This is a genomic window from Rhodococcus sp. NPDC056743, from assembly GCF_042790355.1.
Lineage (GTDB): Bacteria > Actinomycetota > Actinomycetes > Mycobacteriales > Mycobacteriaceae > Rhodococcus_F.
The window spans coordinates 1-54,873 of sequence record NZ_JBHTZI010000014.1 but is presented as its reverse complement, the minus strand read 5'-3'; the positions used below and the strand labels follow the sequence as shown (position 1 = coordinate 54,873).

Here is a 54,873-nt window from a genome sequence, read left to right as displayed (position 1 = left end):
CCGGGAATCAGTGTGGGAAGACCGATTCCGAGATTGACGTACTCGCCGTCGATCATCTCTGCGGCCGCCCGTGCTGCCATCTGCTGACGCGTCCAACCCGTCACTGTCACTGGTGCGGTCATCGTGTGGTTCCTTCCGAGGCGCTGACGGTTCGCTTTTCGATTCGCTTGTTCTGGGGTCCGGTGTGGACAACACGTTGGACGAAAACCCCGGGCAGATGAACCGAGGCCGGGTCGATCTCGCCGGGCTCGACGAGCTGTTCCACCTGGGCGATGGTGATTCGCCCCGCCATCGCGGCGAGGGGGTTGAAGTTCATCGCCGTCTTGTCGAAGACGAGGTTCCCTTCGGTATCGCCCATGACCGCGTGAACGAGCGCGTAATCGGCTGTGATTGCTTCTTCCATCACGTATCGCTTGGTGCCGAAGGTGCGAGTTTCCTTGGGCGGGGACGCAATTGCGATCGACCCGTCGGTGTTGTAGCGCCAGGGCATGCCGCCGTCGGAGATGGGGCTACCGACGCCCGCCGGCGTGAAGAACGCCGGGATTCCGGTTCCGCCGGCGCGCAGACGTTCCGCCAGTGTTCCTTGCGGCGTCAGTTCCACTTCGAGTTCACCAGCTAGGTACTGACGCGCGAATTCCTTGTTCTCGCCGACGTACGACGCCGTCACACGCCGAATTCGACCGGCAGCCAGCAGGATTCCGAGTCCGTGATCGTCCACACCGCAGTTGTTGGAGAACACTTCGAGGTCTCGTGCGCTGGTTGCGGCGATCGCTTCGATCAAGGCGTCAGGGATTCCACACAGTCCGAATCCTCCGACAGCCAGGGTTGCGGCGTCGGTGATGTCGGCGACAGCGTCGGTCGCGGACTCGTACACCTTTGTTGCCATCGTCATCTCCCCATCTTGCGTTCATCTGATGAACGCATTGCTTTGCTATGGGTGAATTCAACTATGTGCAGTTCCAGCAATCAATGTTGATGGGACTGATGATGGAAATTGGTCGGTGGGCGAGCAATCCCTTCAAATACGTTCACTCAGTGAACGCTATGATGGCGATGTGGAATCGAGGGAGCAAGCGCCGCACATGGTGGCTCGGGTGGCAGCGGTCTTGCGCGCGGTGGCTGCATCGGAACCGGGCGGCGCGTCGACTACCGAACTGAGCCGGACGGCCGACCTCGCTCGCCCGACAGCGCACCGATTGCTGACGTCGTTGGCGGAGGAAGGCCTGGTGGACCGCGACGCCAAGAGCGGGCGTTGGTCGCTGGGACCGGAGTTGTATCTGCTGGGAACTGCCGCGGGAAGTCGATACGACATCACCGAATATGCGCGTGACGTTCTCGAAGACCTGGCCCGTCTCACCGGAGAGAGTGCTTTCTTGTCCGCCCGCCGCGGCGACGAGACTGTATGTGTCCTGCGGCAGGAGGGGAGCTTTCCTCTGAGATCTCACGTGCTCCATGAAGGAAAGAGATTTCCACTGGGCGTCGCATCGGCCGGTCTGGCGATCCTGAGTCACTCACCGGCCGACGAGGTCGACAGTTACCTGGCGCGCAAAGACCTCACATCGGAGTGGGGAGTGGACCACGGTGAGGAGCCCATTCGCCGTCGAATCAGCCTGACCCGCGCCGTCGGCTATGCGGTCAATCCCGCCCTCCTCGTCGAGGGGAGTTGGGGAATCGGCGCCGCTGTCTTCGATCGGCGGGAACGGCCGGCGTGGGCTTTGAGCTTGACGGGTGTCGAGACCCGGTTCCGCCCGGACCGGATCCCCGAATTGGGAAAACTCTTGCTCGAGCAGGCGCATATTCTCACAACCCGGCTCAAAACCCATACCGTGCCGTAGATTTCGCAGATCGCGGCCTGCCTACCGGAGCAGGAACTCGATCGTGACTCGTTCGAATGCTTCCTTCGCTTCGACCATGACCCAGTGTCCGCAGTTCGGGAAGATATGCAACTCGGCGTTCGGTATGAGCCGCATCGGGATCATCGGCATGTCCGGCGGGCACTGACGGTCGTCGAGACCCCAGGTCAGCAGTGTGGGGCATTGCACGTTGTGCATCATGGACCAGTACGGTGGCAGGTTCGAATCGATCATCATCTTCTGTTGCGCTGCAAAGGTTGTGGACCCGTACATCGCTGCAAGGCTCTTGTGGGATTCTGGATCCTTGGCGCTTTCCCAGCGTTCCTCGATACGTTCCTCGGTGATGAGGCTGGGGTCGTACACCATGCATCGAAGCCAGCGAATCAATTTCTCACGAGTGGGGCCGTCGGCGAAATCCTGAAGTAGCCGAGTGCCCTCACTCGGGTTCTGGCTGAAAATGTTCGGACCGACTCCGCCGATCGTGACCAGTTTCTTCACTCGATCGGGATGCCGCATTGCCACATTGGACCCGACGACACCGCCCATCGAGTTGCCGATCATCGCAGCAGATTCGATGCCCAGCGCATCCATGAATCGAATGACTGCGGAACTGGCGGTGACCACGGGATGTCCGTCGACGGGATCGCTGATACCGAAGCCGGGGAATTCCAGTACGTAGCAATGGAAGTGTTCTGCGAAGGTGCCGAGATTACCGCGGTAGTTTCGCCATCCGCTGACTCCGATTCCGGAGCCGTGCAACAGAATCAGAGGTTCACCGTGGCCCGCCTCGTGATAGCGCAGCACTCCCTTGGAAGTGGCGATTTCTCTCTTGGTCTCCTCGTAGCTCGCGTCCATGGCGCAATACTAGAACACGTTTCAGTTGTGGGTGTGGGTATTCGTAAGTGGTAACCCTGATGTCATTCGGGGTGGCACTGATACCTGGGGATGAACCGCGGCCGGAAAGATGGGTCCAAGCCCTGATGTGCGACGCCCCGACTCGGTGGATAGTTGAAGCTGACGCGGAAAGTCGCCGCAGCACTGCAAGGAAAGGTCTGTCCATGACGTCACCGATGAAGACCCGCAAGCTCACTCGCGCGCGGTCCGGCGCAATGTTCGGCGGTGTGTGCGCCGGAATCGCACGCTACTTCGGGTGGAAGGCGTCGACAGTTCGGTTGCTGTTCGTGCTGTCGTGTCTGCTGCCCGGACCGCAATTCCTGATCTACCTCGTGATGTGGATTTTCATTCCGCGCGAGGAGATTTGAGCCCGCTGTTCAGCGTTTGCGGGACTTGAGTAGTTGTTTTGCCTCGTGCAACTCGTCCGGCGACAAGGGGGGCAAAGGTAAGGGGTCTCGGTGCTTGCCCTCGGCGCGGAGTCCGTCGAGCATCACCGACAGGTATCGGCGCCACACCGTCGGGTTGACCGGTTGGACGAATTCGGTGAGCGCCCCCACCATGAAGATGAGTCCGAAGAAATCGGTGGCCACTGCATCGGCGCGGAGCATCCCGGCGTCCTGTGCTCGCCGAAAGATCTCTTCGACGGCAGGTTCGACGATGGATCGCTGACTCGCGATCTGCTCGCACCCATCGTCCGTTCCGTTGAGGACATCTTTGAGTCCACGATTGACGGACATACGGCTGCAGGCGAATTCGGCAAATGTCACCAAGGCGTCCCAGGGATCCGGATTGGCGAGCGACGCCTCGGAAGCAGCCGCCATGTCGGCAAAGTTCTGCTGGAAGACTCCGTCGATCAACTCTTCTTTGTTTGCGAACCGCCGGTACACCGTGCCGACGCCGACACCGGCGCGGCGAGCGACGTCGTCGAGTGTGACATCGATGCCTTCTTCCGCGTAGAGCTCGCGCGCGGCGTCGATGATCAATCGCCGGTTGCGGGCGGCGTCGGCGCGAAGAGGGCGCCCCATTGCAGTGCTCATAACGTTTACTTTACTCGCCAAGTGGAGACAGCATCTCCATTTTGGTGTAGCGTTTTTGCTAACCGGAGAAGCCATCTCCGCATAGCTCGGGCGAGGGAACATGTCAGAAACTGCTGAGTGGACTGAAATCGACAAGTCCCCGGCGCCTCCAGGGGGCAACCACGCAAAACGGTGGCTGATCCTCGCGGTTCTGGGAATTGCGCAGCTCATGGTGGTTTTGGACGCCACCATCGTCAATATCGCGCTGCCTGCAGCGCAGCGTTCATTGGAGTTCGGTGATTCCGATCGTCAGTGGATCATCACGGCATACGCGTTGGCTTTCGGTAGCTTGCTGCTGCTCGGGGGCCGTCTGAGTGACCTGTTCGGACGCCGGCGCACCTTTATCGTCGGGCTGATCGGATTTGCGGTTACCTCCGCAATCGGTGGCGCGGCGGTCAATTTCGAAATGCTTGTCGCCGCGCGCGCAGGCCAGGGCGTCTTCGGTGCACTACTTGCTCCCGCGGCCCTGTCACTGCTGTCGGTGACCTTCACTGATCCGGCTGAACGGGCCAAGGCCTTCGGCATCTTCGGTGCAGTGGCCGGCGGCGGCGGCGCTATCGGATTGCTCCTCGGCGGCGCGCTCACCGAGTGGGTGGACTGGCGCTGGTGCCTCTACGTGAACCTGTTCTTCGCGGCAATCGCGTTGGTCGGAGCGGTGCTTCTGCTTGCACCACACGTCACTACCGGCGCGAGGCCCAAGCTCGACATTCCGGGAACAGTGCTGGTGTCGATCAGCCTCTTCGGTATCGTCTTCGGGTTCTCGAAGGCCGAATCGAACGGTTGGGGTGCCGGTTCCACCATCGCGTGGCTGACCGCGGGCGTCGTCTTCATGGCCGCATTCATATACTGGCAGACCAAGTCCGACCATCCGCTACTCCCACTGCGAGTGGTTACCGATCGGATCCGGGCAGGCTCGTATCTGGCGATCTTCCTTTCCGGTGCAGGCATGTTCGCGGTATTCCTGTTCCTGACCTACTACATGCAGTTGATCCTCGGATACACACCGATCGTGACCGGGCTGGCCTTCATGCCCATGGTGTTCGGAATCGTCACTGCGGCAACACTCTCGACGGCAGTTCTTCTGCCCAGATTCGGGCCTCGCATCCTGATCACCAGTGGAATGGTCATCGCCGCAATCGGAATGATCATTCTGGCGCAGATATCCGTGGACAGCACGTACGCCGTTCACATCCTGCCGGGGCTCGTTGTCACCGGTCTCGGTATGGGCAGCATCTTCGCGCCGTCGATGCAGGGTGCAACCTCGGGTGTGCGCTACGAAGACGCCGGCGTCGCGTCAGCCACGGTCAACACGATGCAGCAGGTGGGTGGTTCCATCGGAACCGCACTACTCAGCACTATTGCGGCGTCGGCATCGACCAACTACCTCGTGGGTCGTGAATTGAACCCGCTCACCCAAGCGCAGGCGGCGGTCGAAAGCTACACCACGACGTTCTACTGGGCCGCAGCGATTTTTGCCGTCGGAGCCGTGCTGACAGGGCTGGTTGTCCGCAGTGGACTGCTCCCGGCAGCGCCCGAGAACCAACCCGTTCTGGTGCACTGACGAAAGTGTCGGGGTCGCCGCCGGTAGGCGGCGGCCCCGATCTTCTCGACTCAGCAGGGGCCGTCCGGGCTGGTTCCGTAGCGATGCATGACGCGGTCGAGTTGTTCGGTAGTGAGAGCCGGAACGGGGAGTTCGCGGTGGGTAGTTCGTGACGCGCGAAGTCCGTCGATGATGAAGCCGAGCACGCGGCGGTAGGCCTCCGGGGCGTCGTCGCCGGTGAGATTCTGGGACAGCTTGATGGTGTGCATCAGCAAGGGGATGTCGCTGATTTCGAAGTCGCTGCGCAAGGTGCCTTCTTGCTTGGCGTGGTCGACGAGAGCGGCGGTGCTGCGCGTGATGCTGGATCGGGCGCGGGTGAACGCATCGGAGGTGAATCGGGCGTCCATGAGCAGATCTCCGAATCCGCGGCTGTCCGCCATGCGAAGTGAAATGGCCTCCAGGTAGTGGACGAGCCCTTCCCACGCGTCAGGTATTTCAAGTGACGTTGCTGCAAGGGATTCGATCTCTGCGCAGCGGGAATCGAACAGAGCTTGGATCAGCTCGTCCTTGCTGGCGAACCGTCGGTAGACGGTGCCGACTCCGACGCCGGCGTGGCGTGCGACGTCGGCGAGAGTGGCATCGAGGCCGTGGGCGCCGAAAACTTCCCGTGCGGAGCAGAGGATGCGTTCGAGGTTGGCTTGGGCGTCGGCGCGCAGCCGGGGCTGTGTGCAGCTGTCCGACGGTCCCACACGTGGATCGGGGCGTGTTGTCGGCATCCTCACAGTCTACGACACTAAGCGGAACGCGACATTCCGCTAGTGCTATATTGCTAAGCGGAACGAATGGTTCCGATTAACTTCACGAGAGAAGCCTTCTATGAGCACGTCTGACATCTGGGTCGGGAGTAAAACGACCTCGATGATGGGTACGCGGAAGATCGGCTTCTCGGGCCGTGCACTGCGGGCTCTCTCCGGTGACGGTGCGTTCATCCAGCTCATTCGTTTCGCTCTTGTCGGCGGAATCAGCAACATCCTCTACTTCGCCGCGTTCCTGGCTCTACATGGCGACGGAGTTCTGGTCGCCAACGCCGTGGGCGCGGTACTCAGCACGATTCTTGCCAACGAACTTCATCGACGGCTCACCTTCCACGCGGCCGATCGCGTCAATTGGTTCACCGCGCAGTGGGAAGGCGGTGGACTGGCACTGGTCGGACTGCTCGCCAGTTCGGCTGCCATCAGTGCATTGGGATTCCTGTTTCCTGGCGCAACCGGTGTTGTTCAAGCCGGGCTCGTGATCGGAGTCAGCGCACTCGTCGGAGGTCTGCGCTTTGTCGCCCTCCGTGGATGGGTGTTCTGACCGAAGCAGGCGCAGTGTGCGGAACACTGTGATGCATGAGCATTTCGATAGCCGACTCAGGCATCCGGCTGGGACTGCTCTGCCTGGTGATGGCGGTACTGGCGGCGCTCGTCTATCGCTTCACTCGCATCGGCAGCGTTCGCGTAGTTCCGGGTGCACTGGTGCGTGGTGCTATCCAATTGGCCGCGATTTCCTTGATACTGGCTGCTGCTCTGGCTCACGTGTGGTCGGCGGTACTTGTGCTGATCGGGATGTTTGCGGCAGCGTCGTTCACGGCGGCGCGTAGATCCAGGTCCGGTCGTTCCGGTGTCTGGTTGAGTGTCGCTCTGCTCGCGGGTATCGCCGTTGTGCTCCCGCTCATGCTCATTTCAGGAGTGGTTCCCTTGGAGGGGGTTGCGCTCGTGCCGATAGGCGGGATCGTGATGGGCGGCGCTATGACGGCGACGTCGATGGCCGCCAAACGTGGACTCGATGCAATCGACTCTCGCTACGGCGAGGTCGAAGCTGCCCTCAGCCTCGGTCTTTCGCAGCGCGACGCCCGGTGGGAGGTGGCGCGAACCGCGGCCGCCGACGCCTTGCTGCCTGGAGTCGACCAGACGCGGACCGTCGGCCTTGTGACTCTGCCCGGAGCGTTTGTCGGTGTTCTGCTTGCGACAGGATCCGCTATGCAGGCAGGCGCCGTGCAGATTCTTGTGTTGGCTGGGCTGCTGTTGGCACAAACCTGCTCGGTAGCAGTTGCCATCGAGTTGGTTGCCCGCGGTTTTGTCGTTCGAGGCAAGGCCGTCAGAGCTGGGCGAGTTCGTTGATCTTGTTACTACGTAGGACACGATCGGGAAAGTCGGGGGCGTTCGAGGCGAGCGTGATCATGGCCGTTCCGATGTTTTCGCTTGTTGTCACGCTTCCTGGCAGAACAATGCGCAGTAGCGGGTACAGCCCCGATGACACTTGGTAGAACGCCTTGTACCACCAGGTCTTCGAGGGTGATCCGGGGCGGGGACGGATGAAAGCGGGTCGAAGGATGTAGACAGTGAGCGGCAGCGCGAGCAACGCATTCTCGGTTGCGCCCCGTACTCGTTTCCACATCGTTTTGCTGGTCTCGGTGGAGTCGGCGCTCTCGCCGGACACGTACACGAACACCATCTGCGAATTCAGCCGCGCTAGCGTCGTCGCAGCAGCGAGCGTGATGTCACGGGTGATGCGGGTGTAGTCGGCTTCGTTCATCCCTGCAGACGAGACCCCGAGGCAGAAGAAGCAGGCGTCGGCGTCGGCGAGGTCTCCCTCGATGCTCGCGAGATCAAGCAGATCGCGATGAACGATGTCGACTATTTTTGCGTCGCCGATAGCGATCGCATTGCGGCCGACGGTCACCACCGTGTCGATTCGCGAATCCGTCAGGCATTCGCGCAGAACGCTGTTGCCCACCATTCCGGTGGCTCCGAAAAGTACGACCTTCATCTGTGTTGCCCCCCGTTTGTCGAATTCTGCGTGTCGAATTCAGCGCACACATTACGGAAGGGCCTCGGCTCGGAGTCGTCCGGAGCGTCATCTGAACGCTTGACCTGCAACGATTGGTCTCTTTTATCTAAATTGCGACCAAAGTCCCTACAAACCGTCTGGACGGTAGGGAGAGGATGGGTGCATGGACGAAGTGGGGGACGAGCTACACGTGCTCGGGTCGGAGTCCGCCGGTCGATGGATAGAGGCGTCGACCATCGCCGTTTTCGGCGCCCTGTGCGCCGTTGTCGGAGGTTCCGTGTTGTGCCTTTTCGTCGGCGTGGTCATCGGATTTACCCGATTGCTTTACCTGCTTGCGCGTGAGTTGTTCTTCGAGAACGACATGTGGTCGTTGATGCTCCCGAATGTCGAGTGGAAGCGATCCAGGATGTAGTTCTGACGCATGTTCCAGGGCGACTTCGATCCCTGCTTCGGAAATTGTTCGACGGCACGCAACACGTACCCCGACTCGAGATCGAGAATGGGACGTTGATCCATGTCTTCGGTGACCTGCGGAACGCATGTCGAGTATCCGCGTTTGTCCATTTCGGCGAGTAGTCGGCACACATACATCGACGTCAGGTCTGCGCGGAGCGTCCACGATGCGTTGGTGTACCCGACGCACATCGCAAGATTGGGAACACCGCTGATCATCATGCCTTTGTAAACGTATCGATCTCCCAGGGATACCGGCTCGCCGTCCACGTCGAGGGACATTCCGCCGCAGGCTTCCATCTTCAATCCTGTTGCTGTGACAACGATGTCTGCATCAAGTTCGATGCCGGACGTCAAACGAATCCCGGACTCGGTGAACGTGTCGATACGATCGGTTTCGATCGAGGCTTTTCCGGATCTCAGCGCTTTGAACAGATCTCCGTCGGGTACGACGCACAGCCGCTGATCCCAGGGATCGTAGGTGGGCGTGAAGTGCGGATCGATCGGGACATTTTGGGGGAGTTGCCGATTGGCGGCCAAACTCAGCAGCTTCTTCGCGCGTGCCGGGCTGCGACGGCACAGTTGGTAGAAGCCGAGATTGACCAGGACGCTCTTCCATCGGGCAACGCTGTGCGCCACCTTGCTCGGCAGGTACTTGCGGAACGAATCTGCGATCTTGTCTTTCGATGCCAACGTGAGAATGTACGACGGCGACCGTTGCAGCATCGTGACGTGCTCGGCGCTCTTGGCCATCGTGGGAACCAAAGTTACTGCGGTAGCGCCACTTCCGATCACCACTACTTTCTTGCCGGCGTAATCGAGATCCTCCGGCCAGAACTGCGGATGTACGACGGTTCCACCGAAGGTCTCCAAGCCTGGGAAATCGGGTGTGTATCCGGCGTCGTAGCTGTAGTAGCCGCTGCAGATATAGAGAAAATTGCAGGTGAGTGTGTGTTCACGATCTTCGCTCGCGACGGTGAGCGTCCAGACCGAGGTGTCCGAAGACCAGGATGCCGCTGTCACTTTCTGGTTGTACCGTATCTTCTGGTCGATGCCGTTCTCACTGGCAGTGTCTCGGACGTATTGCAGGATCGACGGGCCGTCGGCTATCGCCTTGGCATCGGTCCACGGGCGGAACGGATACCCCAGTGTGAACATGTCCGAGTCGGAGCGAATGCCGGGATACTTGAACAGATCCCAGGTGCCGCCGCTGTTCGAACGAGCCTCGAGGATGGCGTACGACTTTCCGGGAAGCTCGGTCTGAAGGCGATACGCAGCACCGATACCGGACAGGCCGGCACCGACGATCACTACATCGAGGTGTTCGGTACTCATCGTTTCCAACTCCGTATCGAGTGCGCAATCCCGGTAAAAGGTGGTCGAATCCCAGCCTACTGACCGATGTGCGGGCGATCGACGTCGGAACCGCTCCGCCGCGAAGCTCGACAATTCACGGCTGTCATGTCAGATGATGGAGGTGTGGGTACGCGTCACCGGCAATGTGGGAGAAAAGAAAATATGGGTTGTTCGAGTCGGGTCGCTGCGGCACTCGTGGTTGTAGGCACAGCGTTGTCGCTGAATACGACGGTTGCGCACTCGCAGGAACCGATCACGGGATCGGTTGTCTCCCACACGCCACTCGCCGCGGCGACGCTACCGGTTGGAGCCGCCGTTTCCGAACAGATTGTCTACCGGACTCTACGCACGGCCGATCGGGAAGGAATCTCGTCTGGTTCGATATTTCTGCCCGAGGGGACACCTCCGACCGGTGGATGGCCCGTGATCTCCTACGCACACGGAACAGTGGGCAGCGCTGATCACTGCGCGCCTTCGGTGGCGGGCTTCTACGAGACCGAACGACGCCCAATCGAAAGATGGTTGGCGGAGGGCTACGCCGTTGTGGCGACGGATTACTCCGGACTGGGGACCGAGGGCGCATTGGCTTATCTCGACGGCCCTGCTGCGGGCGCCAACGCAATCGACATCGTCCGCGCCGCGCACGAGGTGTACGGCGACGTGCTGGACGAACGTTGGATGGTGGCGGGCCTTTCGGAAGGCGGGCAGGCTGCCTACTTCGCCGGTCATGAAGCGAGTTCCCGCGCACCCGAATTGGATTTCCGGGGAACCGTTGTTGTTGCCGGTCCCACTCACCTGGAGGGATTGTTCCCGCTCGGGGGCCCGTTGTTCCCGGAGCTGGGTATTCCCGGTCTCGTGGTTTACGCTCTCTATCTTCTCGGCGGGATCGATGATCAGCGTCCGGAAGAGAATGTTCGCCAGTATCTTTCGCCACTGGGAATTTCGTGGATGGAGAAGGCCGCAACGCAGTGTGCTGTCGAAATCGGTCGCACCATCGCCAGTGAGCGGGTTCCCTTGGGCTCTCTATTCTCTCAATCGCTGTGGACGCCAAACATTTACGAACTGATGCGGGCAATGCTCCAGGTTCCCGTCGACGGCTACGACCGGCCGTTGCGCATTGTTCAATCTACCGCCGACACAACACTGCCCATTCCGTTCACCTGGGCGCAACTCGTCGATCTACGTGCCAGAGGTACGCAATTCGAGTATCAAGAAATCCAGGGAGTTCCACACAGTCAGTCCGTGATTGCATCGATGGATGAGACGATCGAGTTCACGGAACGGGTAATGCGCTAGCGCATGCGGCGGTGAAAATCGCTGTCCCCGGTCTGCGCGAACCACACTATTGCTGCGATCGCGTACAGGATGACGAAGATCAAGAGCAGTCCGCCCGCTATTACCAGGGATATCTGTCCAAGCCTCTTGACTCGGTCCGACGCGTAGCGTGAACCGTCCGCGTCCCCGTCCGCCCACAACGGATAGACGTTGAACGCGTGGTTGAAAGCCGAGAAGGCCAGCGGCCAGAAGAAGAGCAAGGACACCACCGCCCACCCGGCATTGACCGGTGGGCGGTCGGGGTTCCGGGGAAAGGCTGCAGCGGTGGGCTGCCCAGTGCTGGGTTGTGCAGCGGTGGGTTGTGGCTGAGGGGGCTGCTGCGAACTTGTCATGATGGGCTCCTGACATGAGGGTTCCCCTCGACGCTACTGCGATTCGGCCCGAGAATCAGCCTTTAGGCGGAGACTGCTGCTCGATCCGCGAGTAATCGAGCTACCGGAAGAACGTCCTTGACGGCCATGTCGATACGTTCGAACACCTCGGGGTTGAGGATGGTCGTACCGTCGAAATCACCGGCGCTGAGGTAGATGCCGACCGGAGCGGTCCACGCTTGGAAGAACGCAAACAGTGGCCGCAGTGCCTGATCGAGAACCAGCGCATGGCGATCACTTCCGCCGGTTGCCGCAAGAATGACAGGCGTGTTCGCAAGGGCGTATTGATCGACGAGATCGAAGAAATGCTTGAACAGTCCGGTGTACGAACCGCGGAACACGGGCGACGCCGCAATGACGATGTCTGCGTTCTCCACCGCGCGCAGAGCGTCGGCGGTGGCTGCGTCGACGTGGTCACGACCTGCGGCTCCGGCCAATCCCGGAATCAGATCCACGATCTCGATAACCTGAGCGTCGACCTGTTCGACGTCTCCCATCGTCTCGATGACGAGGTCGACCAGTGCCCGGGTTTTCGACGGCCGGGACAGGTTGCCTACAACTGCAACAACTTTCAGGGGTGTTGTCATGTGTGGTCCTACTTCTCGGATGATGTCAGGGATTCGATTTCCTTGCGAACGACGGGAGCGACTTCGGTGCCCAGGATCTCGATGGCGCGGAGCATATCCTTCTGGGGAACGTTGCCGAATCCCATCTGGATCATGATCCGGTCGTGGTGGAACAGTTCGTATTGCGCCATTGTCTTGTCGATGATTTCTTGCGGACCGCCGAGGAAGAACGCTCCAGCCGTCGTTGCCTGTGCTTCGTATGCCCTGCGCGGCATGGGAACTCCGTTGCCGCGCTGGTGGTGGTTCTGCATCCACCCGGCCTGGAAGTACGGGTACGACGTATCGAGAGCGGCTTGCTTCGACGTGTCGACGAATCCTGGCGATGCGACCGAAACCTTCAGGTTCTTCGGGTCGTGACCGAACTCCACCGCGGCCCGGCGGTACAGATCGACAAAGGGTTCGAACTGCTGGTAACTGCCGCCGATGATGGCCAGCGACAAGGGAAGTCCCAGCTTTGCTGCCCGAACTACCGATGCCGGGGTGCCGCCGACAGCGATCCACACCGGGATCTGACGGTCCGGCCGAGGCGTTACGTCACCGTCGACCAGGCTGGGGCGAAGGTGTCCCTCCCAATTGATCGGGTTCTCGTTCCGCAATTTCAGGAGCAGATCGAGCTTTTCCGCAAACAGCTCGTTGTACTGGGACAGGTCGTATCCGAACAGCGGGAACGATTCGGTGTACGAGCCGCGTCCGGCGATGATCTCGGCGCGCCCCTCGGACAGAAGGTCGAGCGTCGAGAACTGCTGGAAAACGCGGACCGGATCGTCCGAGCTGAGTACGGTGACAGCGCTGGAGAGTTTGATGGAGTCGGTTGCCTGCGCCATCGCGGCCAGTACAACAGCCGGAGACGAGACAGCGAAGTCCGTCCGATGATGCTCACCGACTCCGAAGACGTCCAACCCGACCTGGTCGGCAACAGTTGCCTGCTCTACCAAATGTCGAAGGTGGACACCGGGGTTCATCATGTTGCCGGTTTCGGGGTCGGGCGTGAGCTCGCCGAAATGGTAGATGCCGAGTTCGAAAGCCATGGTGTTTCTCTCTATCGTGTTGTGGGGGTGATGGGCAGATGCGTGCCGGCGACGTCACAGGCGTCGGTAGTGGCGGTGTGATGAGCCGCGAGACGGCTGAAGAAGCGGTCCAGGACGGGCAGTTCTTCCGGTTCGACGAGGTCGGCGAAGTACTCCGTGATGCCGCGGGTGTGGATCGCCGATGCGGTGCGTAGCGTCTTGTGCCCGGATGGCGTCATCGTGACAGTGACCACCCGTCGATCGGTGTCGGGGCGTACCCGCTCCACCAGTCCGGCCGCGGCCAATCGATCCACGACACGGGTGACTCCGCTGGTGGTCACGAGAACCTGCTGGGCGAGGTCGCCCATTTTCAACGTGTTTTCGGGGGCTTCGTGGAGACGGAGCAACACGTCGTACTGGCCGAGTGTGAGCCCGGTGCTTGCGCGCAGGTCAGTCTCCATTTTTCCGAGGACGATGCTGTGCGCGACGACAAGATTGCGCCACACGCGGCCACGCGTCCGTTTGTCCTGGTCCATCGCCGTCGCTCCTCGATTTATTTGCTTACGCAAGTATTGCTTACTCAACTATTACGCAGTGAGGACGGAATCTATTCCCGGACGCTTCGCGAGGTTCGGAACTCGATAGTGTTCCCGCATGGAGTTGGTACGCGGAGCGAACACAACGGTCGACGGGCATGCGCTGAGAGTGGCGGTGACGGGTGCCGCCCCTGGCAGTGTCGACCTGATGGTCTTCCAGCTTGGCGGCAACAACAAGGTGCGCAGCGACGCGGACTTCATCTTCTTCAACCAGCCGAGTTCGCCGGAAGGTGCGGTACGGCTGAGTGCCGGGGGAGTTGTCGAGATCGACACTGCGGCCGTGCCCGCAGATATCGTGATGCTCAGTATTGCGGTCGCGCTCGACGGTGATGTGGCCGGTGCTCTTGCCGACGTACCGCAATTGGGGGCGACGATTGATCAGGTCGGCGGTGAACAGATCGCTGCACCCGCGCTGGGTTTGACCACCGAGCGGGCGGCTGTGCTCGTCGAGATCTACCGCCGCGGTGAAGCGTGGAAGATCCGCAACGTCTCAGCCGGATGGGACGGGGGATTGGCGGATCTGGTGACAACCTTCGGAGTCTCGGTAGACGAGGAACCTGCAGAAGAAGCGTCGACGGACGGTATTCGCAGCGTTCCCGACGAGGCCAAGCTGTCGATGGTCAAACGAGAGAAGCTCGACCTTCGTAAGCGTGAAGTTGCGAAGGTGCTGTTGACCAAGGGTGGCAACGGAATCCGAGCCCGCGTGATCCTGGTGATCGACAAAACCGGAAGCATGAGCAAGCAGTACAAGTCGAAGGTGGTGCACCGCGTCGTCGAGCGTATGGTTCCCGTCGCGATCCAGCTCGACGACGACGGCAAACTGGAGCCCTATCTGTATGCGGTCGGCTTCCACAAACTTCCGGAGATATCGGTGCACGACGCCGAATCCTGGTCGGAGGACTACCTGCATCTGCGTGGATCGCACGGCGGATTCGACTACGACGCGATCGGTGCGTCCAATCGCGAAATTCCGATCATGACGGAAATCGTGTCCGGCTTGCGCGCGGGAACGGCGCCCACGCTTGTCCTCTTCTTCACCGACGGGGGATTCACCGAGCGTCGGGAAATCTCGGCGCTGATGCGCGACGCGTCGTCGCTTCCCGCGTTCTGGCAGTTCGTCGGGATCGGTAAGGCCAAGTACGGAGTGCTCGAGAAGCTCGACGACATGGACGGACGGGTGGTCGACAACGCGGGGTTCTTTGCGCTCGACGACATCGATTCCGTTTCCGACTCCGAGCTCTATTCACGGCTGTTGAGCGAATTTCCGGACTGGCATAAGAGTGCCGTCGCTGCCGGGATCACGCGATAGGGTCTCGCGGTTCGAGTGCTTCGGCGATGAATCGCATGGCGTCGTCGAAGATGCCGGCGCTTGGGGATGGCTGCGGCCTCGAGTACTGAACCGACGAGATGTACACGGCAGCAACAGTCTGAGCGAGAAAACGGGCTGAGTAGTCTGTGCGCACGTCACCGTCGGTGATTCCGCGATCGAGCAGTCGACGGATCAAATCGTGGAACTGTTCGGTGCGTTCAGGACTGATCTGATCGCGCGCCGGGTCTCGTTCGAGTTCACCGGCGCGCAGGTATTCCCTGAACCTGTGTGTTGCGTCGGTGATGTCTTCGAAGACGAGGCGAATCCGTTCGTGTGTTGTCATCTCGCGCTCGAGCAGTCCGTCGATCAGGATGCCCAGCTTCTGCATGTGGCCGTCGTGTAGCGCTGAGACCACCGCGTCCTTGCTGGGGAAGTAGTTGAAGAACGTCGCCCGGGAGACGTCGGCAGCTTCGGCGAGGTCGTCGATGGTGGTACCTGTTACGCCCCGCTCGGCAAACAATGCGCGGGCCGCGCTCAGGAGTCGCTTGCGTGTCTCGTACTTGTTGCGCTCACGGCGTGAGAGCGGCATCTGTTCATCGGTCATCAAATTCTCCCGAAAACCTTCCACAAAACTGAACTTAAGTCTATATTTGGCCTGCAGTACAGAAAGTTTAACCCAATCGCGGAACTTTCGACGCTGCCGGTGATTTCGCGTAGTCGAAGATGTGGCGCGAACGTGAATCTAGTGAAGGGAGGCTACCTGTTGTGACAACGAGCATGCCGGACGACGTGGAAGCGTCGATCACCACGACGGAGACCGACCTCGAGGTTGTCTCAGCGCAACTCGAAAAGTGGCTGGTCAGAATACTCGCCGCCACCGATGTGCGTGTGCACAACCTGAGTAGGCCGGCTCATTCTGGAATGTCCAGTGTCTCAGTGCTGTTCGACCTGGATTGGACGGAGAAGGGCGCTCCGCACGCAGCGCAGCTGGTTGCGCGTCTGGCGCCCGAGGCCTCGGCGTTTCCGGTCTTTCCGACGTACGACCTCCAGTATCAGTTCGATGTCTTGACCGCTGTCCGCGAGCGAAGTGACGTGCCGGTCCCACGCGTTCGCTGGGTCGAGACATCGCCGGAAGCCCTCGGGACTCCGTTTCTGGTTATGGACCGAGTGAGCGGCGCAGTGCCCGTGGACAACCCGCCCTATGTGTTCGGCGGATGGCTTCTGGAATCGAACAGTGAAGATCAGGCCAGCATTCAGTCGAACAGCATAGATATTCTGGCGCGGATTCACGGCATCGACGCGCAGTTGCCCTTTCTGAGTGGCATGTCAGGCTTGCGTCGACACTTCGAGGGTGAGCGCGCATATTACGAATGGACGCGCCGCGACGACGGGCTGCGAATCCCGTTGTTGGAAGCTGCTTTCGGTTGGCTCGAAGCTCACTGGCCAGAAGAACCGAGTGCAGATGTGTTGTGCTGGGGTGACTCGCGGGTTGGCAACATCATGTTCCAAGGAACCACTCCGACCGCGGTCCTCGACTGGGAATCGGCAGCCGCGGCGCCGCGCGAAGTTGATCTCGGTTGGTTCATCTTCTTCCACCGTCAGTTCCAGGATCTGGCAGAACAGTTCTCCATGCCCGGACTGCCGCAGATGTTCCGACGGGAAGACGTGGTCGCGGAATACGAGAAAGCGACGGGCGCGACGGTGCGCGACCTCGACTTCTATCTGGTGTACGCCGCACTGCGGCACGGAATCGTCATGTCGCAGATCGCCCGACGCCGAATCCACTTCGGGGAGATAGAGGCTCCGGAGAATCCCGACGAATACGTACTGCATCACCGCATGCTTGCCGACCTCATCGATGGAACCTACGAATGGGACAAGAAATGAAGCCGATCGATCTGGACGAATACCCGGTGCACCAGGCGCCGCTGTCCATGGCACGTGTTGCCAGCACGGACCGGAATTTCTACGACCGCTGCTACTTCAATGCCCACGATCGCACCGGGGATGTCTTCCTCGTGACCGGGCTCGGGGTGTATCCCAACCTAGGCGTCGTCGATGCATTTGCCACCGTTCGTACCGGTGATACACAAGTAGCAGTGCGCTTTTCGGACGCGCACGACGGTGCGTCGACCAAGACTGAAGTGGGTGGGTACCGCGTCGAGGTGATCAAGCCGCTGCAGACCTTGCGGCTTGTCTGCGAGCACGAGGATCTTTCCTTCGACATGACGTGGGAAGGCGCCTTCGATTCGGTACTCGAGGAACACCACACCTTGATGTCGGGTCCGCGAGCGATTCTCGACGCCACCCGCTTTGCGCAGGTTGGAAGTTGGTCCGGCACGATGAGCGTGCGCGGCACCGATATTGCCGTCGATCCGGCAGTGTGGACGGGAAGTCGTGACCGTTCGTGGGGGATCAGACCCGTCGGCGAGCCCGATCCAGCCGGCCGCATGGGCGACGAACCTCCTGGCGGTCACTGGTGGACGTATGTGCCGCTACGCTTCGACGAGTTTGCACTGATGATCATCGTGCAGGAAAGCCCCGATGGCTACCGCACTCTGAGCCACGCGACGCGGACCTTCCCGGACGGAAGAGTCGAGCAATTGGGTTGGCCGCGTACCGAAATCACGTACCGGCCGGGAACCAGGCATCCCGAGAGTGCGCGTATCCACCTGACCACGCCGACCGGCGAACCTCTGGTCGTCGATGTCGACACCATCGGATTTGTCGCTCTCAACGTCGGTGCCGGCTACGGTGGCGACAGCGACTGGACGCATGGAGAATGGCGCGGCCGCAACTGGAGTTCGTCGTCGGTGTACGACCTCACCGATCCGGCGATCGTCGCCAAGCTTCCCTACGGAACGATCGACCACATCGCGCGGGCAACGTGCAACGGAGCACAGGGCTGGGGCATGTTCGAACACGCCGTCATGGGGCGCCACGACCCATCCGGTTTTGTGGGTTGGCTTGACATGGCGAAGTGAACGGCATCTAGAGGGCCGTAACCAATTGCTGAGTAATGTCTTTCAAGAAATTGTCGATGTGTGTCCAGGTGGAGTTCTCTGACGTCGGGCCGGCCACGATGCCGAGATGACTTCCCGGCACCTCCTCGAATCGCACGGACGGTGATCCGGTCAGAACCGACTGGATCGCCGCTACCGAGGCGGCGGGCGCTATGACGTCAGAGGATCCGCCGATCGCGAGTACCGGCACATTCAGATCGGCCAAGTCGATACTTCGACCGCCCAGAACGATTGTGTTCTTGTACAAACCGTTGCCCAGAATGAGTTGTCTACAGATCTGTCGGAATGCTCGCCCGGGGTAGCCGGGCATGTCCGCCATGAAGGTGTCGATCGACTCCATGCGGGCAAGGGTCTCGGTGTTGTGCAGGTTCTTGGCGATGAACCACGGCTTGAGCAGTTCCCGTTGCGGCGCGGTGACGCGGTAACTAGCTTGCACCAGGGGAGCGGGCAGTCCGCCGAACAGATCGGTAGCCGTCGTGAGTGGGCGATCGCCGGTGTATCCACCGATCAGCCGAAGTGGGCTGATAGTAGGAATTTTGGTGTAGTCGACCGGGGTGCCGATCGCGGTGATCGACGTTATCGGAAGGTCGGAGTGAGCCGACGCGGTCAGCAGCGTCATGGTTCCGCCAAGGCTCCATCCGATGACGGAAACGTCTGCGCCGTCGTGCAATTCGGATACTGCACGGATGGCGTCGGGGATGATGCCGTCGATCCAGGATTCAAATCCCAGGTGCCGATCCGTATATCGCATGGTGCCGTAGTCGAGCGCGTACGGCGTATGTCCACCTCGAACGAGATGAGCAGCGAGGCTCTGACCTGGCCGGAGGTCGTAGCAATACGCAGGGACAGCCAACGGGGGTACCAGGAGTACTGGCCGTCCCTGGATTTCTCCGAAGCGGTACAGGTCGCGGTGCGGACCTTCGGAGATCAAGGTGGACGGGGTGCGTCGGCGCTGCTCGACGCCGTTGCCGAAGGACAGGCCCCACGCGTTATGTGCAGTCGTGATCAAACGCCTCGTATCCAACACAGCTGTCCCCTCGAAGTCGGCAGCCGTGCTTCGGCCGCAACGAGTGCATGTTACCTGCAATCACATACACCCGTTGTGGTGTACCCGAATCAGTCGAGGAATAGGTCAAGCTGCGGATTGTCGCCGCCGCCGTAGGCTGACAGGTCCGTGATTCCCGACTCGATCAGGACGTCGGCGTCGATGAAGCAGTTTCCGGTGGTCTTCGTAGACGGCTGGGAGAAGATCTCGACGGCTGCGTCGGCCATGATTTCCGGACTACGTGACGAGGACAGCAGGCTGTCTCCGTCGGCCATGTTGGCGACCGCCGCCGTAGCGATGTACGTCTGTGGCCACAGGCAGTTCGCGGCGATACCGGCGTCGGCAAATTCTGCCGCAAAACCCAAGGTGAGCAGGCTCATTCCGTACTTGGAGAGCGTGTACGCGGGGTGTGCGCCGAGCCAGTACGGGTTCATGTTCACCGGTGGTGCAATGGTGAGGATGTGGGCGTTTTCCGACTCACGCAGGTGTGGCAGGGCGGCCTGTGTGAGTAGGAACGTGCCCCGTGAATTGATCTCCTGCATGAGGTCGTACTTCTTTGCCGGCAGGTTTTCCGTGCTTTCGAGAGCTATGGCGCTCGCATTGTTGACGCAGATGTCGACGCCCCCGAAATTCTCGACTGCAACGGCGACGGCGCGTCGGGCATCCTCTTCCTTTCGAACATCGCCGACAACGGCGACGGCCTTTCCGCCCGCGGCTTGGATGCCTTCGACTGCGGTATGCACGGTGCCCTGAAGTCTCGGGTGTGGTTCGCCGGTCTTGGCGAGCAGAACGACATTCGCTCCGTACTTGGCTGCTGCGGTGGCGATGGCAAGGCCGATTCCACGGCTTCCGCCGGAAATGACCAAAGTGCGATCGGTGAGTGCGTTCTGGCTGGGCATCGTTCTCCTAAGTTCTCGTTCTCTGGAATGGTATTGGCATTCTCATTTTTTGCAAGTACCGTATTCAACGATGAACGACTTCACGGAAACCTCGTCCGGCATCCCTCTCGCTCCGGTCTACGGACCGGAGGACAGGACTGTCGATCCGCCCGCACCGGGCGCGTACCCCTTTACCCGCGGCAACTTCTCCTCGGGATATCGAGGGCGCTTGTGGACTTTTCGGCAGTACTCCGGGTTCGGTACCGCGGAAGAGTCCAACGCGCGCTACCGCTATCTCCTCGCGCAAGGTGGAACGGGCCTCTCGGTTGCCCTCGACCTGCCCACTCAATGCGGTTACGACTCCGATGACCCTGAGGTCACCGAAGAAGTCGGCCGTGTGGGCGTTGCAGTCGATACCCTCGCCGACGCGGAGGTGTTGTTCGAGGACATCCCGCTCGACAAGATCAGCACCAGTTTCACGATCAACGGAACAGCAGCGATTCTGCTGGCGTTCTACGTGGCCGCCGCTGAACGCAAGGGTGTTCCGCGTGAGAAGCTCACCGGGACGATCCAGAACGACATCCTCAAGGAATATGCCTCCCGCGGTACGTGGATCTGGCCGCCGGAGCCGTCGCTGCGGCTGATAGCCGACACCATCGAGTTCTGCGCTGCCGAGGTGCCCCGGTTCAATGCAATCTCGGTGGCCGGAGCGCACTTCCGTGATGCCGGCGCTACCGCTGTCCAGGAGATGGCCTTCACGCTCGCGGACGGTGTCACCTACTGCGACACCGTGGTGGAGCGTGGGCGCATGACGATCGACGAGTTTGCGCCGCAGATTTCGTTCTTCTTCTACACGCATGGCGACTTCTTCGAGGAGATCGCCAAATATCGTGCCGGACGACGTCGTTGGGCCACCATCGTCCGGGAACGCTACGGAGCCAGCACCGACAAGGCGTCGATGTTCCGCTTCGGTTGTGTCGCCGGTGGCGCGTCGCTGTACGCGCCTCAGGCGCAGAACAACCTCGTGCGTGTGGCGTACGAGTCCATGGCGTCTGTACTCGGCGGCGTCCAGTCCATGTTCACAGCGGCCTGGGACGAGCCCTTTGCTCTTCCCAGTGAAGAGTCTGCGACGCTGGCCCTGCGTACCCAGCAGATCCTCGCCTACGAGACCGGCGTGACGCGGGTGGCCGACCCGCTCGGTGGGTCCTACTTCGTCGAAGCCCTTACGGACGCAACGGAAGAGCGACTCATCGAGATCATGGCGGATCTCGAAGCGCACGGCGGCATGGTTCGGGCCATCGAAGACGGCTACTTGCAGGGGCTGATCGCCGACGAAGCCTACCAACTCCACAAGGACGTCGAATCGGGAGAAAAACCGGTTGTCGGAGTCAACCGGTTCGTCTCCGAGGAACCCGCACCGGAGATTTCGACCTACGAGCTCAATGCCGAAGGGCGTGAGCTGCAACTGAAACGACTCGCGAAGGTCAAGGCGGACCGTGATCCTGACGAGGTGGCGAGGTCACTGACGGCACTGTCCCGAGCAGCGGAAGGAACGGACAATCTGATGCACAAGTTGATCGACTGCGCCAACGCGTACTGCACAGTCGGCGAGATGGTCTCGTCCCTCAAGGCAGTATGGGGCGAATTCCAGCAGCCGGTGGTGTTCTGATGAGCGCCCGTGTCCTTGTCGCAAAGCCCGGCCTCGACGGCCATGACCGTGGTGCCAAGATCGTCGCGCGAGCGTTGCGCGACGCCGGATTCGAGGTCATCTACACCGGAATCAGGCGCACGGTCGAAGACATCGTCACCATCGCACTGCAAGAAGATGTGGCTGTTGTCGGGCTCAGTATTCTCTCCGGTGCTCACGTCGCGCTCACAACCCGAACCGTCGAGGCTCTTCGGGCTGCGGACGCGGGGGATATCAAAGTTGTTGTAGGAGGCACAATCCCGCAGTCGGATGTGCCGCGCCTGCTCGAGGCCGGTGCCTCGGCAGTGTTTCCCACCGGCGCGTCACTGGAAGAGTTGGTCAGCGGAGTACGCGCATTGACTGAAACATCGGCAACAGCAAACCTGGAGGAACCGTGCGCATCGGAGTGATGATCGGCCCCGAGCGGGGCGACTCCGCGAAGAAGGTCGCCCGCATGATGGCGGACGTGGAGTGGGCCGAGGCCGCCGGCCTCGACAGTGTCTGGGTGCCGCAGGTTCCCAGCGACTTCGACGCCTTGACGGCCGTGTCGCTAATGGGCACGCGGACGTCGAGAATCGAAATCGGCACGGCTGTGGTTCCGCTACAGGCGCAGCATCCGATTGCACTGGCGCGCCAAGCGCTCTCGGCTCACGCGGCAACCGACGGGCGCTTGGCGCTCGGTGTCGGTCCGTCGCATCACTGGATCATCGAGGACATGCTCGGCTTGCCCTATGTCAAGCCTGCCGGTCTCACCCGCGACTATCTCGAGGTCCTTGCCGCGGCCCTTACCGGCCCCGGCCCGGTTGACGTGGAGAACTCGACGTTTACCGTGCACAACCCGCTCGAGATCGGTCCGGTTACGCCGATGCCGGTTCTGGTTGCCGCTCTCGGACCCGTCATGCTGAAGATCGCAGGCGAGCGCGCCGATGGAACAATACTGTGGATGGCGGACCAGCGCGCAATCGAAGATCACGTCGTTCCTCGAATCAGCAAGGCAGCGGCCGATGCCGGCCGTCCCGATCCGCGCATCATCGCCGGTATCCCCGTCTGCCTGTGCAGTCCGTCCGAGGTCGACACGGCGCGCGAGCGAGCCAACCGGATTCTCGGTGAAGCCGAGGTTTCGCCGAACTATCAGAAGCTCTTGGAAAAGGGTGGCGCCAAGGACATTGGCGATCTGTGCGTTGTCGGAGACGAGAACGCGATACTCGAGGGATTCCGTAGCTACGAGGCGGCCGGGGTTACCGATCTCTCGATGCGACTACTTCCCATCGGGAACACTCGGGACGAACTGATCGCGTCGAAGTATCGGACACGCGAAGTGATCGCACAGATCGCAGCGGAGTTCCGGTGACCGCCGGGCCGCTCGCGGGCATCCGGATCCTCGAGATCGGGCACATGCTCGCTGGACCGTACGCCACCATGATGCTGGCTGATCTCGGCGCCGACGTGATCAAGATCGAACCACCGAGCGGTGACATATCGAGACAGGTCAGCGATTCCTACTTTGCCAGCCTCAATCGCGGTAAACGGAGTATCTGCCTGGACCTCACCACCGAGGCGGGACAAGCGCGTCTCGGCGAGTTGGTAGCGGAGTCGGACGCTCTTCTGGCGAACCTGAAGCCGTCAGCAATCCACCGGTATGGGCTGACCTACGAGGCTCTGCGCAAATGGAACGAACAGATCGTCTGCGTCGCACTCACCGGATTCGGTCTAGCGGCAGGTGACGATCCCGCCTTCGACTACGTCATCCAGGCAGCAACCGGAATTGCTTCACTGACCGGCGACCCGTCCGGTCCGCCGACGCTTCCCGGATACTCCTCGGCAGACAACTCGTCCGGACTTACTGCGGCACTGGGCCTTCTGGCGCAGATCGTCTCGGGCAACGGGGGTCAGGTAGAGGTGTCGTTGCAAGACGTCATGCTCTCGCAGCTCAACTATCGAGCGTCGTCCTACCTCAACGACGGGGTCGAACCGCGTCGGATGCCTAATGGCGCACACTCGTATTACGTTCCGGCGCAGCTTTTCCCGACGGCGGAAGGCTACCTCGCTCTGTTCATCACCCACGACGGCTTCTGGAAGTTGTTTGCGGGAGAAGCCGGCATCGACGGATTCTCCACGATGGGGGAGCGGGCCGATCGCCGAGACGAGGTTCTGGCCGCGGTGACTGCTGCACTGGCTACGGACACCGCGGCTCACTGGGAATCTCGTCTGCGCCCGTTGGGAGTTCCCGCGTCAGCCGTACGTTCACTACCTGACGCGCTGAACGCGACACCGGAGGCGATCGTGACGGCCGGCGACTACCGCTTGGTGGGGAGCCCCATCCGAGTCGCCGGCTACGACCACGAGTACGGCCCGCCGCCGCTGCTCGGTGAGCACGGGGATGTTCCTGCCCGGATGTGATTGACGGACTGCTCAGCTGTCGTTGCTGCTGGTACTGCTGCTCGACGGCATTCGGGTGCGAAGCCAGTCGACGAGGTCTGTTGCGCTGCGCGTTTGCATCCAGACTCTGCCTGGTCCGGTGAATTCGGTGACGATGCCTTCGCCGCCGAGGATCATCGATTTCCAGCCGCCGGCTTTGCGAATGCGGTACTGGACGGATTCGTCGAACGCGACGACGTGACCGGAATCGAGTGTCATGGTTTCCTCCGCGCCGAGCGTTACCGGCCGGATGGCGCCGTAGCTGGAGAGCAGGATCTCGCCTCTTCCGCTGCACCGCAGCAAAACAAGCCCGGCTCCACTGAAGAAACCTTTGCTGCCTCCCCATTTCGAGTCGACGTCGACGGTCGCATCGGATGCCAGCCAGCAGCCGGATTGGACGAGCAGAGCAGCCCCTTCATCGATGGTGGTTTCGACTACGTCACCCGGCAGTGCGCCGGCGACACCTACGACGCCACCGCGATCACTGCTGAAGTCGTTGACGAAGAAACTCGACCCACCAAGTGAGCGACGGAGACCCTTCATGAAGCCACCCCGCGTCGACGTGGTGATCGAGATGTCACCCCGCATCATCGCCATCGCTCCGGCTTCGACGCGGACTGATCCGCCCGCGGGGACACTGATCTCGGCCAGCGCGAACGCGGGACCGCAGACGATTTCTGTTTTCATGGATTCCTCTCGAGTACCGGTTCTCGAGTGAATTATCGCCTGTGGTGATTGGTCCGGATCGAATTCTCGGAGGTTCGCTATCCGATCGTTGTATTGCGTTCAGCATGCCTGGTTTTGCGCTGCTGCGCCGTGCCTGAGTGCACACAACCCGGTCGCAGATGGCGGGATGCGACCGGGCGAGGTGACTTGTGTGCATTCAGGACCGGGGCAGAGATCAGTTTTCCATCCAGAACTCCTCGGGCAGTGGTGATCCGAAGCCGTACATCTGAACCCCATGTGCATACTTTGCCATGATTACCGACGGTGCAGATTTGGCGTACCAAACGCCGGGCTCAAGCGCTACCAGACGCTTCTGCACGGTCTCGTAGGCCGCGCGGCGTTCCTCGATTGTCTTCCCGACACGGCCGGCGTCCAGGGCGTCGCTGAGTTGCCGGTCGCTGATTCCGGTGATGTTTCCCTGCGACGAGGAATGAAATGCGGTCCACAGCGCGGCATCGGGATCCTGGAACAGCGCCGATGCAATGATCATGTCGAAATCATGCGTGGCATTGCGGGAGTTTCCGGTGGCGGCGTCGACAACCTCGATATCCATGGAGACATTCTTGAACGCGCTCAGCTGGGCTTGAACGGTCTCGGCTGTTGCCTTGTTCTCCGGCAGTGCATAGGTGGTGAAGGTGAAGGACAGAGGTTTACCCTCGGCTGCCAACTCGTCGAAGAGCTTTTGCGCCGTCTCCTTGTTCGGAGTCGTCAGCGGAATATCCGAAAAGAACGGTGATGTTTCCGGGAACAGTGTCTGCGGAACAACCCCTTTGCCGTCGTTGATCACGGTGTTGATTGCTTCGAGGTCGACAGCCATGGAGACTGCCCGACGGGCACGTTCGTCGTCGAACGGTGCGCGCCGTGTGTTCATACCCATGTAGAGTCCGCCACCGAACGATACTGTGTCGGTGGACAAACCGGCGTCCTGCGCCTGAGCCAGGCTTGCCCAGTTCGTTTCCATGGCAAAGTCCGCACCGCCCGCGATCATCGTGTTGAGGCGTTGCGTTGCGTCAGCCACCGTTCGGAGAGTCAGCCCGTCGAGATACGGCTTCGGCGCATCCCAGTACAGCGGGTTCTTCTTCAACTCCATGACGTCCTGGCGTGTCCACCTCGTCAGCGTGAACGGCCCGGCACCAACAGGGTTTTCATCGAAGGCGGCTTGTCCCTTCTGCAATGCGGTGGGTGAGGCGATCCAATTCATCGCGCCGGTCACCAGAGCCTGCGGGAAGACCGGACTGGGTGCCGCCATCATCACGTTCAGGGTCGTCGCGTCCACCACTTCGGTGGACGCCACCTGCGACGCCTGCCTGATCGAGTCGGACGGATTTGCGGGATCACGCAGACGATCCCAGTTGAACTTCACGGCTGCCGCGTCCAACGGTGTTTCGTCGGAAAATTTCAGTTCTGGGCGAAGTTTCAGTGTGAACGTCGATCCACCGTCAGCCGTGGAGAAGTCGCTTGCCATGGTGAACTTCATGTCCAGTGTCGCGGGATCCTCGATCATCAACGTTCCGTACAGAGCATTTCCGAGGAGACTCTGCCGCGTCCACGAATTACCCAGTCCAGCCGGATCAAGGGTGCGAGGTTCGCCGATGACGATGGCACGTGCCACGCCGCCCGCTACCGGTTCACCGGCGTCGGCATTGCCCCCGGAGGTTTCTGCGGGGCTGGTGCCGCACGCACTGAGAAACAGAGCCGCGGAACATACCGCGGCCAGAGTCGCGGTTACTGCGCGTCTCGTTCGGATCATGGTCGACCTTTCAGAAGTAATGCAGCCGGCAAGTCGAGTTCACCCGGCAACGCTGTCCACCAGAAGGTTCTTGCTCACCGGGGCCAGGGGGAAGTGACATGCTGCGAACTGGCCGGGACGAACCTCTCTCATCTCAGGTTCCTCCGTGGTGCAACGTTCCTCGACCTGTGGACAACGGGTGCGGAACCGGCATCCACTCGGCGGTGAAAGCGGTGACGGCACATCTCCTTCCAAGGCCGGTCCGGCAAAGCCCTTTTCCGGATCGGTCAGGGGTACTGAATCGAGCAGTGCGCGGGTGTACGGATGGGCGGGGTCGTCGTACACCTCGACGGAGTCGCCGAACTCGCATACTTTGCCGAGGTACATGACCATGACGTTGTCGCTGACGGTTCGCACCACACCAAGGTCGTGGGCGATGAAGACAACGGTGAGGTCGAACTCGCTCTTGAGCACTTCGATGAGATTCAGGATCTGTGCCTGTACGGAGACGTCGAGCGCGGAGACAGGTTCGTCGCAGATCAACAGTCGGGGGCTCAGAGCGAGAGCGCGGGCGATCGCCACACGCTGCGCCTGGCCGCCGGAGAGTTGGCGCGGCAACATCTCTGCGAACCGCGTGCCGGACAGACCGACCTGTTCGAGCACCGACGCCGAGGTGGTGACTTTTTCGGCTGAGGGGGCGCCGGCGACCGACATGCCTTCGACGACGATGTCTTTGACGGAGCGACGCGGGTTCAGTGACGCTACCGGGTCCTGGAAGATCATCTGCATGTCGCGGCGCAGTTTACGCATCTGTGATTCGTCGGCGTTTTCGATCCAGTCCTCGCCGAAGCGGATTCGACCCGCGGTGACGCGGTCCAGACGCAGAACTGCGCGTCCGGTGGTGGACTTTCCGCAACCGGATTCACCGACGATGCCGAGGGTTTCACCGGGCAGGACGTCGAAACTGATCTTGGATACGGCCTGAACGGTTCCGGAACTTGTGTGATATTCCACGACAAGATCTTGAACACTCAGGAGAGCGTCGTCGCCCCGTAGGTGAGCGCTACCACTACCAGCCATGAGATTCTCTTACCTTCCGGACATTGCCGACGCCGGGACGGCGACCGGGTTGAGGCACGCCACATCATGATCTGCGCCAACTGATTCCAACTGCAGGCCGGGGGTGGAACACTCTGCGACGGCCTGACCGCAGCGTGGCTCGAAGCGGCAACCTTCGGGCGGGGACGTGGGATCGGGGAGCGATCCGTCGATCAACCGCAACGGTGAGTGGCGTTCGTGGTCGATGGTGGGCGTTGCTCCCAGGAGAGCGTGGGTGTAGCGGTGGCGCGGCTCGTCGAATACTTCTCGGGTGGAGCCTATTTCGGCGATCTTGCCCGCGTACATGACGGAGACGCGGTCGGTTCGGCCGGCAACGACAGCGAGATCGTGACTGATCAGCAGCATCGAGGTGCCACGTTCACGTTGGATGCGGCGCAGCAGGTCCAGGATCTGGCGCTGAATGGTCACGTCCAATGCGGTCGTGGGTTCGTCGGCGATCAACAGATCCGGCTCGCACGCGAGTGCGATCGCGATCATGACACGCTGGCGCATACCGCCGGACATTTCGTGGGGGTAGTTACTCAGGCGCCGTTCGGGGTCGGGCACCCCGACCTCCTTGAGGAGGTCGAGGGCCCGACTGTGCGCTTCGGAACGGCTGACTCCGAGATGGCGGCGCATCCCTTCGGTCATTTGTCGTTCCACTTTGACTACAGGGTTGAGGGATCTGCCCGGATCCTGGAAGACCATGGCGATCTGGTTGCCCCAGATCTCGAGCTTTTCCTTCTTCGTCAGCGCCAGTAGGTCGCGTCCTTGGAAGGTGACTTCCCCTGATCGGCCAGAACGTGGTGGCATCAGGCCCATGATGGCCCGTGCCATGACGGACTTGCCCGAGCCGGATTCACCGACGATTCCCAGTGCTTGACTTCGGTCCAAGGTCAAGGAGACGTCGTCCACGGCACGCACGATTCCGCGTGGTGTGCCGATATGGGCACGTAGATTCCTCACTTCGAGGAGTGGCTGAGAGTTCATGGTGATCCGGCCCTTTGATCTGTAGTCGGCTACTGCGTCGAATTGCTTTCGGCTACTTCGTGATCCACATACCGTCGGTGAGCGGCGAACCCGAGCCGTACATGGTGACGCCGTGTACGTTCTTGCCCGTCACCGTCGACGGTGCTGCGCGGATGTACCAGAGTCCGACGGTGAGGTCGGCGAGCCGTTCCTGCACGGTCGTGTACGCGGCCTTGCGATCCTCCTGCGACTGAGAGGTGCGCCCGACATCGAGTGCGTCGCTGAGTTCCTGATCGTCGACACCGATGATGTTGCCCGGGGACTTGTTGTGGAAGGTCGACCACATGGAATCCGGATCCTGGATGATCGCGGAGGAGATCACCATGTCGAAGTCCTTGGTGCCCATCTTGGCGGTTGCGGCAGCGTAGTCGACAACATCGACCTTGGCCTCGACGTTCTTGTAGGTGCTCAACTGTGCCTGTAGTGCCTCGCCGGCAGTCTTGCTCTCGGCCGTCGGGTACGACGTGAAGGTGAACGAGACCGGCTTGCCTTCAGCGGCAAGCTCGTCGAAGAGCTTCTGTGCTTCGGCCTTGTTGTACTCGCCCAACTTGATGTCCGCGTAGAACGGGGAGGATTCCTGGAACAGGGTTTCCGGGACCTCACCCTTGCCGCTGTAGACGACGGTGTTCATGGCATCGAGGTCAACTGCGAGTGACACTGCGCGACGGGCACGCTCGTCGTTGAAGGGCGCGCGACGGAAGTTCATGGACAGGTACTGTCCACCGCCCATCGGCACGATGTCGGTCGGGAAGCCCGCGGTTTCGGCGGTATCCAACGTCTGCCAGTTCGATTCGTTGATCAGATCAGCGCCACCGGTGGAGAGTGTGTTGTAGCGCTGATTGGTGTCGGCAGCCACACGAATGGTGAGGGTATCCAGGTAGGGGCGCGGTGCGTCGTAATACGTGGGGTTCTTTGCCAATTCGATGGAGTCTTGTCGGGACCACTTGGTGAGCGTGAACGGACCGGCGCCGATGGGGGCTTCGTCGAAGCCTGCCTGACCCTTCTGCAATGCAGCCGGTGAGGCGATCCAGTTCATCGAGCTGGCAATGAGGGTCTGCGAGTAGTGCGGCGTGGGGGTGACCATCGTGACCTTGAGATTGGTCGGGTCCACGACGGTCAAGTCGGTGGTCTGCGCAACGTAGCGTGCGGACGTCGAACCCAGCGCCGGGTCCTTCAGTCGCTCCCAGTTGAACTTGACCGCTTCGGCGTCGAGTGCCGTTCCGTCCGAGAACTTCAGGTTCGGGCGAAGTTTCAGGTTGAACGTGGCCCCACCGTCGGTGGTCGAGAAGTCCTCGGCCATGGTGTACGTGACGTCGAGGGTCTTGGTGTCGTTGATCATCAACGTGCCGTACAGCGAGTTGCCGAGGATGCCCTGGTGTGCCCAGGTATTGGACAGGGTCGCGGGGTCGAGTGACCGCGGCTCACCCGCCATGATCGCGCGGCCGGCACCGCCGGATACGGGATCGCCTGCCGCCGTTGTGCCCTCGTTGCTACTTCCGGAGTCGGAGCCGCAAGCGGTCAGTACGAATGCTGCCGTACACACCATCGCGACTGCTGTCAGTAAGCGTCTTTTTCGAATCATGGAATGCCCTCTCAGGTGGAACGTGGAAACGGGTACGTCGGGTCGAGCGGGAAAACGGTCTTGGTCGTTCGGTTGTGACGAGTGCCGGTCGTGCAGCGTTTCAGTCGTGCAGAGTGCGGTCGAACTTGTTGCGGAGGAAGTCACCTGCCTGATTGAGGGCGAACACCGTGAAGAAGATCGCCAACGAAGGAACGAAGACCAAGTGTGGGTAGTCGGCAATGTAGTTCTTGCCGTCGCCGATCATTCCGCCCCAACTGGGCTGTGGCGGTGGGATACCCAGGCCGAGGAAGCTCAGTGAGCCTTCGGCGACGATCAGGGCGGCCATGATGATCGGCAGGAACGCAGCCAGGGGAGCGAGGACGTTGGGCAGGATCTCCTTGAAGAGGATTCGCCAGTGTCCGGCGCCCATGTTCCGTGCGGCGCGTACAAATTCCCTCGAACTCCAGGCCATGGTGTTGGCTCTGGCGAGACGGATGAATCCGGGGATCACGACCAACGTCAGTCCGAGCAGCATGGTCGGAATCGAGGGGGTCAGGACGGACGCCAGCGCCAGCAGCAGAATCAGCGGCGGGAAGGCGAGCATCGCGTCGGCGAGGAGTGTGACACCGGAGTCGAGACGTCGACCGAAGTAGCCGCCGATCAGGCCGATGAAGGAGCCCACCACAAAACCGATCAATCCGGCTACAGTGCCTACAAGGAGCGAGACGCGGGCACCGTAGATGATGCGGGAGAGCATTGAACGCCCGAGTGTGTCTGTCCCCAGGAGTAGATCGAGAGATTCGAACGACGGTGAAAGACGCGGTGCGCCAATCGGAACGGAGTAGGAAGCAATGGGCAGGATGTTCGCGAGCGCAGCGGCGAGAAGTACGGCAATGAGCCATCCGAAGGACAGGTACACCAGAATGGATCGTGACTTCTTTGCCGGCGGCACCAGGGGCAGTGCCGGGTCGGACGGTTTCTTGTCCTGTGAGCCGGTTCGGTCTTCGACAACTGATCGCGTCATGCTCCGACAACCTTCCTGACCCGAGGGTCGATCAATCCGTAGCTGAGGTCGACCAGGGTGTTGATACCCACGTACACGATCGCGATGAAGACAACGATTCCCTGGACCATGATCACGTCTCGTGACGTGATGGACGAGGAGATGAGCTGTCCCAAACCGGGTAGACCGAACAGTGTTTCGACGATGACCGTGCCGCCGATGAGTCGGCCGAGGCTGATACCGGCAACGGTGATCAGGGAGAACGACGACGGTCGGAGCGCGTGCCGGAACATCACGTACCAACCGGGCATGCCCTTGGCCCGAGCAGCGGCCACGTAATCCTCACGCAGGGTTCCGATCAGGTCGGTGCGGAGCAGTCGGTGGAATGCGGCGATCTCGGTCAATGCGATTGCGATGGCAGGCAACAGCGCGCTCTGGAGGTTTGCACCGAGCCCTTCGCTCATGCGTGACCAGCCCGTCACCGGGAAGAGCTGGAATTTGATCGCGAAGTAGTAAATCAGGACCGGGCCGGCGATGAACGCGGGAACCGAGAGGCACACAGCCGAAACGACATTGATGCCGCGGTCGAGCTTGCTTCCCGGGCGCGACGCGGACGCGACGGCCATCAGGACGGCTACGACCAGAGCAATGATCAGGCCCATAGCGGCCAGCTGCAGAGTTACCGGGAGGCGCTCGACGATCGCCTCGCTGACTGACTGCCCGGTGAGCGGTGAGGTTCCGAAGTCTCCGCGGAATGCGTCACCGAGCCAATTGAAGTACTGAGTCCAGACGGGGACGTCGAGTCCCATCTTTGCTTCCATCGCCGCAACAGCCTCGGGGGTAGCGTTTTCACCCAGGATCACCTCGGCGGCAGACCCGGGCGCCAGGCTCAACAGCAGAACAGCTGCTGCCGCTACCAACAAGACGACCACCAAGCTGCGGCCTACACGTCTCGTAATTGTGAGAATCATCCAACTCGACTTTCATCATGCAAGCGCGGCCAAAGTTCCTTGTATGCAGAGATTTTGGACTGTTACGAAGCTTGCGTGTGATTATGCGCACTCTTGGCGCACCTGGATTTGTTGTAATATATTCAATGATCACTGCGAATAGCAAGAGAAACCTGGATTGAACTCTTGTTCGGTGCAGTTCGACATTCGCGGATTGTCGGTAAATAGACTGTAATTCAACAGGATTGAGGGTCGCCGAAGTTGCGCCCGAGTGCTGGATCCGAAATCGGGCGCGACGACGTTGCTCGTGTCGCCGAGCTGACGCCTTCGATCAAAAACGTCAATAATGTTGTTTTACAACGAATCTTGGACTGTCTGCTCCCGTCTCACTCGTACTTGACCGTGATGGACTCGGAGTCGGGTATAGCCTGGCAGGTGAGAACGTAGCCGTCCGACACTTCTTCCTCGGTCAATGCGTCGTTGATTCTCATCACGGCACTTCCTGAGGTGACATGTGCCATGCACGTTGCGCAGTTTCCGGCTTCGCAGGAAAACGGCGGTGTAAGTCCTGCGCGCCGAGCGCTTTCCAATAGCGTCTCGTTGGGGTGTCGTGGTACCGAGGTCTTCTTTCGCCCGAGGACGATGGTCACGGTTCCGGTGACTTCGGTGGAAGTTGTTTCGGTAGCGGAGGATTCGCCGGTGGCAATAGGTTCAGCCGGGGTAATAGGTTCGGCCGCACTGCCGAACCGCTCGCTGAAGACGCGGCCCGGTCCGGGTAACGCCGATTCGATCAGATCCATGAAAGGTTCGGGGCCGCACAGGTAGCTGTCGGCGCCCACGTGTTCGCCGACAAATTCGAGTACTGCGGCTTTGTCGAGGAAGCCGTTCGTGTCATCGAGGTGGCGTGCGACGGTCAGTCGGCCGGGGTAGCGGTCGACCAGTTCCGAGAGAACGCGCTCGAAGATCATCGAGTCGTGATCGCGATCGGCGCACAGGAGGTGAACGTCGCGATCGGTGGTGGCGAGGGTGGTCTTTGCGAGCGACAGGATCGGGGTGATGCCGCTGCCGCCGCTGAAACCGAGCAGCGGCGCCTGTGACTCGCGCAGGCAGAACGTGCCGGCGGGCCTGGTGACGACCACTTCGTCGCCCTCGGAGACATTGTCGTGTAGCCAGTTCGAGACCTTGCCTCCGGCAACACGTTTGACGGTCGTCATCAATTCGTGGTCGGTGTCGGGTGAACTCGACATCGAGTAGGAGCGGAACAATTCGGTGCCGTCGACCTCGACGCGGAACGTGCAGAACTGTCCGGCGTTGTAGGTGAATGGACCGTCGGTCGGAGCGAGAACATACGTACGTGCGTCGGAGCTCTCTTTGACGATTCGGGTGACGGTCGCTCGTTGGAACAACGGTGGTCTCGCCATGGCTACCTCCTGCTGATATTGAGATTCTATAAGTTTGAGAATACTATTCTCTCAAACGAGATAGGATCTTCTCAATGAAGCATTTGTACACGCGAGACGGGGGATGCGCTAGCCCCCATCCCCCGGTGAGGAGCCAAGGATGAGCGGCCAGAGCGTCCTTGTGTTCGACGAACAGAAATACAGCCGAGAAGAACTCGAAGCGCTAGCCGACGGACTTGCATCGCGGCTGGTTCGGGACGGCGTCGTGGCTGGTCAACGCGTTGCTCTCATGTCGTCGAATCGTCCGGAGTTCGTTGTCGCGGTACTCGCGATCTGGCGCGTCGGTGCCGCTGTCGTGCTCATCAGTCCGGCGTGGAAGAGCGTCGAGGTGGCGCACGCGCTGGCGACGACAAGCCCCGCGTATGCGATCGGCGACAATCCGGTGCTCGCGGAACTGATGCCGATGCTGAGCCTTGACGAGTCGGTCTCGTGCAGCACCGACACACGCGGCACCGGAACGTTCGGCGAGCCCGATCCCGCGTCGGATGCAGTTCTCGTCTTCAGTTCGGGAACAACCGGCCTACCCAAGGCAGTCCGGCACACTCACGCATCGTTTGCTGTTGCCGTCGATCAGTGGCGAAACGTGCTGGAGTTGACGGAACGCGATCGCATGCAGATCGTGACTCCGCCTTCACACATACTCGGTCTGCTCAACATCGTCACGGCTCTCGAGTCCGGTGCGTGGCTGCGGCTTCACCGCCGATTCGATCTCGACACGATGCTGCACCACATCGAGGTAGACCGGATTACCGTCGAAATGGCCGTGGCGCCCATCGCTTTGGCTATCGCTTCCCATCCGAAGCTCGAATCGTACGATCTCTCGTCGCTGCGCTACATCATGTGGGGTGCAACGCCGGTGACACCGAGCGTCGCCGAAGAAGTCACGCGGCGAACAGGTGTCGGGTGGATGCCGGCGTACGGTGCCAGTGAGCTACCCGTCATCGCGTGCAACCCGATCGAGGGTGCGCAACTCGACAGCGTGGGGCGTGCGGCACCGGGAGTGAGCCTTCGAATTGTGTCGACCGAGACCGGCGACGTGCTCGGCCCTGGCGAGACCGGAGAAATCCAGGCCCTGTCGGCTTCGGTCATGGCCGGCTATCTTCCCGCCGAGGAAACCGCCGGCGCGTTCGCCGACTGTTGGTACCGAACCGGTGACGTCGGACATCTCGACGACGACGGTTGGCTGCGAATCACCGACCGCCTCAAGGAAATGATCAAGGTACGCGGCTTCCAGGTAGCGCCGGCCGAGATCGAAGCAGTCCTGCACGGACACCCCGACGTCGCGGATTGCGCGGTGTTCGGAATTCCCGACCCGAAAGACGGCGAAGCGATTGTTGCGGCCGTCGCGACAAACGGTTCGATCGGTGAAGCGGAACTCATGGAACTCGTAGCGGGCCGCATGGCCGGCTACAAACGCCTACGGCGAGTGGTGTTCGTACCCGAAATTCCTCGCCTGCCCTCCGGCAAGGTGTTGCGCCGAGAACTCAAGGAGCGCTATGGACGTACGTCTGACTCATGAACAGCGGCAGCTGCGTGACGCTGCCGCAAAACTGGCCGATGATCTGGGGCCGGGCTCGGTCCTCGATTTGGAAGATGCCACCCGGAACGCTCGTCTGGAGAAGGCGGTAGCCATCACCGGCTGGCGTTCACTCCGATCGGACGGCGCGTCGGGTGTCGAAGTTGCCATCGTCGCAGAGGAATTCGGCCGCGGTCTGGTCGACGTTCCGTTCCTCGGACCGGTACTAGCCGACGACCTACGTCGTCATGTCGCCGACGATCAGCTCACCTGGGCGATAGCTGTCGGTGACGAGGCGGTCGACGCGACCGGACTCGAGCATGCTCTTGTCCTGCGCGAGAACAAGGCCTTCGCCGGCCGAGTCGGTTCGGTAGCTGCCGGCGCCGATCTGACTCGAGGTTTTGCCGAGTTGCTCGAGGACGGGGATTCGCTCGGCGAAATCTCGACGGACGACGTGACGCGGTGGGAGGCACTTGCACTCGTAGCTACCTGCGCCGATCTGGTCGGAACGGCACGGGGCGCTCACCATGTTGCGACCGAGTACGCCAAGGTCCGTGAGCAGTACGGCACGGCCATCGGGTCGTACCAGGCTGTTGCGCATCTGTTGGCCGAGGGTCTCGCACTGATCGAGGGGTCGGTGAGTGTGCTCCGGTACGCGGCGTGGGCCGTGGACGAGCTGCCGCCGGCCGAGGCGATCGCGGCAGCGCGGATCGCAAAGATCTACTGCGCGCGGGCAACTCGAACAGTGTGTGAAACCGCAGTGCAGGTGCACGGCGGAATCGGTAACACGTGGGAGTGCCTCGTGCATGTGTACCTGCGGCGGGCATTGACGTCCACCGAACTGTTTCCCGTAAGGCTGGAGGAGATCGACCTTGGACTTTCGTGATTCGCCGGAAGAAGCCGCTTTCCGAGACCGACTGAGGTCATGGGCAGCTGAGCGGGCAAAAGCATTCCCCAGTTCGGGGGACGAGTACTGGGCACGGCAGGGTGAGTGGCATCAGGCGCTGTACAGCGGCGGATTCTTCGGCGCTTCGTGGCCCAAAGAATATGGTGGACAAGAACTGCCGCCTGTCTACGACGTCATCGTCGACGAGGAACTTGCTATTGCCGGTGCTCCGCCTCGGCCCAGTCTCGGATACCTGGTACACGGACTCGGCAGGCATGGCAGTGAGGATCTTCGCCGTCGATTCCTTCCGGGAATGATCAACGGCACCGAACGATGGTGCCAGGGATTCAGTGAGCCAGGTGCGGGTTCGGATCTTGCCTCGCTCACGACCACCGCCACACGGGAGGGCGACGAGTACGTCATCGCGGGCCACAAGATCTGGACCAGCTACAGCGATGTCGCCGATTGGTGCCTGCTCTTGGCACGGACAGAACCCGACGCAAAGCGTCACCGCGGACTGACCGCATTCATCGTCTCGATGGACCAGCCCGGTATCGAGCAGCGTCCGCTCAAGATGATGAACGGTGTCACCAAGGAGTTCGGCCAGGTGCTCTTCGACGGTGCGCGTGTGCCGGTCGATCAGATGGTCGGCGCTCCCGGTGAAGGCTGGGCGTTGGCCATGACCGTTGTCGGGCACGAACGTGAACCGTCCACGCTGGGGTACGCGGCGCGGTACGGCAAACTGGTCCGCCAGCTCGCAGCCAGGAGTGATGGACCACCGTCCACGGAATTAGCTTGGGCTGCAGTGGAAACAGAAATGCTGCGGCTGCACGTGCGTCGCCGGCTGTCGGAGCAGCTGGACGGACTCTCCCACGGCTCGGAGGGCTCGCTCGACAAGCTCCTCATGACCTGGGTGGATCAAGCCGTCGGACACGCAGCGTTGACGGAGGCGGGTAGCCGCGACACCGAGATGCTCGGGTCGTACCTGTACAGCCGCGCCCAGAGTGTCATGGGCGGAACATCACAAATTCAGAAGAACATCATTGCCTCGCGCATTCTCGGATTGGGAGTTTGACATGTACGACATGCCCGAAGAGATCGACGTCCGCGCAGAAGGCTCGCTGCGGATCATCACTCTCAATCGACCGGACGCGCTCAACGCCGTCAACGACAGCTTGCACACCGGCTTGGCGGAGTTGTGGCCGCGGCTCAGCGCGGATCGTGACGCGCGTGCCGCAGTGCTCACCGGCAACGGCAAGGCTTTCTCGGCGGGTGGCGATTTTTCCTACCTCGCGGAGTTGGCCGAAGACTCCGAGATGCGTGCTCGCACAATCGCGCACGGTCGTGATCTGGTGCTCGGAATGGCGCGGTGCCGGGTTCCCGTGATCGCGGCAGTCAACGGCCCGGCCGTCGGTCTGGGATGCAGCCTCGTTGCGCTGAGCGACATCGTCTACATTGCAGAATCCGCCTACCTGGCGGACCCGCACGTACAGGTCGGATTGGTTGCCGCCGATGGTGGACCGCTGACGTGGCCGCTGCAGATCAGTCTGCTGCTGGCCAAGGAATATGCCCTGGCCGGAACGCGCATCGGAGCTGAAAAGGCCTGCACGCTCGGCCTTGCCAACCATGTGTCTCTCGATCCGCTTGCCGACGCCATCGAGTGCGCGAAAAAGATTGCCTCGCAACCGCGTCAGGCTGTCGAGAGCACCAAGCGGCTGCTGAACATGCACCTGGAGCGGGCGATTCTGGCCACGCTCGACTTTGCGACGACAGCAGAAGAGCTGACCTTCCAGAGTGAGGATTTCCGGGACAACATAGCGAAGCTCACCGCTGTGAAGAGCTGAATCGGAGAAGTCGGAAGAGGCTGGGCACCAGGGGATCTGTGCCCAGCCTCTCCTTTTCGCGTCACCTACACTTGGAGACGATCTCTTCGGCGAACTTCTCGATCGGGGCTCGGTACTGCTCCGCGCTTCCCTTCAAGTGTGAGTGGTCGCCGCTGTGCTGGAGATCCCAGTTGGCCCAGGGTGAGCACATCACACCGGTGATGCCGATGTCTTCTGCCCGCTTGTAGAGGTCAGGTGTCCGTTCGTCGAACAATCCGAGAATGATCTCGAAAGGCTCGTTTTCGCGTCCGTATTCGCGGCGGTAACCCTTGATTCGGTCGATCCATACTGTGGCGTCTTCCAGCGTGTATGCAGTACCGACCCAGCCGTCGCAGTAGCGCGCTGCACGTTTGAGGGCGGCAGCAGATTCGCCGCCGCAGAGAATAGGGACCGGTGCGGGCGGGTGTGGTTCGATCATCATTTCAGGAATGTCGTAATACTCGCCCTTCCAGGACACCCAGCCACCTTTCCACAATGCTCGCAGAGCCTGAACCATCTCGTTGAGTCGAGGTCCGCGGTTGTCGAAGTCCTGGCCGAGCAGTTCGAACTCCTCGCGCATCCAGCCGGCGGAGAGTCCAATGGACACGCGGCCGTTGGACAGTGCTCCCGCGGTGCCCACCTGTTTGGCGACTTCGAGGATAGGGCGCGCGGGCGCGATGTAGACGTTGTTGCCGAAATGCAGGTTCTCGGTTACTGCGGCCATTGCACCGATGAGGACCCAGGCATCGGGCCATTCGGTGTCGGGTTGCCAGTATGGAACCCCGCTTTCCGTTGCAGGATAATGCGTTTTGAGTTCACGCGGGAAGATGAGATGGTCCGATACGAGGACGCCGTGATAGCCGTTCTCGTCGAGCATCTTTGCGACGGCAGGCATCTCGGCGGTGTTCATGAAGGCCGTACCGGTCCAGAATTTCATGCTTCTGCCCTGTGCTGACGGCTGATTGTCGAACATGTGGAAGTCATGCGGACACAGTATGGGAATGCGATTCAAGTTGTCGGAGAACCAGAATCTTCGATTGTGTCTGCAGGACAACGCTTTTCGTAGTATCTCGCGACCGGGTCGGGGGCGCCGTACTGCTGCCGACGCCCCCGGGCGTCGCGGTTCGGCAAGTTACTTCGGGGGGAACCGCAGTGCGCCGTCGAGGCGGATGACCTCGCCGTTGAGGTAGTCGTTCTCCACGATCGAGGAGACCAGCGTGGCGTACTCCGGTGAGCGGCCCATACGCTGGGGGTGCGGAACCTGCGGTCCCCAGTACGCCTCCAGCTTGTCGCCGGCCTTGCCGTAGGCAGGCGTGAGGAATGTGCCGGGCGCGATCGTCACGACCCGGATGCCGAGCGGCGAGAGGTCGCGTGCGGCAACAAGAGTCATGCCGACAACGCCGCCCTTGGCTGCGGAGTAGGGGAGCTGGCCGATCTGGCCTTCGTACGCGGCGATGGACGCCGTGTTGATGATGACCCCGCGGCCGGTCTCGAGAGCCTCCTGACGGCCCATCGCTGCTGCCGACAGACGCATCACGTTGAACACCGAGATCAAGTACGAATTGATCGTGGTCGTGAACGCCTCCAGGCTCATGGCGCTGCCGTCCTTGCCGACCAGCCGGCCGCCACCGGCGGGGCCGCCGTGGCAGTCGACCGAGATGCGCAGCGGACCCAGCGATTCGGCTTCGGCGATTGCGGCAAGGACGCTGTCTTCGTCACCGGCGTCGGTGCGGACGTATCGAACGCCGAGTTCGCGCTCGAGTTCCTTGCCCTTGTCGTCGGCCACGTCGGCTACGACGACCTTTGCTCCCTCCGAGTGGAGACGGCGAACCGTAGCCTCGCCGAGCCCTCCGGTGCCACCTACGACGATGGCGGAACAACCGTTGATCTGCATTTTGATTTCCCTTCTTGCAAGTATTGATCTCTGTTGAGAGAATAATGTTCTCATGAACATCACCATGATTGCAGAAATGGCCGCATCGAGTTGCGATCGGGCCGTAGTGACCGTCGAGAATCGGTCATTGACCGCCGCGCAACTCCTTGCCCTTGCCCGCCGCGCCGCCGACCGATTCCGGCAATACCCTGCCGTGCTCTACCTCGGCACAAACCACCTCGCGTACCCCGTCGCGCTGTTCGGCGCCGCGATGGCCGGGGTTCCGTTCGTGCCACTCAACTACCGACTGGGCGATCAGCAGTTGGCTGCCCTGATCGACCGCCACCCCGGTGCACTGGTGCTGCGTCTCGACGATCTCGACGATCTGATCGACATCGAAGCGATACAGCAGGATTCGGCCGAATCTGATGCCCCCGCTCCACAGTGGGACGGTGACAGCGTCGCCGCAATCATCTACACCAGCGGAACCACCGCTGATCCCAAGCCCGCGATACTCCGACATCGGCACCTACTCGCGTACGTGCTCAACACCATGGAGTTCTCGTCGGCCGACGAGAGCGATGCGTCGTTGGTCGCTGTTCCGCCCTACCACATCGCAGGCCTGACAAACCTGCTCTCCAACCTCTACACCGGGCGTCGGATCGTTTATCTGGCCGCATTCGACGCCAACGTCTGGCTCGACACCGTCCGGAGTCAGAGCGTCACGCACGCGATGCTCGTTCCCACGATGCTGGCGCGTGTTGTCGCCGAATTGGGGGACAACGATGCACACACGCCGTCTCTCGCGAGTTTGGCGTACGGCGGATCGAGAACACCCCGGCCGGTACTCGAGCATGCGCTGCGAAGCTTCCCTGACACCGGATTCGTCAATGCCTACGGCCTCACGGAGACAGCGTCGTCGGTGGCAGTTCTCGGCCCCGACGATCACCGGGTTGCTTTTGCCTCTGCCGATCCGGCAGTGCGTGACCGACTCGGGTCCGTCGGAAAAACGCTGCCGGGCATCGAGATCGAGGTGCGCAGCGAGGACGGCGATCCGGTCGGTGCCGGCGTCACCGGCCTGGTATTCGTTCGGGGCGAGCAGATTTCCGGCGAATACGGCAACCGGAGTGTGCTCGACGAGAACGGCTGGTTCGCCACGCGTGATCTCGGTCGACTCGACTCCGACGGTTTCCTGTTCATCGAAGGACGCGCGGACGACACCATCATCCGAGGGGGTGAGAACATCGCCCCCGCAGAAATCGAGGACGTGCTTCTTGCGCATCCCGCCATCATCGAGGCTGCCGTGATCGGCGTTCCGGATCCTGAATGGGGACAACGGATAGTTGCCGTCCTCGTCGGCGATGTCGATGAAGCAGAGATCAAGGCGTGGGTCAAGGAACGACTGCGATCGTCCAAGACTCCCGACATCGTCGTGTTCCGACACGAGCTCCCGAAGACCGAAACCGGAAAACTACTGCGCCGCGTTCTGCTGGCCGAATTGGAGAACACCCATGCCTGAAGCAATTATCGTCTCCGCACTGCGAACCCCCATCGGTACCGCCGGTAAGGGAACGTTGCGCGACACCACCGCTCACGATCTTGCTCACCACGTCGTCGCGGCGGCAGCAGAAACACTCGATGCCAGTCAGATCGACGACGTCATGCTCGCCGAGGGGCTGTACGGCGGCGGCGTGATCGCGCGCCACGCGGCAATTACCGCCGGCCTGACGACAGTGCCCGGCTTGGCCCTGAACCGGCACTGCGCGGCCAGTCTGGGCGCGGTGCAGGCCGCTGCAGGCTCCATCCGTTCCGGGATGGACAAGCTGATCATCGCCGGTGGCGTCAACTCCGCGTCGACCAGCCCGCGGTCCTTGTTCCGTGTCGACGGCGAATTCGTGCCGTGGATGTCCCCGACGCACCCGGATCGCCCCGATGCACCGAACAAGGACATGTCGATCACGGTGGGCTGGAATGCCGCCGTGAAGGCCGGAGTCTCGCGCGAGGACATGGACGCGTGGGCTCTGCTCTCGCACCAGAAGGCAGTGAGCGCCATCGACGAGGGGCGGTTCAAGGAAGAGATCGTACCCATCAGCACTCCTCACGGACTCTTCTCCGTCGACGAGCATCCGCGCCGCGAAACGAGCCTGGAGAAGCTCGGCTCGCTCAAGGTGCTGCACCCCGAGATCGAAGGCTTCAGCATCACCGCCGGAAATGCGAGCGGCGCCAACGACGCTGCTGCGGTTCTCACTATCGCCAGTAGCGAACTGGGAATGCCGGGATTGGGAACGGTCAAGTCGTGGGCATCCGTCGCGGTTGATCCCGCCTTCACGGGTCTGGCTCCGGTCGAGGCAATTCCGAAGGCGTTGGCACGCGCGGGAATGTCGCTGGCCGACGTGGATCTGTTCGAGATCAACGAGGCGTTCGCGGCGATGTGCGTCGCGACGATCAAGATGCTCGGAATCGATGCCGATCGGGTCAACGTCAGCGGCAGTGGGTGTTCGCTCGGACATCCCGTGGCAGCCACCGGTGCGCGCATGCTGGTGACCCTGGTGCACGAGCTACGACGACGCGGCGGCGGGATCGGTGTGGCGGCCATGTGCGCCGGCGGCGGTATGGGTTCGGCGACGGTCATCGAGGTTCCGGCTCCGTGATGTCGACTGTGAGATCGACTGGCACCGAGAGGTATTCGAATATTCGATGACGCTCACTACCGTTGCAACGATCGAGGATCTTGTCACCGCGGCGCGCTCAGGTTCACTGCGCGCCGCGGGCCGCCTGTTGAGTTTGGTCGAAAGCAGCCGACGAGAAGAAGTTCTCGACATCGTCGGTTCACGGCCGGTGCGAGTGGTCGGGGTGACCGGCCCACCCGGCGCAGGCAAGTCCACCACCATCGCAGTTCTCGTGCGGGCATACCGCCAACGTGGACTGCGGGTTGCCGTTCTTGCAGTCGATCCTTCCTCGCCGTACAGCGGCGGCGCATTGTTGGGTGATCGAATACGGATGGCAGAGCACATCGACGACGCCGACGTGCTTATCCGTTCGGTGGCCACTCGCGGTCACCTGGGTGGTCTGGCCGTTGCCGTGCCGGCAGCGATCCGCCTCCTCGCGGCGCTCGACTACGATCTGATTCTGCTCGAATCGGTGGGCGTCGGACAATCGGAAATCGAGATATCCGCTATCGCGAATCCCGCAGTCGTTGTCCTCAATCCCGGTGCAGGAGATGCTGTTCAGGCTGCCAAGGCCGGGTTGCTCGAGGTGGCCGACATTCTCGTGGTAAACAAAGCAGACCGAGAGGGTGCCGATCAGACGGTCCGTGATCTGCGCGCCGAGGCCGGAGTACCCATCCTCAAACTGATTGCATCACGCGGTGAGGGTGTCACCGAACTGGCGGATGTGATCGACGCTCACCAGCGATCGGACACGTTTGCACGTCGAACCGCGCGAGCGCGAGTCCAGATTCTGTCCCTCGCGCAGTCGAAGTTGCGCACCCACCCCGAACTCGACGATCTGGCCGACGCCGTCGCAGCCGGCAGCAGCGATGCATACACCGCTGCTGCGCGACTGCTCGGAACGTCGGGTTCTGCTTAGCTCAGATCGGCGACAATCTGCGGAAGATCGTGTGTTGTACGGATTCCCGGAGCAGCAGCACAGACAGAGAGGATGGCGTTGACTGCCCGGTTGGCCGTGTAGGCCGGGGCGGTCTCGCTCATCCTCTCCAACGGGATGGGAAAACGCAGATCGATGTCGAGCGGCGCATCCCCGTCCACGTCGATATGCCAGCCGGTGTCACGAATCTTCCAGTCGACGTCGAGTTCGCTCGAGCAGTACCACGTTGCGCAGAAGCTCAGAAGTTCTCGCCCGGCATGTGTGCCGCTCACCGTGATTCGTTGCGCGGCAACGGTGCCTGCTTCCAGGGTTCCTGCCGCGATCTGGACTTCGGTTGGGGTGGTGGCCAGCTCGCCGCGGGCGTCCACGGAGTCCAGTGGCAGGCCGATGGACTCGGCGATCAGCTGCAGTGACGGACCGAAGTTGGACTTCACGTGTGCGATCCGGTTCTCGTCGAAATCGGTCGGGGTGAGCCCGAATCCCATGACGTCGAAGAGTATCCCGGGTGAATTGCGTTGGGAGAGATCGGCAAATTCACTGATCGCCAGGTGGTTCAGGCGACGTTGAATCGAGCTCAACACCAGGGGGAGCGCCTCGGTCACAAATCCGGGGCTGCTGCCGGTGCTGTGGATCGACGTTCCTCCGGTTCGGCACGCGGCTTCGATACGTTCGCGCAGCGCTGGGTCCATCCCGGCGGGGTAGTGAAATTCTCCCCGGGTGGTGACGATGTTCGAGCCGGCGGCGAGGATGCGGCATACTTCGTCGGCGTCGAACTGGCGCGGCATGTACAGCACACAATCCGCGCCCAACCCGATGGCGTCGTCGATGCTGTTGGTGGCCAGCACCCCGGCGTCGTCGATGCCGCACAGTTCACCGGCGTCGCGACCGGCTTTGTCGGCCGAATGTACGTATACACCGGCCAATTCCAGATTTGCGTGTTCGATGACGCCGCGCAGCGAGCGTGTGCCGATGTTGCCGGTGGCCCACTGAACCACCCGATAGGGCCGGGGCACGGTAATTTCCTGAACAGTACTGTCGGACAGGGTAGTCGAACTCATATCACACCTCGAAGGTCGGTCGATTTCTACCGAGCAAAGGTTGTCACGGTAGGCGAAGCAAAGCTTCCTGCGCGTACGAGGCAACGAGGTTGCCGTCCTCGGAAAACACGTCGCCACGGCCGAAGCAACGGCCGTGAGCTGTGACGGGGCTGTGCTGGCGTAGTAGTAGCCACGAGTCGGTCGTGAAGGGCCGATGGAACCACAGGTTGTGTGAGGTGACTGCGGAGGTGAAGGTGGTTCCGTTGCCGAGTTGACTCAAGCCGTCGACGGGGCGCAGGGCTGTGCCGATCAGTGTGAGGTCGGTGGCGTAGGTAGCGAGGGCAGGCGCGAGGTTCTTGCCTACTTGCGGTGTGCGCATCCACATCTCGAAATCGGGTGTACCGATGTCGGTGGAGTTGAGGTCGACGGCGGTGCGTATTTCCCACGGGATCAGGTCGACGTCGGTCCGGAACTCTTCGCCGAGTAACGGCGCAATGCTGTTCTCGGACTGCCGATCCGGGCCGTCCTCGGGAGCGTGCATCGAGATCAGGGACGTAGCGATGACGCCTTTGGATTGGCGCGCCACGATGGTCAACGTGGCGAAGGAACGGCCTTCGTGCTGACGCGTTACTTCGTAGCGGACGGTCTCGTCGGCGCTACCTTCCCGGGCAAACAGGGAGTGAAGGGACTTGATGCTTTTGTTCGGGCAGGTCAGTTCGGCCGCGCGGACGAACTGACCGAGAATCTGCCCGCCGAAGAGTCGGTGGTACGTCAAATGCAGGTTAGGGCCCTCGAAAACGAGGGTGGTCGCATTCTTGTCGGTATCAGTTCGTCCGGTCGTCTGCGGTTGCAGGTCGAGGCAGGCGAGGAGGTCGTTCCATAACTCGGACATCGGCCGAGTGTATATAAAATTTCCTCAATTGAGAATGAAGTTCTCAAAGTTGTTTTCAGCCCTTGTGTGCGAACCCCTGAGAACAGAAGGCCCAGACCTCGTCGGAAGAAATGGGATGCACGGTCGCGTCGTCAGGGGCGCCGCTGGACTGCGCAATGAACATCACCGTCTGCATGGTCATGGCGGCAATTCGGCGGGGGTTGACGCCCTCGCGCAGCTGACCTGCTTCGCTCACCTTTTCCATCAACTCGACAAAAAATGCGAGAAGTGAGGAGTGTGCAACTTTGACCTCGGCCGGATGTGACAGAAGCAGTTGTGGGGCGAAATCGGTGAACAGCGGTCGCTGCGCAGCCGGGTCGGGACGGCAGAACTCGAAAAGAAGCTCGACGGCGATCTTGAGTTGGTCCATCGGCTCGGACGTTCCGGCCGTCGCTGCGCGGATCTGTTCGGCGCTGCGACTCAAGGCGTCTTCGAACAATGCCAACAGTAGTTCGTGCTTACCGTCGAATTGGAGGTAGAAGCTACGCAAGGACAGTTTCGACCGGTCGACCACCTCTTGCACGGTGAAGTCGGTGGTGCCTTTTTCGGTGATGATCGACTGTGCCGCATCGAGGAATCGCTGCACGCGTTGCTCTGCGCGAAGCTTTGCGGTCTTGATGGAACGCTCGACCGACCGTTGCTTCCATGCCGGCTCTTCGCTGGGCGTGGTCACCACTGCACCAGCCCCCTTCCGATTGTCAAAAACATGTTTGCACTGTACCGGAGATGTAAGCGCCACAGTGGAATGACCAAGTGTTATTTGCATTTTAGAGACTCTTACTTTCGCTAATCGAGAATGGTATTCTCAATCGATAATGCACCGCAGCTCCGACAGGGAGGCAGTTCGGGATGCTCTTCGAGTTCGACTCCGATCAGCGACTATGGCAAAACACCGTGCGCGAAGTGACGGCGAAGGAATGCCCGTCCGCGCTGATCCGGGACGTCGTCGACAACGACGCCAACCCAGTACAAATTTGGAAAACTTACGTTTCACTCGGTTGGACCGAGTTGACCGATCCTGATACCGCAGTTGAATTGGCAATCGTGCTGGAAGAGTTGGGCCGAGCGACTGACCCCACTCCCTATCTGGCGACAATGACACAATTTGCCCCACTTGCAAGCGAGTCGATCGATCCCGAGCAGCCGGGAACGGCAGTATTCGAGGGCATCAGCGCCAGCCGCGACGGAGATGGGTGGCGCCTGGACGGCACGGCGCACCGCGTACTCGACGGTGATCGCGCCGAGAAATTAGCGGTCGTCACGTCGGCGGGAGTCTTTGTCGTTCCGGCCGCGGACGTCACCACGACGCGCAGTCCGATTTTCGATCCGGTGCTTCACGTTGCGGAAGTGTCGTTCGACGGCGTCCGGGTCGGCGTCGACCAGCGCAGTAGCGCAGATCCGGCACGGGCAATGGACCTCGCGCTCACCGGAATGGCGCTCACGACGGTCGGAGCGTGTCAGCGCATCCTCGACTTGGCGCTCGACCACGTGCGTAACCGGAAGCAGTTCGGCTCTCTCATCGGCTCGTTCCAGGCTGTTCAGCACAAGGCTGCCGACATGCACCTTGCCATCGAGCGTGCCCGCGCCCTCGCGTATTACGCAGCGCTGACGATTGCCGAGAACGACCCGAGACGACGGTTAGCCGCGTCCATGGCCAAGGCTGCAGCCGGGGAGTGCCAATCGCTGGTGTTCCGCAACGGAATGCAGCTGTTCGGAGCGATGAGCTTTACCTGGGAAAACGACCTACAGTTTGCGCTCAAGCGTGCCAAAGCCGGTGAGCTACTGCTCGGCGGTGCGGCACAGCATCGGGCGCTGATCGCCGAGGAGTACCGTGCAACTCAACTTTGACGCCGACGTAGAGGAATTCCGGGCCGAGTTCCGCGCTTTCCTGGACGAGAATCTTCCCAGCGAGGCGCAGGCCGCTGAGCGCGCCGGGTCCAGCGCGGACATTCCGCAGTGGGCTCGCGCCTGGCAGCGCCTGCAGTTCGACAACGGTTGGCTGTTGCCGGGCAACCCGCCGGAATTCGGTGGGCGGGACGCCGGGATTCTCGAGCAGTACGTGCATTTGGAGGAACTCTCGAAGCGGCGGATCTACCACAGCTTCAATCCGCAAGGGCTGGGCATCATTGCCGCGTCGTTGCTCTCCTTCGGCACCGAGGAGCAGAAAAAGCAGTGGGCCGCACCGATATTGCGTGCCGAGATCACCGCTGCGCTCGGTATGAGCGAGCCCGGTGCAGGTTCGGATCTCGCGTCGCTGCGCACACGGGCCGATCGTGACGGTGACCATTTTGTGGTCAACGGCCAGAAGGTCTGGACATCCGGCGCGCATGACGCCGACGTGATCCTGACCTTTGTCCGCACCGATCCCGACGCTCCGAAACATCAGGGCATCAGCGTGCTGATGATCCCCACCGACTCGCCCGGCTTGGTTCGCCGGCCTTTTGCATCCATTTGCGCAGACGATGATCTCGACTTCAACGAAGTGTTCTTCACCGATGTGAAAGTCCCGGTAGAAAACCTGATCGGTGAACTGAACAAGGGGTGGTCGGTGGCAACCGGTTCGCTCGGACATGAGCGAAACCTGTTGTGGCTCAGCTTTGCCGATCGCCTGCAAGATCTGATCGCGGACTTCCATCCGGCGACGGACATCGACCGGGATCACTACGCGACCCTCGTGATGGACCATCAGGCGCTGCGTCTGCTCGGTTCGGCGGCGTTGGCGCGCGCTGCTCGCGGCGAGCAGGACGTGGCCGCCCTGTCGATACTCAAACTGCTCGGTTCCGAAGCGGTACAACGCTCTTCGGAAGAGGCCCTGATCGCTGCCGGACCTGAAGGTTTGGTACATCCGGCTTTGACATCGGCGTACAACCCGATGGACAACGAGGCCTTCAGTTCGAGTTGGTTCGAACGTTATGCACGAAGCTTCGCCGGCACGATCGCCGGTGGAACCTCCGAAATCCAGCGCACTATTGTCGCCGAGCGAGTGCTCGGCCTTCCCCGAAGCTGAGGAGCCTGACATGTACATTCTCTACGAGGTGGCCGACAAAATTGCGACCATCACCCTCAACCGTCCCGAAGTTGCGAACGTCCAGAACATGCAGTTGCTCGACGAACTCGACGCAGCCTGGACCCGTGCGGCCGAGGACGACGATGTCGCGGTGATCGTGGTTCGTGCTGAGGGCAAGCACTTTTCGGCCGGTCACGACCTCAATGATCGTTGGCCGTCGCCCAAGGAGATCACCTTGGAATGGATCTACCGCGCCGAAAGCCGTAGATACCTGGAATACACGTTGCGCTGGCGCAACACTCCCAAGCCGTCGATTGCGGCTGTTCAGGGCCGCATCATCGCGGGTGGGTTGATGCTGTGCTGGCCGTGCGATCTGATCATTGCGTCCGAGGACGCCTTGTTCTCCGATCCGGTTGCGCTCATGGGAATTGGCGGCGTCGAATACCACGGTCACACTTGGGAACTCGGTGCCCGTAAGGCAAAGGAAATCCTCTTCACCGGTCGTCCGGTGACGGCCGAAGAGGCTGAGAAGACCGGCATGGTCAACAAGGTGGTGCCGCGCGATCAGCTCGACGCCGAGGCCCGCGCCCTGGCCTTGCAGATTGCCGAGATGCCGTCCTTCGGCCTCCGTCAGGCCAAGCGTGCCGTCAACCAGACACTCGACGTGCAGGGATTCTACGCAGCTGTTCAGTCGGTGTTCGACATCCACCAGACCGGTCACGGCAATGCTCTCAGCGTTTCGGGCTACCCGATCCTGGTGAAGCTGGACGAGATGAAGGAAAAGATCAAGTAGGGCCTTCTGCCCTGTGCGCCTTTCTGGTAGTTCGAGCTACCGGAAAGGCGCGCAGGGTCATTACCACCGTGCGGGCGCAGGCTTCTCCAACGTCAATGGACGTTCGTACGACAAATCCTCACGGTCGCGGGTGCCGACGAGGTAGCCCTTCTCTGTGAAGAAGGGTGATTGCAGCACCCGAGCGTCGGCGACGAACATTGCCTCGACGGTTGATCGTCGAACTGCGATGCGCCACTGTTCCTCTCGCCGTTCCAGGCGATCGAGATAGCGTCCACTGATGAATTGCGCGCTTTTGCCGTCACTGCCGACGAGGACAACGATGACGTAGCTTTCGGCATGCGCGACCTCGCCGTCGATGTCGCACGAGTGCGTGGTGATGTTGTGCGTGTGTACCTGCGAGGTTTCGGCGTGGGCAGTGTTCGCCCATTCACCGTATTCGGGGCCCGTATTGGTTGCGAACCCATGTTCGTCGACGCCGTTGTCATGGTATGCGGCGGTGATGAGATCGATGTCGTGACGATCGCATCCGCGGGCGTGCCGACTGATGCAGTCCAGAATCGCGGTGCGATCCATGAGATAACGAACATCTTTCTGCAGTGTCTCGAAGTGCTGGGTCTCGGGCGATTTGTCGAGTGTCATCCTCTGCTCGTTTCAGCTGTGTGATGTCGGCGGTGAAGTCTGCCGCGATAGACGTATCGGACTATACAGTTGTATAGTCCCATCGTGGCGTGATTCGACCGGCGGTCATATTTCTCCGTCGAGGTCAATCCAATTCTCTGGCAGCATGATTCAAGCCATATGATGGCCGGGATCAGCCATTCCAACCTTGGAGGAATCATGCGAATCGGATTGACCGGCGGCGCTTCGTCCACCGACAAAATTGTCCAGCAAGCGCAACGAGCAGAGGCAGACGGTTTTACCTCACTCTGGTATGCCAGCACAGTCGCCGGTGATCCGCTGACCGCCCTTGCGGTAGCGGGGCGGGCCACGACGTCGATCGAGCTCGGAACTGCTGTTCTGCAGACCTATCCGTGCCATCCCCTGCTGCAGGCGAATCGCGCTGCTGCCGTATCAGAGGCCATGGGACGCAAGGGATTCACCTTGGGGCTCGGACCTTCGCACGAATCGCTGGTCCGTGACGTGTACGGCTTGTCCTACGAGCGCCCGGGTCGCAATACCGAAGAATATGTACAGATCGTCACCGCACTGCTTCGCGGTGAAGACGTCGACTTCCGCGGCGCGGACTGGTCGACGCGCAGTGCGGGCAGGATGGCCAAGGTCGTCCACGACGTGCCGGTGCTGCTCTCCGCCATGTCGCCCCGCATGTTGCGGGTGGCAGGGCAATACGCCGCCGGAACGGTGCTATGGATGGCGTCGGGCAAGGTAATCGACTCCCACATTGCTCCCGCGCTACATGCTGCTGCAGAATCTGCGGGTCGGCCCGCACCTCGAATTGTTGCAGGCTTGCCGGTGGCAGTTCACGACGATGCCGACGAAGCTCGCGCCGCTGTCGCAGCAAACGCCACCGCTTATGCCGGAATGCCCAATTATCAAAGGGTTCTCGACGCCGGCGGTGCAAGCAACCCGGCGGATGTGGCGATTGTCGGCAACGCTCGATCGGTACGCGCTCAATTGCAGTCTCTGCTGGATGCCGGCGCCACCGATATCTGGGCTGCCGTCTTCCCCGTAGGCGCAGACCGGAAGGAATCCGTTCGCCGCACCACTGATCTCCTCGCCGAAATGGCAACCCGGTAGCTCACGCCGGTGCCTGACCGATTGGACCTGTCGCAAGCAAGCGGCACCGGTGCCCGCGCGCCGGTGCCGCTTGCTTGCATCGAACTCGTAGCTCAGCTCAGTTGCGTTAGGCGCGGAGCATAACCCTGGGTGCGGATGAGTGCCCCGGCCTCGCGGGTGAGTTCGCGTGCGCTGCCGAGTAATCCGTCGAGAAGCATGGCTCGACGGACGTGATGGTGAAGGTCGTGTTCGGCTGTGAAACCGATCCCGCCGAGTACTTGCTGGCAGTGGCGGGCTGTTGTCAGTGCAGCTTTGCCGGCAGCGGCCTTCGCGAGAAGTGAGCCGAGGTCGTCGGTCGCGGTATTCAGCGTTGCTTCCGCGCCCTCGATGGCGACCAGCGTCTCGGCAAGCCGATGGCGAACGGCCTGGAACGATGCGACCGGCTTGCCGAACTGCATGCGGTTCAAGGCATGGGTGCGAGCGAGGTCGAGCATTGCGCGACTGGTTCCCACCAACCACCATCCGAGTGCCCGGCGACCCGCCGCGAGTGGGACGGTGTCACCGGCCTCTACGACGCGGAGCGGAACATCGGTGTCCAGTGTTGTTCCTGGTCCCTCGCTCCGCTCCCACCGGATCCAGCTCCCACCGGAGTACGGGAGCGCGACGGTACCGCCGGCGGGCAGACTGAGTGCGGTATCGGCCAAGACCACATCGTTGATCAGGGGTGCATGGGCGCCGGTCTCGCCGAGGAGCCGAAATACCAGGGGCACTGCTGTATCGGGCATTTCGGTGAGCATCTCGATCCAGCCGAGTTCGGTCATGGCCGCATCGAGTTCGGTGCCGGACACACTGAGCATCGTCTTGCGCAGCGTTTCGGTGAGCAGATTCAGCTCGTCGTCGTGCATGCTCATTCCTTCCCCAGATCCAGCAGTCGCCGCGCGATGATGTTGCGCTGAATTTCAGCCGTACCGCCGTAGATGGTGGCTGCACGCGAGTACAGGAACTCCGACCGCCATGGCGTCTCGTCGAGTTCGATGGTGCCGGGCAACAAGTCGCGCACGGTATCGAACAACTGCTGCTCGGAGGTCGCCAGCAGCACTTTGTCGATCGACGTCTCCGGGCCGATCTTTGCGCCCTCCGCCAACCGGGTTTGCGTCGCAAGGGACCGGGCTCGCACGGTGTGCAGTGCCAGGTAGGCGGCACCGAGTTCGGCGTCATCTGTTGCGTCTGTGTCGGATTCGGCGATCAACTGGTCCAGGCGTGAGAACAGGTACGCGATCCGATGCCAGAAGCAGGTGGAACGCTCATGGGGAAGCAGATCCATCGCCACCCGCCAACCGTCGCCCGGCTTGCCGAGCATCCGGTCCGCCGGAACAACAACGTCGTCGAAGTAGACCTCGGCGAACTCGTCGACTCCGTGCATGGTGCGCAGGGGGCGAACGGTGATGCCTGGGGTGTCCATGTCCACGAAGAACGCGGTAATTCCATCATGGCCCGGCCCGGTACGGGTGAGTAGGACACACCGCGCCGAGTACTGAGCCAACGACGTCCAGACCTTCTGGCCGTTGACAACCCAGTTGTCCCCGTCTTGAACTGCCCGGGTGCTCAGCGACGCGAGGTCGCTACCCGAACCGGGCTCGGAGAAGCCCTGGCACCATTGCTCACGTCCACTGAGTAGGTGCGGAACCATCTCCGCGGCCAACTCCGGGCGAGCATACGAAATCATCGTGGGAGCCAGGACTTCGATCATCGAGTAGATGCCGGGTTCGGCGAGGCCACGGGTCGCAACTTCCTCGCCGAGCACCGCACGCAGGACGGCGGGCCCGCCGAGTCCGCCGACCTCCTCCGGCCAGCCGTACCGCATCCAACCTGCGTCGAACAGTGAAGCTCGTACACGGGCGAGCTGTTCTACCTGGCCGTCGAGCGAATGATCGGTTCCGGGGGATAGATCGTTTTCGGCCAGCCAGGTCGCAACGGCCGACCGAAATTCGGGGACGTTCATGCCCCCGGACGATCAAAGGCGTGAGGAATACCCGAATCGTGATCGCCGTTGCGGCGCAGGAACGTCATCGCCCGCGTCTGCAGTCGCCACCCGTCCTCGGTGCGAAGGTACGTGTCGCTGTAGTAGCCGATCCGCATGTCGTGCGTTGCATGATCGACGAAACACAGCGTCTGGCTTCCGGTTGCGGTGTTGTCTCCGGTGAATTCGACGACCGGCGTCCCTGTCATGAACAGCCCCTGGGGAGCGGCCGCAACCAGTGCGGGAAACTCGTCCAGCGGGTACTTGTCGCCGAAAGCGCTGTACGTGCCGTCCGGAGTGAACACTGCGACAACACCGTCGACATCGCCCTTGGTCATGTTGACCGCATAGCGAGCGAGAAGTTGCGAGATCTCCATGATCTCGTCAGTTGTTGACATAAATCTTTCCGCCCTTCATGACGAAGCCGACGCGCTGGGTAACCGTGATGTCCTCCAACGGATCTCCGGGTACCGCGATGATGTCGGCCAGTAGACCTTCGGCCAGGCGGCCACGGTCGGTGACGTTGATGAGATCTGCTGCGACGGTGGTGGCCGCGCGCAACACCGAGATGTTGCTCATGCCGCGAGAGACGAGGGCTACCAACTCGTCGGCATTCTTTCCGTGCGGGATTGCCGGCGCATCGGTGCCTACGGCGATCTTCACACCGGCGTCGTAGGCGGCCTTGACCGAAAGGCGTGCGCGCGGGAACATTTCGGCTGCCTTGGCCTGGAGCTCCGGCGCGGCCTTGGATGTATCCATGGCGTCGGCCAGACGCGTGGTCGGCACCAGGAAGGTGCCGTGTTCGACCATCATCGCGATGGCCTCGTCGTCGACGAGGAATCCGTGCTCGATGCAGTCGATACCTGCTTCGATTGCCGCCTTCACCGCCTCAGCACCGTGCGTGTGCGACGCGACACGCAGTCCGCGTCGGTGCGCCTCGTCCACGATCGCCCGCAGTTCCTCGTTGGAATAGTGTTGCGCACCAGGTAGTCCGGTGTGCGACATGACTCCGCCCGAAACGCAGACTTTGATCAACTGAGCGCCGTGCTTGATCTGGTAGCGAACAGCCTTACGACACTCGTCGACACCGTTGGCGATGCCTTCTTCGATTGTCAGGTCCAACACTCCCGGTGCAAACGCCGCGAACATCGTCGGATCGAGGTGGCCACCCGTTGGAGTGATCGCGTGGCCGGCCGGGATGATCCGTGGGCCGTCGACCCAGCCCGCGTCGATCGCCTTGCCGAGAGCCACGTCGAGCAGGTAGCCGCCGGTCTTCACGAACAGTCCGAGGTTGCGGACAGTGGTGAAACCTGCGCGCAGAGTGCGGCGCGAGTTACCCACGGCACGCAGCATGCGGAGCGGGGGATCATCCTGAACCGTTGAGTAGACCGGCTTTTCGCCGCGCCCACCCATCAGGAGGTTGACCTCCATGTCCATGAGGCCGGGAAGAAGAATCTGGTCGCCGAGGTCGACGATTTCTCCTTCGGGTGTTCCGCCGATTCCGACGATCTTGCCTTCGTCGACCTTGATGACGGCCGGCCGGACGATCTCGCCGCTGTCGACGTCGAGCATTCCCGCTGCTTTGAGTGTGATCATGTTCAGTCCCTTGAAGATCAGACGATCAGAAGATCGGGTCAGACGACGGGTTCGACGGTGAGGGCTACGTAGGCGGCGCCGCTGTCGGGGACGCGTGGTTGTTTCCAGACTTCGATGGGGAAGGTGACCATGACGAAGGATTGCATGAGGTGTACGA

56 protein-coding genes (1 of these 56 only partly in view) are annotated in these 54,873 nt (G+C 61.4%); 24 read left to right on the top strand and 32 right to left on the bottom strand.

Annotation, left to right across the window (positions count from 1 at the left end; genetic code table 11):
• Nucleotides 1–122 carry the 5' end (the start) of a 3-oxoacid CoA-transferase subunit B gene (locus tag ACFRFQ_RS28120; protein ID WP_378664899.1) on the bottom strand. Its footprint begins 541 nt before the window's first position, so 122 of the gene's 663 nt are visible here — the first part of the coding sequence; the start codon lies at nucleotides 120–122; its stop codon lies off the left edge, out of view.
• Complete coding sequence (locus tag ACFRFQ_RS28115; protein WP_378664898.1) at nucleotides 119–886, bottom strand: CoA transferase subunit A; 768 nt, start codon at nucleotides 884–886, stop codon at nucleotides 119–121. Before ACFRFQ_RS28115 ends, ACFRFQ_RS28120 begins: the two co-directional genes overlap by 4 nt.
• 196 nt (nucleotides 887–1,082) lie before the next feature.
• Between ACFRFQ_RS28115 and ACFRFQ_RS28110 the strand changes: the two genes are divergently transcribed.
• The gene (locus ACFRFQ_RS28110) at nucleotides 1,083–1,835 is read left to right on the top strand and encodes an IclR family transcriptional regulator (protein ID WP_378664995.1); all 753 of its coding nucleotides are present in this window, start codon (nucleotides 1,083–1,085) and stop codon (nucleotides 1,833–1,835) included.
• Nucleotides 1,836–1,856: 21 nt separating this feature from the next.
• Here the strand turns inward: ACFRFQ_RS28110 and ACFRFQ_RS28105 are convergent, their stop codons facing one another.
• Nucleotides 1,857–2,708: an alpha/beta fold hydrolase gene (locus ACFRFQ_RS28105; protein WP_378664897.1), complete on the bottom strand. Its 852-nt coding sequence runs from the start codon at nucleotides 2,706–2,708 to the stop codon at nucleotides 1,857–1,859.
• Between the two features lie 203 nt (nucleotides 2,709–2,911).
• On the opposite strand from ACFRFQ_RS28105, the gene ACFRFQ_RS28100 reads away from it, so the two are divergent.
• Complete coding sequence (locus tag ACFRFQ_RS28100) at nucleotides 2,912–3,115, top strand: PspC domain-containing protein (RefSeq protein ID WP_378664896.1); 204 nt, start codon at nucleotides 2,912–2,914, stop codon at nucleotides 3,113–3,115.
• 9 nt (nucleotides 3,116–3,124) lie between these two features.
• Here ACFRFQ_RS28100 and ACFRFQ_RS28095 read toward each other — a convergent pair whose 3' ends face one another.
• Nucleotides 3,125–3,784: a TetR/AcrR family transcriptional regulator gene (locus ACFRFQ_RS28095; RefSeq protein ID WP_260684333.1), complete on the bottom strand. Its 660-nt coding sequence runs from the start codon at nucleotides 3,782–3,784 to the stop codon at nucleotides 3,125–3,127.
• A 100-nt stretch (nucleotides 3,785–3,884) separates the two neighbouring features.
• On the opposite strand from ACFRFQ_RS28095, the gene ACFRFQ_RS28090 reads away from it, so the two are divergent.
• Nucleotides 3,885–5,384 carry an MFS transporter gene (locus ACFRFQ_RS28090; protein ID WP_378664895.1) on the top strand — a complete coding sequence of 500 codons (1,500 nt, stop codon included), beginning with the start codon at nucleotides 3,885–3,887 and terminating at the stop codon, nucleotides 5,382–5,384.
• Between the two features lie 50 nt (nucleotides 5,385–5,434).
• On the opposite strand, the gene ACFRFQ_RS28085 is transcribed toward ACFRFQ_RS28090, so the two are convergent.
• On the bottom strand, nucleotides 5,435–6,139 hold the full coding sequence (locus tag ACFRFQ_RS28085; RefSeq protein WP_378664894.1) for a TetR/AcrR family transcriptional regulator: 705 nt from the start codon (nucleotides 6,137–6,139) through the stop codon (nucleotides 5,435–5,437).
• A gap of 142 nt (nucleotides 6,140–6,281) precedes the next feature.
• Here ACFRFQ_RS28085 and ACFRFQ_RS28080 point away from each other — a divergent pair, with 142 nt between their 5' ends.
• Entirely contained in the window at nucleotides 6,282–6,719 is a 438-nt protein-coding gene (locus tag ACFRFQ_RS28080) for a GtrA family protein (RefSeq protein ID WP_378664994.1), read from the top strand.
• A 35-nt stretch (nucleotides 6,720–6,754) separates the two neighbouring features.
• Complete coding sequence (locus ACFRFQ_RS28075; RefSeq protein ID WP_378664893.1) at nucleotides 6,755–7,525, top strand: ABC transporter permease; 771 nt, start codon at nucleotides 6,755–6,757, stop codon at nucleotides 7,523–7,525.
• Here ACFRFQ_RS28075 and ACFRFQ_RS28070 read toward each other — a convergent pair.
• Entirely contained in the window at nucleotides 7,503–8,174 is a 672-nt protein-coding gene (locus ACFRFQ_RS28070) for an NAD(P)H-binding protein (RefSeq protein WP_378664892.1), read from the bottom strand. The genes ACFRFQ_RS28075 and ACFRFQ_RS28070 overlap by 23 nt on opposite strands.
• 345 nt (nucleotides 8,175–8,519) lie before the next feature.
• Nucleotides 8,520–9,983 (bottom strand): flavin-containing monooxygenase, encoded by a 1,464-nt coding sequence (locus ACFRFQ_RS28065; RefSeq protein WP_378664891.1) that lies wholly within the window; start codon nucleotides 9,981–9,983, stop codon nucleotides 8,520–8,522.
• Between the two features lie 183 nt (nucleotides 9,984–10,166).
• Here ACFRFQ_RS28065 and ACFRFQ_RS28060 point away from each other — a divergent pair, with 183 nt between their 5' ends.
• Nucleotides 10,167–11,300 (top strand): lipase family protein, encoded by a 1,134-nt coding sequence (locus tag ACFRFQ_RS28060; protein ID WP_378664890.1) that lies wholly within the window; start codon nucleotides 10,167–10,169, stop codon nucleotides 11,298–11,300.
• On the opposite strand, the gene ACFRFQ_RS28055 is transcribed toward ACFRFQ_RS28060, so the two are convergent.
• The 4 genes from ACFRFQ_RS28055 to ACFRFQ_RS28040 all read right to left on the bottom strand — a co-directional run bounded on the left by ACFRFQ_RS28055 (nucleotide 11,297) and on the right by ACFRFQ_RS28040 (nucleotide 13,879).
• A complete protein-coding gene (locus ACFRFQ_RS28055) occupies nucleotides 11,297–11,671 on the bottom strand; it encodes a CD225/dispanin family protein (RefSeq protein WP_378664889.1) in 375 nt (124 codons plus the stop codon). The two genes, ACFRFQ_RS28060 and ACFRFQ_RS28055, sit on opposite strands and share 4 nt — an antisense overlap.
• A 62-nt stretch (nucleotides 11,672–11,733) precedes the next feature.
• Nucleotides 11,734–12,297: an FMN reductase gene (msuE, locus tag ACFRFQ_RS28050; protein ID WP_378664888.1), complete on the bottom strand. Its 564-nt coding sequence runs from the start codon at nucleotides 12,295–12,297 to the stop codon at nucleotides 11,734–11,736.
• A gap of 8 nt (nucleotides 12,298–12,305) precedes the next feature.
• A complete protein-coding gene (locus ACFRFQ_RS28045; protein ID WP_378664887.1) occupies nucleotides 12,306–13,364 on the bottom strand; it encodes an LLM class flavin-dependent oxidoreductase in 1,059 nt (352 codons plus the stop codon).
• Between the two features lie 11 nt (nucleotides 13,365–13,375).
• Nucleotides 13,376–13,879, bottom strand: a complete 504-nt coding sequence (locus tag ACFRFQ_RS28040; protein WP_378664886.1) for a MarR family winged helix-turn-helix transcriptional regulator — start codon at nucleotides 13,877–13,879, stop codon at nucleotides 13,376–13,378.
• Nucleotides 13,880–13,997: 118 nt separating this feature from the next.
• Between ACFRFQ_RS28040 and ACFRFQ_RS28035 the strand changes: the two genes are divergently transcribed.
• A complete protein-coding gene (locus tag ACFRFQ_RS28035) occupies nucleotides 13,998–15,248 on the top strand; it encodes a VWA domain-containing protein (protein WP_378664885.1) in 1,251 nt (416 codons plus the stop codon).
• Here ACFRFQ_RS28035 and ACFRFQ_RS28030 read toward each other — a convergent pair.
• Entirely contained in the window at nucleotides 15,238–15,852 is a 615-nt protein-coding gene (locus tag ACFRFQ_RS28030) for a TetR/AcrR family transcriptional regulator (RefSeq protein WP_378664884.1), read from the bottom strand. The genes ACFRFQ_RS28035 and ACFRFQ_RS28030 overlap by 11 nt on opposite strands.
• A 161-nt stretch (nucleotides 15,853–16,013) precedes the next feature.
• Here ACFRFQ_RS28030 and ACFRFQ_RS28025 point away from each other — a divergent pair, with 161 nt between their 5' ends.
• Complete coding sequence (locus tag ACFRFQ_RS28025) at nucleotides 16,014–17,135, top strand: phosphotransferase family protein (RefSeq protein ID WP_378664883.1); 1,122 nt, start codon at nucleotides 16,014–16,016, stop codon at nucleotides 17,133–17,135.
• Nucleotides 17,120–18,232 (top strand): hypothetical protein, encoded by a 1,113-nt coding sequence (locus tag ACFRFQ_RS28020; protein ID WP_378664882.1) that lies wholly within the window; start codon nucleotides 17,120–17,122, stop codon nucleotides 18,230–18,232. Before ACFRFQ_RS28025 ends, ACFRFQ_RS28020 begins: the two co-directional genes overlap by 16 nt.
• Nucleotides 18,233–18,239: 7 nt before the next feature.
• Here ACFRFQ_RS28020 and ACFRFQ_RS28015 read toward each other — a convergent pair whose 3' ends face one another.
• Nucleotides 18,240–19,298 (bottom strand): alpha/beta fold hydrolase, encoded by a 1,059-nt coding sequence (locus ACFRFQ_RS28015; RefSeq protein ID WP_378664881.1) that lies wholly within the window; start codon nucleotides 19,296–19,298, stop codon nucleotides 18,240–18,242.
• Between the two features lie 89 nt (nucleotides 19,299–19,387).
• The gene (locus ACFRFQ_RS28010) at nucleotides 19,388–20,215 is read right to left on the bottom strand and encodes an SDR family oxidoreductase (RefSeq protein WP_378664880.1); all 828 of its coding nucleotides are present in this window, start codon (nucleotides 20,213–20,215) and stop codon (nucleotides 19,388–19,390) included.
• Between the two features lie 70 nt (nucleotides 20,216–20,285).
• Here ACFRFQ_RS28010 and ACFRFQ_RS28005 point away from each other — a divergent pair, with 70 nt between their 5' ends.
• The 4 genes from ACFRFQ_RS28005 to ACFRFQ_RS27990 are packed head-to-tail and all read left to right on the top strand — an operon-like array spanning nucleotide 20,286 to nucleotide 24,281.
• Nucleotides 20,286–21,863 carry a methylmalonyl-CoA mutase family protein gene (locus ACFRFQ_RS28005; protein ID WP_378664879.1) on the top strand — a complete coding sequence of 526 codons (1,578 nt, stop codon included), beginning with the start codon at nucleotides 20,286–20,288 and terminating at the stop codon, nucleotides 21,861–21,863.
• Entirely contained in the window at nucleotides 21,863–22,291 is a 429-nt protein-coding gene (locus ACFRFQ_RS28000) for a cobalamin B12-binding domain-containing protein (RefSeq protein ID WP_095887999.1), read from the top strand. The genes ACFRFQ_RS28005 and ACFRFQ_RS28000 overlap by 1 nt, the downstream gene beginning before the upstream one ends.
• Nucleotides 22,276–23,232 (top strand): LLM class F420-dependent oxidoreductase, encoded by a 957-nt coding sequence (locus ACFRFQ_RS27995; protein ID WP_378664878.1) that lies wholly within the window; start codon nucleotides 22,276–22,278, stop codon nucleotides 23,230–23,232. Before ACFRFQ_RS28000 ends, ACFRFQ_RS27995 begins: the two co-directional genes overlap by 16 nt.
• Nucleotides 23,229–24,281 (top strand): CaiB/BaiF CoA transferase family protein, encoded by a 1,053-nt coding sequence (locus tag ACFRFQ_RS27990; RefSeq protein ID WP_378664877.1) that lies wholly within the window; start codon nucleotides 23,229–23,231, stop codon nucleotides 24,279–24,281. The genes ACFRFQ_RS27995 and ACFRFQ_RS27990 overlap by 4 nt, the downstream gene beginning before the upstream one ends.
• A gap of 12 nt (nucleotides 24,282–24,293) precedes the next feature.
• Here the strand turns inward: ACFRFQ_RS27990 and ACFRFQ_RS27985 are convergent, their stop codons facing one another.
• The 8 genes from ACFRFQ_RS27985 to ACFRFQ_RS27950 form a co-directional block, all read right to left on the bottom strand.
• The gene (locus ACFRFQ_RS27985) at nucleotides 24,294–24,986 is read right to left on the bottom strand and encodes a TIGR00266 family protein (protein WP_378664876.1); all 693 of its coding nucleotides are present in this window, start codon (nucleotides 24,984–24,986) and stop codon (nucleotides 24,294–24,296) included.
• A 214-nt stretch (nucleotides 24,987–25,200) separates the two neighbouring features.
• Nucleotides 25,201–26,775: an ABC transporter substrate-binding protein gene (locus ACFRFQ_RS27980; protein ID WP_378664875.1), complete on the bottom strand. Its 1,575-nt coding sequence runs from the start codon at nucleotides 26,773–26,775 to the stop codon at nucleotides 25,201–25,203.
• A gap of 39 nt (nucleotides 26,776–26,814) precedes the next feature.
• Nucleotides 26,815–27,834 (bottom strand): ABC transporter ATP-binding protein, encoded by a 1,020-nt coding sequence (locus tag ACFRFQ_RS27975; protein ID WP_378664874.1) that lies wholly within the window; start codon nucleotides 27,832–27,834, stop codon nucleotides 26,815–26,817.
• Nucleotides 27,835–27,843: 9 nt separating this feature from the next.
• Nucleotides 27,844–28,842, bottom strand: coding sequence for an ABC transporter ATP-binding protein (locus ACFRFQ_RS27970; protein ID WP_378664873.1), 999 nt, complete (start codon nucleotides 28,840–28,842; stop codon nucleotides 27,844–27,846).
• A 52-nt stretch (nucleotides 28,843–28,894) separates the two neighbouring features.
• A complete protein-coding gene (locus tag ACFRFQ_RS27965) occupies nucleotides 28,895–30,463 on the bottom strand; it encodes an ABC transporter substrate-binding protein (protein ID WP_378664872.1) in 1,569 nt (522 codons plus the stop codon).
• Between the two features lie 100 nt (nucleotides 30,464–30,563).
• Nucleotides 30,564–31,466, bottom strand: coding sequence for an ABC transporter permease (locus tag ACFRFQ_RS27960; RefSeq protein ID WP_378664871.1), 903 nt, complete (start codon nucleotides 31,464–31,466; stop codon nucleotides 30,564–30,566).
• Entirely contained in the window at nucleotides 31,463–32,416 is a 954-nt protein-coding gene (locus ACFRFQ_RS27955; RefSeq protein WP_033236994.1) for an ABC transporter permease, read from the bottom strand. The genes ACFRFQ_RS27960 and ACFRFQ_RS27955 overlap by 4 nt, the downstream gene beginning before the upstream one ends.
• Before the next feature lie 365 nt (nucleotides 32,417–32,781).
• Nucleotides 32,782–33,816, bottom strand: a complete 1,035-nt coding sequence (locus ACFRFQ_RS27950; protein ID WP_378664870.1) for a 2Fe-2S iron-sulfur cluster-binding protein — start codon at nucleotides 33,814–33,816, stop codon at nucleotides 32,782–32,784.
• A 139-nt stretch (nucleotides 33,817–33,955) separates the two neighbouring features.
• Here ACFRFQ_RS27950 and ACFRFQ_RS27945 point away from each other — a divergent pair, with 139 nt between their 5' ends.
• Genes ACFRFQ_RS27945 through ACFRFQ_RS27930 form a run of 4 tightly spaced genes read left to right on the top strand, consistent with a single transcriptional unit; the run spans nucleotide 33,956 to nucleotide 38,101 of the window.
• Complete coding sequence (locus ACFRFQ_RS27945; RefSeq protein ID WP_378664869.1) at nucleotides 33,956–35,374, top strand: class I adenylate-forming enzyme family protein; 1,419 nt, start codon at nucleotides 33,956–33,958, stop codon at nucleotides 35,372–35,374.
• Nucleotides 35,352–36,257: an acyl-CoA dehydrogenase family protein gene (locus ACFRFQ_RS27940; RefSeq protein WP_378664868.1), complete on the top strand. Its 906-nt coding sequence runs from the start codon at nucleotides 35,352–35,354 to the stop codon at nucleotides 36,255–36,257. The genes ACFRFQ_RS27945 and ACFRFQ_RS27940 overlap by 23 nt, the downstream gene beginning before the upstream one ends.
• Nucleotides 36,244–37,332: an acyl-CoA dehydrogenase family protein gene (locus ACFRFQ_RS27935; protein WP_138870324.1), complete on the top strand. Its 1,089-nt coding sequence runs from the start codon at nucleotides 36,244–36,246 to the stop codon at nucleotides 37,330–37,332. The genes ACFRFQ_RS27940 and ACFRFQ_RS27935 overlap by 14 nt, the downstream gene beginning before the upstream one ends.
• Before the next feature lies 1 nt (nucleotide 37,333).
• Nucleotides 37,334–38,101 carry an enoyl-CoA hydratase/isomerase family protein gene (locus ACFRFQ_RS27930; RefSeq protein WP_378664867.1) on the top strand — a complete coding sequence of 256 codons (768 nt, stop codon included), beginning with the start codon at nucleotides 37,334–37,336 and terminating at the stop codon, nucleotides 38,099–38,101.
• A 61-nt stretch (nucleotides 38,102–38,162) separates the two neighbouring features.
• Here ACFRFQ_RS27930 and ACFRFQ_RS27925 read toward each other — a convergent pair whose 3' ends face one another.
• Together ACFRFQ_RS27925 and ACFRFQ_RS27920 are read right to left on the bottom strand one after the other, a co-directional pair.
• Nucleotides 38,163–39,056: a TIGR03619 family F420-dependent LLM class oxidoreductase gene (locus ACFRFQ_RS27925; protein WP_378664866.1), complete on the bottom strand. Its 894-nt coding sequence runs from the start codon at nucleotides 39,054–39,056 to the stop codon at nucleotides 38,163–38,165.
• A 195-nt stretch (nucleotides 39,057–39,251) separates the two neighbouring features.
• Entirely contained in the window at nucleotides 39,252–40,013 is a 762-nt protein-coding gene (locus ACFRFQ_RS27920) for an SDR family NAD(P)-dependent oxidoreductase (protein WP_378664865.1), read from the bottom strand.
• Nucleotides 40,014–40,065: 52 nt separating this feature from the next.
• Here ACFRFQ_RS27920 and ACFRFQ_RS27915 point away from each other — a divergent pair, with 52 nt between their 5' ends.
• From ACFRFQ_RS27915 to ACFRFQ_RS27905, 3 genes are read left to right on the top strand one after another with little or no spacing between them, the layout of a single operon-like run.
• Entirely contained in the window at nucleotides 40,066–41,511 is a 1,446-nt protein-coding gene (locus ACFRFQ_RS27915; RefSeq protein ID WP_378664864.1) for a class I adenylate-forming enzyme family protein, read from the top strand.
• On the top strand, nucleotides 41,504–42,643 hold the full coding sequence (locus ACFRFQ_RS27910) for a thiolase family protein (RefSeq protein WP_378664863.1): 1,140 nt from the start codon (nucleotides 41,504–41,506) through the stop codon (nucleotides 42,641–42,643). The genes ACFRFQ_RS27915 and ACFRFQ_RS27910 overlap by 8 nt, the downstream gene beginning before the upstream one ends.
• A gap of 46 nt (nucleotides 42,644–42,689) precedes the next feature.
• Nucleotides 42,690–43,580 (top strand): ArgK/MeaB family GTPase, encoded by an 891-nt coding sequence (locus tag ACFRFQ_RS27905; protein ID WP_378664862.1) that lies wholly within the window; start codon nucleotides 42,690–42,692, stop codon nucleotides 43,578–43,580.
• Here ACFRFQ_RS27905 and ACFRFQ_RS27900 read toward each other — a convergent pair.
• From ACFRFQ_RS27900 to ACFRFQ_RS27890, 3 genes are read right to left on the bottom strand one after another with little or no spacing between them, the layout of a single operon-like run.
• Nucleotides 43,577–44,656 (bottom strand): dihydrodipicolinate reductase, encoded by a 1,080-nt coding sequence (locus ACFRFQ_RS27900; protein WP_378664861.1) that lies wholly within the window; start codon nucleotides 44,654–44,656, stop codon nucleotides 43,577–43,579. The genes ACFRFQ_RS27905 and ACFRFQ_RS27900 overlap by 4 nt on opposite strands.
• A 43-nt stretch (nucleotides 44,657–44,699) precedes the next feature.
• Nucleotides 44,700–45,527 (bottom strand): acyl-CoA thioesterase, encoded by an 828-nt coding sequence (locus ACFRFQ_RS27895; protein WP_378664860.1) that lies wholly within the window; start codon nucleotides 45,525–45,527, stop codon nucleotides 44,700–44,702.
• Nucleotides 45,528–45,582: 55 nt separating this feature from the next.
• Entirely contained in the window at nucleotides 45,583–46,239 is a 657-nt protein-coding gene (locus ACFRFQ_RS27890; RefSeq protein ID WP_230590427.1) for a TetR/AcrR family transcriptional regulator, read from the bottom strand.
• 176 nt (nucleotides 46,240–46,415) lie between these two features.
• Between ACFRFQ_RS27890 and ACFRFQ_RS27885 the strand changes: the two genes are divergently transcribed.
• The 3 genes from ACFRFQ_RS27885 to ACFRFQ_RS27875 are packed head-to-tail and all read left to right on the top strand — an operon-like array spanning nucleotide 46,416 to nucleotide 49,366.
• Nucleotides 46,416–47,414: an acyl-CoA dehydrogenase family protein gene (locus ACFRFQ_RS27885; protein WP_378664859.1), complete on the top strand. Its 999-nt coding sequence runs from the start codon at nucleotides 46,416–46,418 to the stop codon at nucleotides 47,412–47,414.
• Entirely contained in the window at nucleotides 47,398–48,573 is a 1,176-nt protein-coding gene (locus ACFRFQ_RS27880; protein ID WP_378664858.1) for an acyl-CoA dehydrogenase family protein, read from the top strand. Before ACFRFQ_RS27885 ends, ACFRFQ_RS27880 begins: the two co-directional genes overlap by 17 nt.
• 10 nt (nucleotides 48,574–48,583) lie before the next feature.
• Nucleotides 48,584–49,366, top strand: coding sequence for an enoyl-CoA hydratase (locus ACFRFQ_RS27875; protein ID WP_378664857.1), 783 nt, complete (start codon nucleotides 48,584–48,586; stop codon nucleotides 49,364–49,366).
• A 60-nt stretch (nucleotides 49,367–49,426) separates the two neighbouring features.
• Here ACFRFQ_RS27875 and ACFRFQ_RS27870 read toward each other — a convergent pair whose 3' ends face one another.
• Entirely contained in the window at nucleotides 49,427–50,005 is a 579-nt protein-coding gene (locus tag ACFRFQ_RS27870) for a nuclear transport factor 2 family protein (protein ID WP_378664856.1), read from the bottom strand.
• A gap of 198 nt (nucleotides 50,006–50,203) precedes the next feature.
• Here ACFRFQ_RS27870 and ACFRFQ_RS27865 point away from each other — a divergent pair, with 198 nt between their 5' ends.
• Nucleotides 50,204–51,121, top strand: a complete 918-nt coding sequence (locus ACFRFQ_RS27865; protein WP_378664855.1) for a TIGR03564 family F420-dependent LLM class oxidoreductase — start codon at nucleotides 50,204–50,206, stop codon at nucleotides 51,119–51,121.
• Between the two features lie 92 nt (nucleotides 51,122–51,213).
• On the opposite strand, the gene ACFRFQ_RS27860 is transcribed toward ACFRFQ_RS27865, so the two are convergent.
• The 4 genes from ACFRFQ_RS27860 to ACFRFQ_RS27845 are packed head-to-tail and all read right to left on the bottom strand — an operon-like array spanning nucleotide 51,214 to nucleotide 54,716.
• On the bottom strand, nucleotides 51,214–52,011 hold the full coding sequence (locus ACFRFQ_RS27860) for an acyl-CoA dehydrogenase family protein (protein WP_378664854.1): 798 nt from the start codon (nucleotides 52,009–52,011) through the stop codon (nucleotides 51,214–51,216).
• Nucleotides 52,008–53,102, bottom strand: a complete 1,095-nt coding sequence (locus ACFRFQ_RS27855) for an acyl-CoA dehydrogenase family protein (RefSeq protein ID WP_378664853.1) — start codon at nucleotides 53,100–53,102, stop codon at nucleotides 52,008–52,010. Before ACFRFQ_RS27855 ends, ACFRFQ_RS27860 begins: the two co-directional genes overlap by 4 nt.
• Nucleotides 53,099–53,518: a nuclear transport factor 2 family protein gene (locus ACFRFQ_RS27850; RefSeq protein WP_378664852.1), complete on the bottom strand. Its 420-nt coding sequence runs from the start codon at nucleotides 53,516–53,518 to the stop codon at nucleotides 53,099–53,101. Before ACFRFQ_RS27850 ends, ACFRFQ_RS27855 begins: the two co-directional genes overlap by 4 nt.
• The gene (locus ACFRFQ_RS27845) at nucleotides 53,505–54,716 is read right to left on the bottom strand and encodes an amidohydrolase family protein (RefSeq protein WP_138870306.1); all 1,212 of its coding nucleotides are present in this window, start codon (nucleotides 54,714–54,716) and stop codon (nucleotides 53,505–53,507) included. The genes ACFRFQ_RS27850 and ACFRFQ_RS27845 overlap by 14 nt, the downstream gene beginning before the upstream one ends.
• Between the last annotated feature and the right edge of the window lie 157 nt (nucleotides 54,717–54,873).

Coding starts and splice junctions, on each gene's coding strand:
- ACFRFQ_RS28110 (WP_378664995.1), top strand. CDS start 1,083: ATGGTGGCTCGGGTGGCAGCGGTCTTGCGCGCGGTGGCTGCATCGGAA.
- ACFRFQ_RS28095 (WP_260684333.1), bottom strand. CDS start 3,784: ATGAGCACTGCAATGGGGCGCCCTCTTCGCGCCGACGCCGCCCGCAAC.
- ACFRFQ_RS28055 (WP_378664889.1), bottom strand. CDS start 11,671: ATGACAAGTTCGCAGCAGCCCCCTCAGCCACAACCCACCGCTGCACAA.
- ACFRFQ_RS27910 (WP_378664863.1), top strand. CDS start 41,504: ATGCCTGAAGCAATTATCGTCTCCGCACTGCGAACCCCCATCGGTACC.
- ACFRFQ_RS27865 (WP_378664855.1), top strand. CDS start 50,204: ATGCGAATCGGATTGACCGGCGGCGCTTCGTCCACCGACAAAATTGTC.
- ACFRFQ_RS27980 (WP_378664875.1), bottom strand. CDS start 26,775: ATGATCCGAACGAGACGCGCAGTAACCGCGACTCTGGCCGCGGTATGT.
- ACFRFQ_RS27970 (WP_378664873.1), bottom strand. CDS start 28,842: ATGAACTCTCAGCCACTCCTCGAAGTGAGGAATCTACGTGCCCATATC.
- ACFRFQ_RS28005 (WP_378664879.1), top strand. CDS start 20,286: ATGAACGACTTCACGGAAACCTCGTCCGGCATCCCTCTCGCTCCGGTC.
- ACFRFQ_RS27895 (WP_378664860.1), bottom strand. CDS start 45,527: ATGTCCGAGTTATGGAACGACCTCCTCGCCTGCCTCGACCTGCAACCG.
- ACFRFQ_RS27885 (WP_378664859.1), top strand. CDS start 46,416: ATGCTCTTCGAGTTCGACTCCGATCAGCGACTATGGCAAAACACCGTG.
- ACFRFQ_RS28040 (WP_378664886.1), bottom strand. CDS start 13,879: ATGGACCAGGACAAACGGACGCGTGGCCGCGTGTGGCGCAATCTTGTC.
- ACFRFQ_RS28105 (WP_378664897.1), bottom strand. CDS start 2,708: ATGGACGCGAGCTACGAGGAGACCAAGAGAGAAATCGCCACTTCCAAG.
- ACFRFQ_RS28020 (WP_378664882.1), top strand. CDS start 17,120: ATGGGACAAGAAATGAAGCCGATCGATCTGGACGAATACCCGGTGCAC.
- ACFRFQ_RS27925 (WP_378664866.1), bottom strand. CDS start 39,056: ATGAAATTCTGGACCGGTACGGCCTTCATGAACACCGCCGAGATGCCT.
- ACFRFQ_RS27985 (WP_378664876.1), bottom strand. CDS start 24,986: ATGAAAACAGAAATCGTCTGCGGTCCCGCGTTCGCGCTGGCCGAGATC.
- ACFRFQ_RS27845 (WP_138870306.1), bottom strand. CDS start 54,716: ATGATCACACTCAAAGCAGCGGGAATGCTCGACGTCGACAGCGGCGAG.
- ACFRFQ_RS28075 (WP_378664893.1), top strand. CDS start 6,755: ATGAGCATTTCGATAGCCGACTCAGGCATCCGGCTGGGACTGCTCTGC.
- ACFRFQ_RS28100 (WP_378664896.1), top strand. CDS start 2,912: ATGACGTCACCGATGAAGACCCGCAAGCTCACTCGCGCGCGGTCCGGC.
- ACFRFQ_RS27920 (WP_378664865.1), bottom strand. CDS start 40,013: ATGCAGATCAACGGTTGTTCCGCCATCGTCGTAGGTGGCACCGGAGGG.
- ACFRFQ_RS28060 (WP_378664890.1), top strand. CDS start 10,167: ATGGGTTGTTCGAGTCGGGTCGCTGCGGCACTCGTGGTTGTAGGCACA.
- ACFRFQ_RS27940 (WP_378664868.1), top strand. CDS start 35,352: ATGGACGTACGTCTGACTCATGAACAGCGGCAGCTGCGTGACGCTGCC.
- ACFRFQ_RS27915 (WP_378664864.1), top strand. CDS start 40,066: ATGAACATCACCATGATTGCAGAAATGGCCGCATCGAGTTGCGATCGG.
- ACFRFQ_RS28115 (WP_378664898.1), bottom strand. CDS start 886: ATGGCAACAAAGGTGTACGAGTCCGCGACCGACGCTGTCGCCGACATC.
- ACFRFQ_RS27855 (WP_378664853.1), bottom strand. CDS start 53,102: ATGAACGTCCCCGAATTTCGGTCGGCCGTTGCGACCTGGCTGGCCGAA.
- ACFRFQ_RS28090 (WP_378664895.1), top strand. CDS start 3,885: ATGTCAGAAACTGCTGAGTGGACTGAAATCGACAAGTCCCCGGCGCCT.
- ACFRFQ_RS28035 (WP_378664885.1), top strand. CDS start 13,998: ATGGAGTTGGTACGCGGAGCGAACACAACGGTCGACGGGCATGCGCTG.
- ACFRFQ_RS27955 (WP_033236994.1), bottom strand. CDS start 32,416: ATGATTCTCACAATTACGAGACGTGTAGGCCGCAGCTTGGTGGTCGTC.
- ACFRFQ_RS28000 (WP_095887999.1), top strand. CDS start 21,863: ATGAGCGCCCGTGTCCTTGTCGCAAAGCCCGGCCTCGACGGCCATGAC.
- ACFRFQ_RS27860 (WP_378664854.1), bottom strand. CDS start 52,011: ATGAGCATGCACGACGACGAGCTGAATCTGCTCACCGAAACGCTGCGC.
- ACFRFQ_RS27945 (WP_378664869.1), top strand. CDS start 33,956: ATGAGCGGCCAGAGCGTCCTTGTGTTCGACGAACAGAAATACAGCCGA.
- ACFRFQ_RS28070 (WP_378664892.1), bottom strand. CDS start 8,174: ATGAAGGTCGTACTTTTCGGAGCCACCGGAATGGTGGGCAACAGCGTT.
- ACFRFQ_RS28030 (WP_378664884.1), bottom strand. CDS start 15,852: ATGACCGATGAACAGATGCCGCTCTCACGCCGTGAGCGCAACAAGTAC.
- ACFRFQ_RS27975 (WP_378664874.1), bottom strand. CDS start 27,834: ATGGCTGGTAGTGGTAGCGCTCACCTACGGGGCGACGACGCTCTCCTG.
- ACFRFQ_RS28045 (WP_378664887.1), bottom strand. CDS start 13,364: ATGGCTTTCGAACTCGGCATCTACCATTTCGGCGAGCTCACGCCCGAC.
- msuE (WP_378664888.1), bottom strand. CDS start 12,297: ATGACAACACCCCTGAAAGTTGTTGCAGTTGTAGGCAACCTGTCCCGG.
- ACFRFQ_RS27930 (WP_378664867.1), top strand. CDS start 37,334: ATGTACGACATGCCCGAAGAGATCGACGTCCGCGCAGAAGGCTCGCTG.
- ACFRFQ_RS28080 (WP_378664994.1), top strand. CDS start 6,282: ATGATGGGTACGCGGAAGATCGGCTTCTCGGGCCGTGCACTGCGGGCT.
- ACFRFQ_RS28010 (WP_378664880.1), bottom strand. CDS start 20,215: ATGCCCAGCCAGAACGCACTCACCGATCGCACTTTGGTCATTTCCGGC.
- ACFRFQ_RS27875 (WP_378664857.1), top strand. CDS start 48,584: ATGTACATTCTCTACGAGGTGGCCGACAAAATTGCGACCATCACCCTC.
- ACFRFQ_RS28065 (WP_378664891.1), bottom strand. CDS start 9,983: ATGAGTACCGAACACCTCGATGTAGTGATCGTCGGTGCCGGCCTGTCC.
- ACFRFQ_RS28085 (WP_378664894.1), bottom strand. CDS start 6,139: ATGCCGACAACACGCCCCGATCCACGTGTGGGACCGTCGGACAGCTGC.
- ACFRFQ_RS27965 (WP_378664872.1), bottom strand. CDS start 30,463: ATGATTCGAAAAAGACGCTTACTGACAGCAGTCGCGATGGTGTGTACG.
- ACFRFQ_RS27905 (WP_378664862.1), top strand. CDS start 42,690: ATGACGCTCACTACCGTTGCAACGATCGAGGATCTTGTCACCGCGGCG.
- ACFRFQ_RS27960 (WP_378664871.1), bottom strand. CDS start 31,466: ATGACGCGATCAGTTGTCGAAGACCGAACCGGCTCACAGGACAAGAAA.
- ACFRFQ_RS27900 (WP_378664861.1), bottom strand. CDS start 44,656: ATGAGTTCGACTACCCTGTCCGACAGTACTGTTCAGGAAATTACCGTG.
- ACFRFQ_RS27870 (WP_378664856.1), bottom strand. CDS start 50,005: ATGACACTCGACAAATCGCCCGAGACCCAGCACTTCGAGACACTGCAG.
- ACFRFQ_RS27850 (WP_378664852.1), bottom strand. CDS start 53,518: ATGTCAACAACTGACGAGATCATGGAGATCTCGCAACTTCTCGCTCGC.
- ACFRFQ_RS27950 (WP_378664870.1), bottom strand. CDS start 33,816: ATGGCGAGACCACCGTTGTTCCAACGAGCGACCGTCACCCGAATCGTC.